General features: G+C 33.1%; 54 protein-coding genes (2 of these 54 running past the window's edge). 26 read left to right on the top strand and 28 right to left on the bottom strand.

The genetic code is table 11. The features are described 5' to 3' along the window. From Q0783_RS14165 to Q0783_RS14200, 8 genes are all read left to right on the top strand, one after another. On the top strand, positions 1–1,226 hold the 3' portion of the coding sequence (locus Q0783_RS14165) for a DNA topoisomerase IV subunit B (RefSeq protein WP_298896180.1). 634 nt of this gene lie to the left of the window's left edge; the window shows 1,226 of its 1,860 coding nt (coding positions 635–1,860); the start codon falls outside the window, past its left edge; it ends in the stop codon at positions 1,224–1,226. Position 1,227: 1 nt separating this feature from the next. Continuing rightward, the gene (locus Q0783_RS14170) at positions 1,228–2,463 is read left to right on the top strand and encodes an aspartyl protease family protein (protein WP_298896181.1); all 1,236 of its coding nucleotides are present in this window, start codon (positions 1,228–1,230) and stop codon (positions 2,461–2,463) included. 4 nt (positions 2,464–2,467) lie between these two features. Beyond that, entirely contained in the window at positions 2,468–2,950 is a 483-nt protein-coding gene (locus Q0783_RS14175) for a hypothetical protein (RefSeq protein ID WP_298896183.1), read from the top strand. After that, a complete protein-coding gene (locus Q0783_RS14180; RefSeq protein ID WP_298896186.1) occupies positions 2,950–5,598 on the top strand; it encodes a DNA gyrase/topoisomerase IV subunit A in 2,649 nt (882 codons plus the stop codon). The genes Q0783_RS14175 and Q0783_RS14180 overlap by 1 nt, the downstream gene beginning before the upstream one ends. A 161-nt stretch (positions 5,599–5,759) precedes the next feature. After that, positions 5,760–6,197: a thioredoxin family protein gene (locus Q0783_RS14185; protein ID WP_298896188.1), complete on the top strand. Its 438-nt coding sequence runs from the start codon at positions 5,760–5,762 to the stop codon at positions 6,195–6,197. A gap of 19 nt (positions 6,198–6,216) precedes the next feature. Beyond that, positions 6,217–7,188 carry an FAD:protein FMN transferase gene (locus tag Q0783_RS14190; protein ID WP_298896499.1) on the top strand — a complete coding sequence of 324 codons (972 nt, stop codon included), beginning with the start codon at positions 6,217–6,219 and terminating at the stop codon, positions 7,186–7,188. Then, entirely contained in the window at positions 7,181–7,393 is a 213-nt protein-coding gene (locus Q0783_RS14195; protein ID WP_298896190.1) for a DUF4266 domain-containing protein, read from the top strand. Before Q0783_RS14190 ends, Q0783_RS14195 begins: the two co-directional genes overlap by 8 nt. A gap of 51 nt (positions 7,394–7,444) precedes the next feature. Next, the gene (locus Q0783_RS14200; RefSeq protein WP_298896501.1) at positions 7,445–8,731 is read left to right on the top strand and encodes a DUF3570 domain-containing protein; all 1,287 of its coding nucleotides are present in this window, start codon (positions 7,445–7,447) and stop codon (positions 8,729–8,731) included. On the opposite strand, the gene Q0783_RS14205 is transcribed toward Q0783_RS14200, so the two are convergent. From Q0783_RS14205 to Q0783_RS14215, 3 genes are all read right to left on the bottom strand, one after another. Then, positions 8,728–9,537 (bottom strand): TerC family protein, encoded by an 810-nt coding sequence (locus tag Q0783_RS14205; protein ID WP_298896192.1) that lies wholly within the window; start codon positions 9,535–9,537, stop codon positions 8,728–8,730. The two genes, Q0783_RS14200 and Q0783_RS14205, sit on opposite strands and share 4 nt — an antisense overlap. Position 9,538: 1 nt before the next feature. Further along, positions 9,539–9,925 carry a hypothetical protein gene (locus Q0783_RS14210; protein ID WP_298896194.1) on the bottom strand — a complete coding sequence of 129 codons (387 nt, stop codon included), beginning with the start codon at positions 9,923–9,925 and terminating at the stop codon, positions 9,539–9,541. 88 nt (positions 9,926–10,013) lie between these two features. Next, entirely contained in the window at positions 10,014–10,391 is a 378-nt protein-coding gene (locus Q0783_RS14215) for a helix-turn-helix transcriptional regulator (RefSeq protein ID WP_298896197.1), read from the bottom strand. A 305-nt stretch (positions 10,392–10,696) separates the two neighbouring features. Between Q0783_RS14215 and Q0783_RS14220 the strand changes: the two genes are divergently transcribed. From Q0783_RS14220 to Q0783_RS14230, 3 genes are all read left to right on the top strand, one after another. After that, a complete protein-coding gene (locus Q0783_RS14220) occupies positions 10,697–11,827 on the top strand; it encodes a M14 family zinc carboxypeptidase (RefSeq protein WP_298896199.1) in 1,131 nt (376 codons plus the stop codon). Positions 11,828–11,902: 75 nt separating this feature from the next. Next, positions 11,903–12,382, top strand: a complete 480-nt coding sequence (locus Q0783_RS14225) for a winged helix-turn-helix transcriptional regulator (protein ID WP_204345223.1) — start codon at positions 11,903–11,905, stop codon at positions 12,380–12,382. 85 nt (positions 12,383–12,467) lie between these two features. Further along, a complete protein-coding gene (locus Q0783_RS14230; protein WP_298896201.1) occupies positions 12,468–12,983 on the top strand; it encodes a DinB family protein in 516 nt (171 codons plus the stop codon). A gap of 53 nt (positions 12,984–13,036) precedes the next feature. Here the strand turns inward: Q0783_RS14230 and Q0783_RS14235 are convergent, their stop codons facing one another. Continuing rightward, positions 13,037–13,519, bottom strand: coding sequence for a hypothetical protein (locus Q0783_RS14235; protein WP_298896203.1), 483 nt, complete (start codon positions 13,517–13,519; stop codon positions 13,037–13,039). Between the two features lie 151 nt (positions 13,520–13,670). On the opposite strand from Q0783_RS14235, the gene Q0783_RS14240 reads away from it, so the two are divergent. Next, entirely contained in the window at positions 13,671–16,592 is a 2,922-nt protein-coding gene (locus tag Q0783_RS14240; protein ID WP_298896205.1) for an FAD-binding and (Fe-S)-binding domain-containing protein, read from the top strand. A gap of 5 nt (positions 16,593–16,597) precedes the next feature. Here the strand turns inward: Q0783_RS14240 and Q0783_RS14245 are convergent, their stop codons facing one another. Next, positions 16,598–17,446: a UDP-2,3-diacylglucosamine diphosphatase gene (locus tag Q0783_RS14245; RefSeq protein WP_298896207.1), complete on the bottom strand. Its 849-nt coding sequence runs from the start codon at positions 17,444–17,446 to the stop codon at positions 16,598–16,600. 188 nt (positions 17,447–17,634) lie between these two features. On the opposite strand from Q0783_RS14245, the gene aroC reads away from it, so the two are divergent. From aroC to Q0783_RS14280, 7 genes are all read left to right on the top strand, one after another. Next, positions 17,635–18,696 (top strand): chorismate synthase, encoded by a 1,062-nt coding sequence (gene aroC / locus Q0783_RS14250; RefSeq protein ID WP_298896209.1) that lies wholly within the window; start codon positions 17,635–17,637, stop codon positions 18,694–18,696. A 44-nt stretch (positions 18,697–18,740) separates the two neighbouring features. Next, positions 18,741–20,063, top strand: a complete 1,323-nt coding sequence (locus Q0783_RS14255; RefSeq protein ID WP_298896211.1) for a dicarboxylate/amino acid:cation symporter — start codon at positions 18,741–18,743, stop codon at positions 20,061–20,063. A 58-nt stretch (positions 20,064–20,121) separates the two neighbouring features. Further along, complete coding sequence (gene gshB / locus Q0783_RS14260) at positions 20,122–21,159, top strand: glutathione synthase (protein WP_298896213.1); 1,038 nt, start codon at positions 20,122–20,124, stop codon at positions 21,157–21,159. Continuing rightward, positions 21,152–21,979 (top strand): sulfurtransferase, encoded by an 828-nt coding sequence (locus Q0783_RS14265; RefSeq protein WP_298896214.1) that lies wholly within the window; start codon positions 21,152–21,154, stop codon positions 21,977–21,979. Before gshB ends, Q0783_RS14265 begins: the two co-directional genes overlap by 8 nt. 150 nt (positions 21,980–22,129) lie before the next feature. After that, positions 22,130–22,459, top strand: a complete 330-nt coding sequence (locus tag Q0783_RS14270) for a hypothetical protein (RefSeq protein WP_298757564.1) — start codon at positions 22,130–22,132, stop codon at positions 22,457–22,459. 5 nt (positions 22,460–22,464) lie between these two features. Continuing rightward, positions 22,465–23,292, top strand: a complete 828-nt coding sequence (locus Q0783_RS14275) for an N-formylglutamate amidohydrolase (protein ID WP_298896216.1) — start codon at positions 22,465–22,467, stop codon at positions 23,290–23,292. Between the two features lie 2 nt (positions 23,293–23,294). After that, positions 23,295–24,455 (top strand): flavohemoglobin expression-modulating QEGLA motif protein, encoded by a 1,161-nt coding sequence (locus tag Q0783_RS14280; protein WP_298896218.1) that lies wholly within the window; start codon positions 23,295–23,297, stop codon positions 24,453–24,455. Positions 24,456–24,603: 148 nt separating this feature from the next. Here Q0783_RS14280 and Q0783_RS14285 read toward each other — a convergent pair whose 3' ends face one another. The 4 genes from Q0783_RS14285 to Q0783_RS14300 form a co-directional block, all read right to left on the bottom strand. Continuing rightward, the gene (locus tag Q0783_RS14285; protein WP_298896220.1) at positions 24,604–26,520 is read right to left on the bottom strand and encodes a mucoidy inhibitor MuiA family protein; all 1,917 of its coding nucleotides are present in this window, start codon (positions 26,518–26,520) and stop codon (positions 24,604–24,606) included. Between the two features lie 368 nt (positions 26,521–26,888). Next, positions 26,889–27,308, bottom strand: a complete 420-nt coding sequence (locus Q0783_RS14290) for a DCC1-like thiol-disulfide oxidoreductase family protein (protein WP_298896222.1) — start codon at positions 27,306–27,308, stop codon at positions 26,889–26,891. Positions 27,309–27,440: 132 nt separating this feature from the next. After that, a complete protein-coding gene (locus Q0783_RS14295; protein ID WP_298896224.1) occupies positions 27,441–29,606 on the bottom strand; it encodes a DNA mismatch repair protein MutS in 2,166 nt (721 codons plus the stop codon). Positions 29,607–29,686: 80 nt separating this feature from the next. Further along, positions 29,687–30,565 carry a cupin-like domain-containing protein gene (locus Q0783_RS14300; RefSeq protein ID WP_298896226.1) on the bottom strand — a complete coding sequence of 293 codons (879 nt, stop codon included), beginning with the start codon at positions 30,563–30,565 and terminating at the stop codon, positions 29,687–29,689. A 135-nt stretch (positions 30,566–30,700) separates the two neighbouring features. Between Q0783_RS14300 and ung the strand changes: the two genes are divergently transcribed. Further along, a complete protein-coding gene (ung, locus tag Q0783_RS14305) occupies positions 30,701–31,366 on the top strand; it encodes a uracil-DNA glycosylase (protein ID WP_298896228.1) in 666 nt (221 codons plus the stop codon). Positions 31,367–31,734: 368 nt separating this feature from the next. Here the strand turns inward: ung and Q0783_RS14310 are convergent, their stop codons facing one another. Genes Q0783_RS14310 through Q0783_RS14330 form a run of 5 tightly spaced genes read right to left on the bottom strand, consistent with a single transcriptional unit; the run spans position 31,735 to position 35,723 of the window. Then, on the bottom strand, positions 31,735–32,592 hold the full coding sequence (locus tag Q0783_RS14310) for a substrate-binding domain-containing protein (RefSeq protein ID WP_298757585.1): 858 nt from the start codon (positions 32,590–32,592) through the stop codon (positions 31,735–31,737). A gap of 19 nt (positions 32,593–32,611) precedes the next feature. Then, complete coding sequence (locus Q0783_RS14315; protein WP_298896230.1) at positions 32,612–33,487, bottom strand: nucleoside phosphorylase; 876 nt, start codon at positions 33,485–33,487, stop codon at positions 32,612–32,614. Then, positions 33,477–34,424: a DUF1835 domain-containing protein gene (locus Q0783_RS14320; protein ID WP_298896232.1), complete on the bottom strand. Its 948-nt coding sequence runs from the start codon at positions 34,422–34,424 to the stop codon at positions 33,477–33,479. Before Q0783_RS14320 ends, Q0783_RS14315 begins: the two co-directional genes overlap by 11 nt. Then, the gene (locus Q0783_RS14325; protein ID WP_298757593.1) at positions 34,425–34,757 is read right to left on the bottom strand and encodes a translation initiation factor; all 333 of its coding nucleotides are present in this window, start codon (positions 34,755–34,757) and stop codon (positions 34,425–34,427) included. It abuts the gene before it with no gap. 18 nt (positions 34,758–34,775) lie between these two features. Then, on the bottom strand, positions 34,776–35,723 hold the full coding sequence (locus Q0783_RS14330; protein WP_298896234.1) for a 2-oxoglutarate and iron-dependent oxygenase domain-containing protein: 948 nt from the start codon (positions 35,721–35,723) through the stop codon (positions 34,776–34,778). 153 nt (positions 35,724–35,876) lie between these two features. On the opposite strand from Q0783_RS14330, the gene Q0783_RS14335 reads away from it, so the two are divergent. Together Q0783_RS14335 and Q0783_RS14340 are read left to right on the top strand one after the other, a co-directional pair. Next, positions 35,877–37,877, top strand: a complete 2,001-nt coding sequence (locus tag Q0783_RS14335) for a dehydrogenase E1 component subunit alpha/beta (protein WP_298896236.1) — start codon at positions 35,877–35,879, stop codon at positions 37,875–37,877. Positions 37,878–37,886: 9 nt separating this feature from the next. Beyond that, entirely contained in the window at positions 37,887–38,198 is a 312-nt protein-coding gene (locus Q0783_RS14340; protein ID WP_298896238.1) for a hypothetical protein, read from the top strand. A gap of 16 nt (positions 38,199–38,214) precedes the next feature. On the opposite strand, the gene Q0783_RS14345 is transcribed toward Q0783_RS14340, so the two are convergent. Continuing rightward, positions 38,215–39,522 carry a dipeptidase gene (locus tag Q0783_RS14345; protein WP_298896240.1) on the bottom strand — a complete coding sequence of 436 codons (1,308 nt, stop codon included), beginning with the start codon at positions 39,520–39,522 and terminating at the stop codon, positions 38,215–38,217. 52 nt (positions 39,523–39,574) lie between these two features. Here Q0783_RS14345 and Q0783_RS14350 point away from each other — a divergent pair, with 52 nt between their 5' ends. After that, entirely contained in the window at positions 39,575–40,003 is a 429-nt protein-coding gene (locus tag Q0783_RS14350; protein ID WP_298896242.1) for a hypothetical protein, read from the top strand. Here the strand turns inward: Q0783_RS14350 and Q0783_RS14355 are convergent. After that, positions 40,000–40,569, bottom strand: coding sequence for a biopolymer transporter ExbD (locus tag Q0783_RS14355; RefSeq protein WP_298896245.1), 570 nt, complete (start codon positions 40,567–40,569; stop codon positions 40,000–40,002). The genes Q0783_RS14350 and Q0783_RS14355 overlap by 4 nt on opposite strands. Positions 40,570–41,270: 701 nt before the next feature. On the opposite strand from Q0783_RS14355, the gene Q0783_RS14360 reads away from it, so the two are divergent. After that, a complete protein-coding gene (locus tag Q0783_RS14360; protein ID WP_298896247.1) occupies positions 41,271–42,782 on the top strand; it encodes a DEAD/DEAH box helicase family protein in 1,512 nt (503 codons plus the stop codon). Between the two features lie 85 nt (positions 42,783–42,867). Next, positions 42,868–43,590 (top strand): hypothetical protein, encoded by a 723-nt coding sequence (locus Q0783_RS14365; protein ID WP_298896249.1) that lies wholly within the window; start codon positions 42,868–42,870, stop codon positions 43,588–43,590. Here the strand turns inward: Q0783_RS14365 and Q0783_RS14370 are convergent, their stop codons facing one another. From Q0783_RS14370 to Q0783_RS14385, 4 genes are read right to left on the bottom strand one after another with little or no spacing between them, the layout of a single operon-like run. Then, positions 43,591–44,994: a TolC family protein gene (locus Q0783_RS14370; protein WP_298896251.1), complete on the bottom strand. Its 1,404-nt coding sequence runs from the start codon at positions 44,992–44,994 to the stop codon at positions 43,591–43,593. It lies immediately after the preceding gene. A gap of 8 nt (positions 44,995–45,002) precedes the next feature. Next, positions 45,003–46,358, bottom strand: coding sequence for an HlyD family efflux transporter periplasmic adaptor subunit (locus Q0783_RS14375; protein ID WP_298896253.1), 1,356 nt, complete (start codon positions 46,356–46,358; stop codon positions 45,003–45,005). Positions 46,359–46,370: 12 nt separating this feature from the next. Continuing rightward, positions 46,371–48,029 (bottom strand): ATP-binding cassette domain-containing protein, encoded by a 1,659-nt coding sequence (locus Q0783_RS14380; RefSeq protein WP_298896256.1) that lies wholly within the window; start codon positions 48,027–48,029, stop codon positions 46,371–46,373. Next, complete coding sequence (locus tag Q0783_RS14385) at positions 48,026–48,706, bottom strand: TetR/AcrR family transcriptional regulator (RefSeq protein ID WP_298896258.1); 681 nt, start codon at positions 48,704–48,706, stop codon at positions 48,026–48,028. Before Q0783_RS14385 ends, Q0783_RS14380 begins: the two co-directional genes overlap by 4 nt. A 165-nt stretch (positions 48,707–48,871) precedes the next feature. On the opposite strand from Q0783_RS14385, the gene Q0783_RS14390 reads away from it, so the two are divergent. Then, a complete protein-coding gene (locus Q0783_RS14390) occupies positions 48,872–49,330 on the top strand; it encodes a cold-shock protein (protein WP_298896260.1) in 459 nt (152 codons plus the stop codon). Between the two features lie 55 nt (positions 49,331–49,385). Here the strand turns inward: Q0783_RS14390 and Q0783_RS14395 are convergent, their stop codons facing one another. The 8 genes from Q0783_RS14395 to aroB all read right to left on the bottom strand — a co-directional run. Further along, the gene (locus Q0783_RS14395; protein ID WP_298896262.1) at positions 49,386–49,958 is read right to left on the bottom strand and encodes a pseudouridine synthase; all 573 of its coding nucleotides are present in this window, start codon (positions 49,956–49,958) and stop codon (positions 49,386–49,388) included. 1 nt (position 49,959) lies between these two features. After that, complete coding sequence (locus Q0783_RS14400; protein ID WP_298896263.1) at positions 49,960–52,275, bottom strand: type IA DNA topoisomerase; 2,316 nt, start codon at positions 52,273–52,275, stop codon at positions 49,960–49,962. A gap of 330 nt (positions 52,276–52,605) precedes the next feature. Continuing rightward, entirely contained in the window at positions 52,606–53,538 is a 933-nt protein-coding gene (locus Q0783_RS14405) for a hypothetical protein (RefSeq protein WP_298896265.1), read from the bottom strand. Beyond that, positions 53,535–54,554, bottom strand: a complete 1,020-nt coding sequence (locus Q0783_RS14410) for a TlpA disulfide reductase family protein (protein WP_298896267.1) — start codon at positions 54,552–54,554, stop codon at positions 53,535–53,537. Before Q0783_RS14410 ends, Q0783_RS14405 begins: the two co-directional genes overlap by 4 nt. A gap of 108 nt (positions 54,555–54,662) precedes the next feature. Further along, positions 54,663–55,550 carry an MBL fold metallo-hydrolase gene (locus Q0783_RS14415; protein WP_298896269.1) on the bottom strand — a complete coding sequence of 296 codons (888 nt, stop codon included), beginning with the start codon at positions 55,548–55,550 and terminating at the stop codon, positions 54,663–54,665. Then, complete coding sequence (locus Q0783_RS14420) at positions 55,547–56,155, bottom strand: GNAT family protein (RefSeq protein WP_298896271.1); 609 nt, start codon at positions 56,153–56,155, stop codon at positions 55,547–55,549. The genes Q0783_RS14415 and Q0783_RS14420 overlap by 4 nt, the downstream gene beginning before the upstream one ends. A gap of 93 nt (positions 56,156–56,248) precedes the next feature. Then, positions 56,249–56,941, bottom strand: a complete 693-nt coding sequence (locus tag Q0783_RS14425) for a DUF6624 domain-containing protein (RefSeq protein WP_298896273.1) — start codon at positions 56,939–56,941, stop codon at positions 56,249–56,251. Between the two features lie 155 nt (positions 56,942–57,096). After that, a protein-coding gene (gene aroB / locus Q0783_RS14430; RefSeq protein ID WP_298896275.1) for a 3-dehydroquinate synthase crosses the window boundary here: on the bottom strand, positions 57,097–57,671 show its 3' portion. The gene runs 502 nt beyond the window's last position; only the last 575 of its 1,077 coding nucleotides appear in the window; the start codon falls outside the window, past its right edge — the gene reads right to left on this strand; the stop codon is at positions 57,097–57,099.

Genomic DNA, 57,671 nt, shown 5'->3' on the forward strand with positions numbered 1-57,671 from the left:
TTAAAGATCTCTTATCTGAAAACATAAATGAAACAGATCGCCTCTATGATATTATCCATTTAAAAGGAAATGATATTGAAGTGGCACTAACACATAGTAAAACACAATACAGCGAAGAATATCACAGTTTTGTAAATGGACAAAACACAACACAAGGAGGAACGCATTTAGCAGCGTTTAGAGAAGCTCTAGTGAAAACCTTGCGTGAGTTCTACGGAAAGAACTATGAAGCGTCAGATATTAGAAAATCTGTAGCTTCAGCGATCTCAATCAAAGTCATGGAGCCTGTTTTTGAAAGTCAGACAAAAACAAAATTAGGTTCTACAGATATGGGAGGAGACTTGCCAACGGTAAGAACATATATTAACGATTTTATGAAGCGTTATCTGGATAACTACTTGCATAAAAATCCAGATACTGCAGAGAAAATTCAACGTAAGATCTTACAAGCTGAGCGCGAACGTAAGGAGCTTTCAGGAATTAGAAAGCTAGCAAAAGATAGAGCAAAGAAGGCAAGTTTGCACAATAAAAAATTGCGGGATTGTCGTGTGCATTTTGGAGATACCAAAAATGAACGTAATCTAGAGACTACATTATTTATTACAGAGGGAGATTCTGCATCTGGTAGTATCACAAAATCAAGAGATGTCAATACCCAAGCCGTTTTCAGTTTAAAAGGAAAACCTCTTAATTGTTATGGTTTGAGTAAAAAAATTGTCTATGAAAATGAAGAGTTTAATTTATTGCAAGCTGCTTTAAATATTGAAGAATCACTAGAAGATTTGCGTTATAATTATATCGTAATTGCTACCGATGCTGATGTCGACGGTATGCATATTAGATTATTGTTAATTACATTTTTCTTACAGTTTTTTCCAGAAGTCATTAAGGAAGGACATCTGTATATATTACAAACACCTTTATTTAGAGTCCGAAATAAAAAAGAAACCATCTATTGCTACTCAGATGAGGAACGTCGCAATGCCATTGAGAAGTTGAAACCAAAACCAGAAATTACCCGATTTAAAGGTCTTGGTGAGATTTCTCCAGATGAATTTGTGCATTTCATTGGTGATGATATTCGTTTAGATCCAGTAATGCTAGATAAAGACATGTCGATTGAGGAATTGTTATCTTTCTACATGGGAAAAAATACGCCATCTCGTCAAGAGTTTATTATAAATAATTTGAAAGTTGAATTAGATTTGGTTGAAGACGAAAAGTAGAATGAAGTGTATTAATCAAATCGTATTTAAGCTAATTATCCTTGCTTTTACTTTAAGTGCTTGCGCTCAAAGTAGTAGCCTTAGGCAAGGAAAAGTTAATGCTAAGAATTATTATGAAGAAATTCCATTTGAGTTCGAGAAAAACAAAATCATTGTCCCAGTAGAAATAGAAGGAAAGGTGTATAGGTTTTTGTTGGATACAGGAGCTCCTAATATTATATCTTCTGAAGTTTTACAAGCTGTAAAGCCTAAAGTAGTAACAACGATTCCCACGACTGATGCTAACAGAAAACGTCAACAATTAGATGTAGTGTCGCTAAAAAGTTTAAAGCTTGGTAGTATTGAGTTTGAAAATGCAACAGCATTAGTATATGACCTCAATGGAAGTGATATTTTTAAATGTTTTGGTGTTGACGGGTTTATTGGTAGCAACTTACTCAAACAGTCTATTATTCAATTTGATGCTTCGAATAAAGTTTTAATACTAACAGATAAACCAAAAAAACTAGGCTTAAATAAGAAAGAATCTAGCAAAATTAAATTGGTTGGTAATCAAAGCAGCCCCTATGTTTGGATTGAACTTTACGGAAAAGAAAAAGGCAGAGAACTCGTTTTAATTGACACAGGTATGGGAGATCTATATGATCTGTCTCGAGAAAATTATGATATTTTTAAATCCAAAGCTATCTTTAATGCTATTGGTCAAAGTGATGGAGCATCATCTGTAAGTTTATTTGGTGAAGTACCTGTGAATAATCAGTTAAGAGTACATTTGCCGAAATTGGTTATCAATGATTTTGAAATTGAAAATTGTATCACTCATACCACCAAAGACAATAATTCTAAAATAGGCGCTGAATTATTAAATTATGGCGTAATGACAATCGATTATAGAAATAAACGATTTTACTTCAAACCAAAAACAGAAACATTAGATGTGAGTAAGCCAATGTCTGGTTATACTTCGACATTTAAAAATAATACTATTGTTGTTGGCTATGTTTGGGATAAAGCGTTACAGAAAAAACTTAATTATGGTGACCAAATCCTAGCCGTAAATGGAGAAGAAATCACAGAAAGTAAAATTTGTGACTATATTACTAAAGCTTCAAATACAGAAGAATTAAAACAATTAACTTTAAAAATAAAAAATAAAGAGGGAGAACTTTTAGATGTAGATATTACAAAAAAAGACCTCTCTACTATTTTAAGTGATTTTAATATTAAATTAAATTAGTACAATGCGTACCAATAATTCAAAAGTAAAGAACACAATCATATCAGTATACTTTGTATTGATACTTCTTGCTGTGCTTTTTGCGACTGTCTTTAGGGCGTTTAGTGATGTCACTGATAATCCAGCGTTTACTTTTTTAATTATTGTTTTTGGGTTTGTGATGCTTTTAGTTTTAGTGCATTACATTTCAAAATATTTTGAGTATGATAGTGATGGTATTAAAGTCGTGGCAATTAATCGAGGGTTGTTACTTTCAGAAAAATACAATTACAGAGAGCATAGATTAGAATTTGAAAAAGAACGATTATATGCTTTTAAGTTTAGAAACTACATCGTTTATAAAACACTTACGTTTTGTCTTAAAGATAGTCGCGGTAGAAAAACCAAGCAGTCCTTCAATGTGACTCTGGTTTCTCGAAAAAAGCGACGCTATATAAGGCAGTCTTTAAGTAAAATTATTAAAATGAATAAAAACAAGAAAGATTAATGAGCGAAGATAATACTGATATGATTGATAATCAAGATGAACCACAAGAAAGCATTACCAGAGTTACTGGTATGTATAAAGATTGGTTTTTAGATTATGCATCTTATGTAATCCTCGAAAGAGCAGTTCCTGCAATTGAAGACGGTTTCAAGCCTGTGCAACGTCGTATTATGCATTCTATGAAAGATTTAGATGACGGTCGATATAATAAGGTTGCAAATATAGTTGGTCACACCATGCAGTACCATCCTCATGGAGACGCTAGTATAGCTGATGCCATGGTTCAGATTGGTCAAAAAGACCTTCTTATCGACACGCAAGGAAACTGGGGAAACATACTTACAGGTGATAGCGCTGCTGCTTCTCGTTACATAGAAGCACGCATTTCTAAGTTTGGATTGGACGTGGTTTATAATCCAAAAATCACACAATGGCAAGCGAGTTATGATGGTCGTCGTAAAGAGCCAATCAATCTTCCAGTGATGTTTCCTTTACTTCTAGCTCAAGGAGGAGAAGGTATTGCTGTAGGATTGTCAACCAAAATATTGCCTCATAATTTTATCGAACTTATAGAGGCTTCTATTAAGCACCTTAAAGGGAAACGTTTCACTATTGTTCCAGATTTTCCAACAGCAGGTATTGCTGATGTATCTAATTATAATGACGGACTTCGAGGAGGAAAGGTTCGTGTACGTGCTAAGATCTCTCAATTAGACAAAAATACTTTGGTTATTACCGAAATTCCTTTTGGAACAAACACATCATCTTTAATTGATTCTATTCTAAAAGCAAATGACAAAGGAAAGATCAAGATTAAAAAAATCGAAGATAATACTGCAGCAGATGTAGAGATTTTGGTGCATTTACCTAGTGGCATTTCACCAGATAAAACTATAGATGCGCTTTATGCATTTACGAATTGTGAAACTTCAATTTCGCCTCTAGGTTGTGTGATTGAAGATAATAAACCGTTGTTTATTGGTGTTTCTGAAATGTTGAGACGTTCAACAGATAATACAGTTCAACTTCTGAAAAGTGAATTGGAAATCAAACTTGGTGAGTTTGAAGAGCAATGGCATTTTGCATCTTTAGAGCGTATTTTTATTGAAAATAGAATCTATCGTGATATTGAAGAAGAAGAAACTTGGGAAGGTGTGATTCAGGCTATCGATAAAGGATTGAAGCCTCATGTAAAGCATCTTAAACGTAAAATCACAGTCGAAGACATTACACGTCTAACTGAGATTAGAATTAAGCGTATTTCAAAATTTGATATTGACAAGGCGCAACAAAAAATTGATGCGCTAGAAGATCAAATTGCTGAGGTTAAACATCATTTGGCTAACCTTATCGATTATGCTATTTCCTATTTTCAACGTTTAAAAAAGGATTATGGCGACGGTCGTGAGCGTAAAACAGAAATTAGAACATTTGAAGATGTAGATGCAACTAAAGTTGTAATTAGAAATACAAAACTATATGTCAATAGAGCTGAAGGCTTCATAGGAACATCGCTTAGAAGGGATGAGTATGTTTGCGACTGTAGTGATATTGATGACATCATCGTATTTACACAAGAGGGTAAAATGATGGTGACTAAGGTAGGTAGTAAAACTTTTGTTGGGAAAGATATTATCCATGTTGCTGTCTTTAAAAAGAAAGATAAACGTACTATCTATAATTTGATTTATCGTGATGGGAGTAAAGGGCCAACTTACGTGAAGCGTTTTGCGGTGACTTCTATGACAAGAGATAAAGAATATGACCTCACTAACGGATCAAAAAGTTCTAAGCTATGGTACTTTTCTGCAAACCCAAATGGAGAAGCAGAGGTTATTACAGTACACTTGCGCCAAGTAGGAAGTATTAAAAAACTTAAATGGGACTTAGATTTCGCTGATGTACTAATTAAAGGTAGAGCTTCAAAAGGTAATCTAGTGACGAAGTATTCGGTTAAGAAAATAGAACTCAAAGAAAAGGGAGTTTCTACATTGAAACCACGTAAAATATGGTTTGATGATACAGTACAACGACTTAATGTTGATGAGCGTGGAGAATTAATAGGTGAATTTAGAGGGGAAGATCGATTGCTTATAATTACACAATCTGGTGTTGTGAAAACGATTTTACCAGAGTTAAGTACGCATTTTGATGATGATATGATTGTATTGGAAAAATGGATTCCGAAGAAACCTGTTTCTGTCGTATACTACAATGGTGAAAAGGAAATGTATTATGTTAAACGTTTTCTTATAGAGAATGAAGGTAAAGAAGAATCTTTTATTTCAGATCATCCAGACTCTCAATTAGAAATCGTTTCTACAGATTGGAAGCCAATGGCCGAAATAGAATTTAAAAAAGAGCGTGGAAAAGACAGAAAAGATAGCGAAGAGATTAATCTTGAAGAATTTATAGCAATCAAAGGAATTAATGCTTTGGGTAATCAATTGACAAAAGAGAAAATTAACCAGGTCAATCTATTGGAACCATTACCATATGAGGCGCCTGAGGAGATTCCAGCAGTAGAAATTGAAGTGATTGATGAAACAGTAGAGCCTTCTGATTCGAAACCTGTTTCTGATGAAAAACCTGAAGATAATCCTAAAAAGGATTCTCAAGACGATGAAGGACAGATTACTTTGTTTTAATTGATATTTATCATTTCATGGGATTTTAGTGTTTCAGTAATTTGATTTTTTAGTAAGGGTTGAGGTAGTCGAAAGTGTAGTTTTAACATTTTTTAACTGACCGATTGTATGTATTTGATTTTTTTGTCGTTTTAACAACAACCTATTAACTATTAATCTTTATGAAGCATAAAATCATAGTTGCTTTGTGTATACTTTTTTCAGTATCCGCATTTTCTCAAGAATGGATTACCGATTTTAATACGGCTAAATCTTCGGCTCAAAAAGACAGCAAAAAAATAGTACTGGTTTTTCAAGGATCAGATTGGTGCGCACCTTGTATTAAATTAGATAAGGAAATATGGCATACAGATGAATTTAAAACATATGCCAAAGATCATTTTATAATGCTTAAAGCTGATTTTCCAAAACGAAAGAAAAATGCATTACCTCAATCTCAGCAAGAGCACAATAATAAATTAGCTGAAACTTATAATAAAAATGGATACTTTCCTTTTGTTGTTGTTTTAGATGCTAAAGGGAATAAGTTAGGAGCTATTGGTTATAAAAAAGTATCACCTTCCGATTACATAAAAATCTTAGAGTCTTTTAAATTATAATACTTTGAAAAAGACCTCAATACTAATTTTTTTACTTCTCGCACAGTTTTGTGTTCAAGGACAGATTACACACAAGCGAACTTTAAAGCTTATGGGTAGTCGATTTGATATTACAGTAGTGGCAAAAGACACTATTCAGGCTAACCAACATATTGACTTAGCAGTCTCGGAAATAACTAGAATTGAAAAATTGATTTCTTCGTGGGATGTAAAATCTCAAACTTCCGAAATTAATAGAAATGCTGGTTTTAAACCAGTAGTAGTAGATAAAGAGTTGTTTGATTTAATTCAACGCTCATTATCTATCTCTAAATTAACAGATGGCGCCTTTGATATTTCCTATGCTTCAATGGATAAAATTTGGAAGTTTGATGGAAGTATGAAGCAAATGCCTTCAAAAACAGATATAAAAGCATCAGTTGAAAAAGTTGGGTACGAAAATGTAGTGTTGAATTCTAATAATTCTTCAGTTTTTTTAAAAGAAAAGGGAATGAAGATTGGCTTTGGAGCCATAGGGAAAGGTTATGCAGCCGATAAAGCCAAATCTCTTTTGAAATCCAAAGGAGTAACCTCAGGAATTATAAATGCTTCGGGAGATATGAATACTTGGGGTAAACAGGTAAGTGGTGACGAATGGAACGTGGCAATCACTAACCCATTGGACAAAGCCAAAGCTTATGCACTGTTACCTATATCTAATGGAGCAGTAGTGACTTCGGGTAATTACGAGAAACATGTCACGTTTAACAATAAGCGTTATTCTCATATTATAGATCCTAGAACAGGTTATCCATCATCGGGAATTATAAGTGTTACTGTATTTGCTCCAAAAGCCGAGTTAGCCGATGCGTTAGCAACTTCGGTATTTGTTATGGGAATAGATGTAGGCCTAAATAGGATAAATCAATTACAAAATATAGAGTGCATTATCATTGATGATAATGGCAATCTCTTTACATCAAATAATATAAAAATCAAATCAGATGATTAAAAAAGCATTATTACTTATCATGTCGATATCATTTTTAACGTCTTGTGTGGCTGTAAAAGAATATGAAAAAGTAAACCTTAATGACCCTGATATGGTTTTAGCCGACAGGAAATCAGATAGAAATATATTAACAGCTCATTCTTATAGAGAAGCAGCATCTGGTGCTAATGGAGGTAAAACCGGAGGCGGCTGTGGTTGCAACTAAATAATTTAATAAAACAGAAATTTGAAAAAAGGAAGTTTGATTGTTCTTGCCATATGTTCATTTCAATTTGTATTTGGGCAATCTCAAGATTCTACGCAAGTTTATAAAAAGAGAGTTTTGGAGACTACTGAAGTTGATTTTCTGTCGAGTTATTATACTCAAGATGGAGATAATGCTGCTGTAAGTGGTGGAATTGGAACAGAAGAACTTACAGATGTTACAGCAACATTTATAGTGTCTATTCCATTAAATGACGATGATATATTAACAATAGATGCAGGTGTTTCTGCTTATACGTCGGCATCTTCAAGTAATGTTGGTCCTTTTGATGGAGATGGTCCTGCTGATGCATTTGTAGCTAGCTCTGGAGCTTCTAAGGGAGATGTTTGGACTAATATAACAGGGTCTTATAGCCATAGCTCTGATGATAGAAACGACATATGGTCTGCTAAGCTTTCTATATCTACAGAATATGATTATTTCTCAATTGGAGTTGGAGGGAGTTATACAAAACTGTTTAATGAAAAAAATACTGAAATTAGTATTAATGGAAATGTTTATATAGATACTTGGAATGCTCTTTACCCAACAGAGTTAAGACCGTTTCAAGAAGGCGGAGAGGGTTTAAATAGTAGTTTATTTAACCAAAACACAATTACAGGAAACCCTAATTATAACCCGAATTTTACAATTTTTGACAATGAAGGACGTAACTCTTATGCCTTAGGTTTTGGATTTTCCCAAATACTATCCAAAAACCTTCAAGGGTCAATTGCTCTTGATCTAGTTATGCAAGATGGATTACTGTCTACACCTTTTCAGAGGGTATATTTTAGTGATATAGAAGATTCGTTTATTGATAATTTTCATCTCGCAGATGATATAGAACGCCTACCAGATTCTAGATTTAAAATCGCGTTGGGAGGACGATTAAATTATTATATAGATGAAGCATTTGTGTTAAGGATGTTTTATCGCTATTACACAGATGATTGGGGAATAAAATCTCATACTGCTAGTGTTGAAATTCCTATAAAAGTAAGTGATAAGTTCACGCTGTATCCATCATATCGCTTCTATAATCAAACTGCAGCAGATTATTTCAATGTTTATGAAGGGCATGTATCTACAGATGAGTTTTATACATCAGATTATGATTTGTCTAAGTATAATGCAAATCAATTTAGTTTTGGAGCTTCGTATACGGATATATTTACAAAATTCCATATATGGAAACTCGGATTAAAGAGTATCGATTTGAAATACACCTATTATGATAGAAATAATAGCTTAAATTCAAGTATTATAACTACAGGGTTCAAGTTTGTTATAGACTAGTTCGCTTTCGTTTTCTTCTTTTGTGCTTTTTTATTGAGTCTGTAATTCAAGAACTCAACAAATAAAGAGAAAGCGATAGCAAAATAGAGATAGCCTTTAGGTATTGCGCCAACCTTATTTCCAAAGAATTCGGTATTCGATAAGTGAGCAGCCTCGGTAATTAGCATAAAACCTATTAATATTAAAAAGGCCAATCCTAACATTTGGATACTCGGATTCGTGTCTATAAAGCGACGAATAGGGTTAGCGAAAGCAATCATAATTACAATAGAGATCATTACAGCGATAATCATTAGCACTAAGGTGTAATTTTGATTTGGATGTAACCCATTGGTCATTCCTACTGCTGTAAGAATAGAATCTATGGAAAAAATAAAATCAATAATGAGTATTTGTACCAATGCGTTAGATAAAGATTTAATTTTCTTTCCTTTTACCTGGTCTTCATCATGCTCTGGATCTGTTACTTTTTCTCTAATCTCAGAAGTGCTTTTATAAATCAAAAACAAGCCACCAATAAACAAAATTAGTGCTTGCCAACTAATATGTAGCTGAAGCCAGTTGTTTTCAATAGTATAAAAAGGTTTAGATAAACCAACAAGAAAAGAGACAAAAAACAGAAGAATAACACGTTGCACTAAGGCTAGGATTAACCCTATATTCGTGGCTTTGCTTCTCTGATTCTCTGGAAGCTTATTAGCTGCAATAGAAATAAATACAATATTATCTATTCCTAAAATTATCTCTAAAAATGTCAAAGTTAACAATGCTATTATAGCATCACCAGTTAATAAAAATTCTAACATGTTATTTTATCTTTTTTGCAATGCCTTTTTCTACACGTTGCTTTTTAAAATCCTCTTTTACAGCTAATTTATATTCAAAAGTATAGGAATCTTCAGTTGTACTCAATATTTTAAAATGAATGGCTTTCTGCTCTTCCTTATTTTTTGGGTGTAACTCTTTCTGAATAAATTCACAATCGTTAATCCATCGTATGGATGCAGAATCAATTTTATTGTCAAAATAGTCGATGTTATAATCTTTAGTCCTAACAAATGTGCCAGTCTTTTCAACACCATCAATTGTGTAAGTGAATTCAAAGGTTCCAGTTTTGAAGTCGGTACAATTGCGCTCTGCTTCATAGCAGTTTAGAAAAAATAATGGCAGAAGAAGTAGTAACCTGTGTCGCATAATTTGAGTTTTGTACAAAATTACAAAATGGAACATGATTTATAAGAGATATTAGAATAATCAGGTATTAAAAAAATAGTTAGCAGATTTAAGACTGCTCAAAATTCTTAAATGTACCATCCTTGTAAAATATAACTATACGTTCTATTGATTTATCATCGGATTTAGAAATTTGAGGAATTTCTGGTATTGGATTTTTTTCAACTTCGGAAATTGGGAGAGTAGGTATTTTGCTTTTTTTAGATGGGAAATTTCCTTTGCCATTCATTAGCCAATATAATTCCACTTCAGGAAAGGAGGAGAGTACCTTTAAAACAAAATCTAAACTCGGTTTATTTCGACCAGATAATATATGAGAAATACTAGAGCGTTGGACGCCTATTTTTTCTGCAAAAGAAGATGCCGATTCTCCGTAAAAATCGATGACTTTTTGAAGTCGTTTTGTGAATTCTTCGTTGTTGATCATTGTAAACCTTGAAGTTTAATTATGTAACGTTACAAATGTAAATAAAATTGTAAACTCTAAAGACAAAGAACTAATAATAATATACTATATATAAAACTAAAACTTTATTTAAATTTATTTAATAGCCTGAATATTAAATAGTTAATATTGATAAATATTCTTTATTGCATTTTCTTCAATTAACATTTAGACATAAGAGGCAAATTGTATACAAATATCAACAAATGAAATTGTAATTGGAGATTTTACATGTTTACAATTGTAAATTAACAAATGTTTACCTTTGTGATTGGTAATTTGTAAATATGCAGCTAGAAACTCTCAGAACATTATTCAAAACACACAAAGAAAGGTTGCTTTTTGGACGCTACATTCATCATGATTTTATAGTGCCTTTACTTAAGAAATTTGATAGAAATTTTAGCATTGATTTGGTTGGAACTTCTGTAAATTCACTACCTATCTATACAATTACTTTGGGTCACGGACACAAAAAGGTTTTAATGTGGTCTCAAATGCATGGTAACGAAAGCACAACAACTAAGGCGATTTTTGATATGCTCAATGCTTTTGCTCAGAATAATTTTGATTTGGATTTAATTTTGGAGCAATGTACTATTAAAATAATTCCAATTTTAAATCCTGATGGTGCTTTTGCTTACACGAGACATAATGCAAATGATATAGATTTAAATCGTGATGCTCAAGACTTATCTCAGCCTGAAAGTAGAGTATTGCGTTCTGTTTTTGAAAAATTTAAACCTCATTTTTGCTATAATTTGCATGGGCAGCGAACAATCTTTAGTGCTGGACACGCTAATAAATCGGCAACAGTATCCTTTCTAGCTCCTGCGCAAGATGCTGAGCGCACAGTTACGTCATCCAGAATGGTAGCTATGGAGATTATTACTGTAATGAATAAGAATCTTCAATTGCAGATTAAAGATCAGGTTGGTATATATGATGATGGATTTAATATTAACTGTGTTGGCGATACATTTCAAGCTAAAGGCGTGCCTACGATTTTATTTGAAGCTGGTCATTTTGCAAATGACTATATGAGAGAGCAAACTAGAGAGTTTATATTTCAATCGTTACTTGTGTCTCTGTCTTATATTGCTAGTAATGTTGTAGATGGACATAAATATGTAGCCTATGTAGATATTCCAAAAAATGAAAAATTGTTCTATGATATTATTATTAGAAATGCTAACGGATTGGATATAGCTGTTCAATTTCATGAAAGGCTAGTAGGTGGTGAGGTGAAATTTATTCCTAAAATTGAAAAAATCTCAGATTTAAGTGATTTTAATGCACATAAAGAGCTCAATGCTAATGGATATCAAGTATTCGGAGAGAATAATACTACAATTTCCGAAGGCAACGAAAACGATTTCGTAGTCATAAATAATGAAAAATTCTTATTAAAACCGTAAAAAAGTCCATTTTCAATGCAGTATCTTTAAGGAAATTGCATTATTTTTGTATAATATTTATAAAAAAGTAAGAAAATGGCGAAATTTAAATTAGATGAAATTGATCATCAAATTTTAGATATGTTAATCGATAATACGAGAATTCCTTTTACTGACATTGCTAAAAAATTAGTGATCTCGGCAGGAACTGTGCATGTAAGAGTTAAAAAAATGGAAGAAGCTGGTATTATCAGAGGTTCGTCTTTGACTCTAGATTATCAAAAGCTTGGGTATTCATTCATAGCTTATGTTGGTGTGTTTTTAAATAATACATCTCAAACGAAATTTGTTTTAGAGCGTATTGCTCAGATACCTTATGTAACTGTAGCACATATTACTACAGGTAAGTTCAATATTTTCTGTAAGGTGAGGGCAAAGAATACGTCTCATGCAAAAGATATTATCTTTATGCTAGACGATATTGAAGGGATTTATAGAACAGAAACTATGATTTCTCTAGAAGAAAGTATTAACGACAAGAAACGTTTAATGCATACTATTTTTAATGAACTATAACTATTTTAACATTTATAAAATTAGCCCTTTGTCATGTATTTGATGAAGGGTTTTTTGTTGCATTTAAATTCTAAACACTATAATTATGACTAAAGACGACTTATTAAAAAGTGAATATAATCCTTATTATCAAACCTATATAGAAAAGGCAGGTTCATCTCATTTAAATGAAGGTTTAAAAGATAATGGTAATGCTACAATTGCTTTTTTAGAGTCTATTCCAGAGGATAAACTGGAATATAGATATGCTGAAGGGAAATGGACTGTAAAAGAGATTATACAGCATTTAATTGATACAGAACGTGTGTTTACTTATAGAGCGCTTGGTATTGCTAGAGGCGATAAAACTTTATTTCCTGGTTTTGATCAAGATGAGTATGCAGCCAGTTGTAACGCAAACAACCGCTCGATATATAGTTTAATGAATGAGTACAAAGCTGTTCGATTAGCTACGATTAATTTATTTGATGGTTTTACTGATGAGATGCTTACTAAAATTGGTACAGCGAGCAATAGTAATTTGTCTCCACGAGCAGTGGCATTTATTGTTACTGGACATGAAAATCATCATTGTGATGTCATTAAAGAGCGGTATTTATAAAAAACTAAAGCCACTTCTATTGAAGTGGCTTTAAGTATAATTTTGGATTCATTTTAGAATCTATATCTAATTCCAAATGCAATATCAAAATCTAAATCATCTCTAAAGTCACCAAAACCAAGTTCTGGTCTTGCATCTAGAGATAGCTGCAAAGGGATGTCAAAATTGTACTCAATACCAACATCTCCAGCTATAAATATAAATGTTTCGCTGTCGTCAAAACCATTAGGAACATTGTCGAAACTGTATGATCCAACGCCACCACCAGCGCCTGCATACCAGTTAAAAGCGCCATCAATATTCCAAACCCATTGATAAAGTCCAGCAAGCTTAAAGCCATCATAATTATTCCCGCTTCTTAAACCGAGATCTAATTCTAAACGATTGTTATCTCCAAGGGCTCTTTGGTATGAAATTTCAGCGCCAAAACCATCACTGTCTCCTAAACGAAGACCAATAGCGTTATCTGCAATGTCTTGTGCATTTACGGTTGTAAAGCCAATTAAAGCTAATGTTACTAAAAATAATTTTTTCATAAAATTTAAGTTTTTGTTGTTATTAATTAATTACGAATGAAAGTCAAATAAAGACGTTTGCTTTCTTTTTCGGATTAACTTTACAAAAATAACGCCAAAAAACAGGTTTTATTAAATTTCTTTTTAGTTTTATAAACATAGTTATTCATATATGATAATCAATTCACAGCTACAAGTATTGTCTTCTCAATTAGATGGTGAGTTGCATTTTGATGACTTGGCAAAAACACTTTATGCGACTGATGCTTCGGTATATAGAATGATGCCGTTAGCTGTTGCACTCCCTAAGACTAAAGCAGATATAAAATGCCTCATTGATTTTGCTAGAGTGCATAATACATCGCTTATTCCAAGAACAGCAGGTACGTCACTTGCTGGTCAATGTGTAGGGAACGGTATTGTAGTTGATGTCTCCAAGTATTTTAATAAAATAGTCGATATCAACGAAAAAAAACGTACTGTTACGGTGCAACCTGGAGTTGTAAGAGATGAGTTAAATAACTATTTAAAGCCTTTTGGTTTATTTTTTGGACCTAATACGTCTACCTCTAATCGGTGTATGATTGGAGGCATGGTTGGCAATAATTCATCTGGGACAACCTCTATTAAATATGGAGTAACTAGAGATAAGGTATTGGCGCTTGATGTGATTTTAAGTGATGGGAGTGAAGCGGTGTTTTCGAGTGTGTCAATGGAAAGTTTTCAAGAGAAAATGAGGTCAAGTACATTGGAAGGGCTGATTTATAAAACAATATATTCTGAATTAAAAGAAGAGCACATTCAAAAACAAATAAAAGACAATTTTCCTAAACCTCAAATACATCGTAGAAATACTGGTTATGCTATAGATGAGTTGTTGAAAAATGAAATATTTGATACGTCTCCTGATGCTTTTAATATGTGTGCTTTATTGTCGGGAAGTGAAGGAACTTTAGCATTTACTACACAAATCACATTGCAATTGGACGAGCTTCCTCCTTCAAAAAATATAATGATTGCTGCACATTTCGAATCTATAGAAAGTTGTTTAGATGCAGTTTCATTGGTCATGAATCATGATTTATACGCTTGTGAAATGCTGGATAAAACTATTTTGGATCTTACAAAGTATAATACAAAACAACAAGCTAATCGTCAGTTTTTGGAAGGAGATCCAGAAGCTATATTGATGTGCGAATTGAGGTCTGATAATGATGAGAAGTTGAAAAGGTTGTCTCAATCGCTAATTGTTGATCTGCAGGACTCTAATTTATCTTACGCTAATGTGTTGCTTGAAAAAACCATGATTGATAAGGCTAACGATTTACGAAAAGCGGGATTAGGTTTATTGGGAAATATAGTAGGTGATGAGAAGACAGCTGCTTGTATTGAAGATACAGCAGTGGCATTAGAAGATTTATCCAGTTATATCAAGGCGTTTTCTGAATTAATGAAAAAGTATGATCAAAAACCAGTCTATTACGCACATGCAGGAGCGGGAGAACTGCATTTAAGACCAATACTCAATTTAAAGAAAAAAGCAGATGTTGTGCTGTTTAGAGAGATAACTACAGATGTTGCTTATTTGGTAAAACGTTATAATGGTTCTATGAGTGGGGAACACGGAGACGGCATTGTACGAGCCGAGTTTATTCCAATGATGATTGGCGAGTCTAATTATGAGATTTTAAAACGTATCAAGTCTATATTTGATCCTGAAAATATCTTTAATCCAGGAAAGATTATTGATGCATTTCCAATGGATAAGTCACTACGTTATGAACCTGGTCGTCAAGAACCAGAAATTGAAACGGTTTTAGATTTTTCGAAGTCTTTAGGGATATTGCGAGAAGCAGAGAAGTGTAATGGGTCTGGAGATTGCAGAAAACTGCCTGAGTTTGGTGGAACGATGTGCCCGAGTTATCGTGCTACAAGAAATGAAAAAGATACAACTAGAGCAAGAGCTAATACTTTGCGCGAGTTTTTAACACACTCAGAAAAAGCTAATAAGTTTGATCATGATGAGTTAAAAACAGTTTTTGATTTGTGTTTGAGTTGTAAGGCTTGTGTTAGTGAATGTCCAAGTAGTGTTGATGTCGCTAGTTTGAAAACTGAGTTTCAATATCAATATCAAAAAGCTAATGGTGTAAGTTGGCGTACAAAACTGTTTGCATATAACAATCGTTTAAACAAATTTGGAAGTCATTTTCCAAGGGTTACGAATTTTATATTTTCGAATGTATTGACGTCTTCTATTCTGAAAAAAATCTTCGGAATTTCAAATAAAAGAACCTTGCCAATATTATCAAGTAAAAATTTATATAAAGCACTTCAAAACTCTAAAAATGAATTAAATAATGATAATTACATAAAAACTATTTATTTGTTTAATGACGAATTCACAAACTACTTAGATACCTCTATTGGGATTGATGCAATCACCTTGTTAAAAGGTCTTAATTACGAAGTGAAAATCATTGAACATCATGAATCTGGTCGAGCTTTTTTATCAAAAGGATTATTAGATCAGGCTAAAAATTTTGCTAACAAAAATGTGTCTTTATTTAAAGAGCTAATTTCAGAAGACACACCACTTGTTGGGATAGAACCTTCAGCTATTCTTACGTTTAAAGATGAATATTTAAGATTAGCCGATGATAAAGAGTCCGCCGAACACCTCGCAAAGCACACGTTTTTGATAGAAGAGTTCATTCAAAAAGAAATAGAGTTTGGTAATATCAGCTCAGATCAGTTTACATTAGAGCATGAGACTATAAAATTTCATGGACATTGTCACCAGAAAGCCTTGGCAAATCAAATGTCTAGTTTCACGATTTTGAACTTACCTAAAAACTATCAAGTCGATATAATTCCAAGTGGTTGCTGTGGTATGGCTGGAAGTTTTGGTTATGAAAAAGAACATTATGAGATAAGTATGGAGATAGGTGAGCAGACGTTGTTTCCTGCGGTTAGGAAAACTAATAATGAGATTCTTATCTCAGCAAATGGAACAAGCTGTAGACATCAAATTAAAGACGGAACAGGACGTGAGGCTTTACACCCTATTACTATTTTGAAGCAGGCACTGATTTAATTAGGCTACTTTTTTTTCTTCTTTTTTTGTTCAACAACAGTAATGGCAGCAATTAGATCCTTTATCTCCATGTCTTTGATATCTTCGTCTGCATAAAAAGCTCTGAGTTTATCATTATTGTAGTTATAGATTTTCCAACGCTTAAATTGATATTCTAAAGCGGTTAAGTTTTCTACCCAATCTCCAGAGTTTAAATAAGTGGTTTTGCCATATTTATTGGAAGTAACTTGCATTTTTGGCTGATGAATATGACCGCAAATAACATAATCATAGTCATTTTCAATGGCTAAATCTGAAGCTACTTTTTCAAAGTCACTAATATATTTGAGAGCACTTTTAACACTGTTTTTTATTTTTTTTGAAAGTGAATATTTCTCTCTCCCCATTTTTTCTAAACACCAATTTGTAAAGCGGTTAAGTAAAATCAACATATCATAACCGTAACCACCAAGCTTGGCTAACCATTTAGCATTTTGAATAGACATATCGAAGACATCACCATGAAAAAACCATGCTTTTTTTCCGTCAAGATTTAAAACAGCCTTATCAACTATAGAGATATTGCCTATAGTCATGTCACTAAACTTTCTTAGCATTTCATCATGATTTCCTGTGATATAAATGATTTCAGTACCATCAGCAGCCATGTCCATTAATTTTTTAATAACTCTAAGATGTGACTTTGGGAAATATCGTTTTTTAAATTGCCAAATATCTATGATATCACCGTTTAAAATGAGCGTTTTGGGAGTAATACTATTGAGATAAGTCAGTAGTTGCTTGGCATGGCAACCATAGGTGCCTAGGTGCACATCAGAAATGACGGCAATCTCTATTTTGCGTTTTGTTTTCAATGGCTACTATCAAATTATAATGCAAAGGAATTAATTCAAATTTACTTGAGATAATTTCTGTAATTAACAAACAATCAGCAAATTGTTAAGCAATTGTTATGTGTTTTTTCTATGGAAATTATGGGCTTTATGAAATTCTGTTTTTGTTTCTCTATTTTTAGAATTACATTAGCGTAAAATCTAAGTCTATGGCAGGAAATTCCTTTGGAAAAATTTTTAAATTATCCACGTTTGGTGAATCTCATGGTATTGCTATTGGAGGTGTAATTGATGGATGTCCTGCAGGATTAAAATTAGACTTAGATGCGATTCAAGCAGAAATGGATCGCCGTAAGCCTGGTCAATCTGATATCGTGACACAGCGCAAAGAGCCTGATAGCGTTGAGTTTTTATCTGGAATTTTTGAAGGACAAACCACAGGAACTCCAATTGGGTTTATCATCAGAAACACAAATCAAAAATCTAAAGACTATTCGCATATCAAGGATGTTTATCGACCAAGTCATGCCGATTATACATATGAAAAAAAATACGGTGTACGTGATTATAGAGGAGGTGGACGTAGTTCGGCACGAGAAACTGCATGTCGCGTTGTTGCTGGAGCAATTGCAAAGCAACTACTAAGTACAATTAAGATTAACGCTTACACATCTTCGGTTGGTGATTTGTTTTTAGAAAAGCCGTATCAAGATTTAGATTTTTCTAAAATTGAAAGCAATAGCGTACGTTGCCCAGATGAGACTACTGCTGAACAGATGATTTCTAAAATAAAGGCCATTAGAAAAGAAGGTGATACTATTGGAGGTACAGTGACTTGTGTGCTTCAAAATGTACCTATTGGTTTAGGTGAACCTGTTTTTGATAAATTACATGCCGATTTAGGTAAAGCTATGCTCTCTATTAACGCAGTTAAAGGTTTTGAATATGGCAGTGGCTTTTGTGGTGCTAAAATGAAAGGAAGTGAGCATAATGATCTATTCAATGAAGACGGAACGACAACAACCAATTTGTCTGGTGGTATTCAAGGTGGAATTAGCAATGGTATGGATATTTACTTTAGAGTAGCCTTTAAACCAGTAGCTACTATTATTCAAAAACAAGAAGCCTTAAATAGTTCTGGAGATTTAGTAGAAATGCAGGGTAAAGGTAGACATGATCCTTGTGTCGTTCCTAGAGCTATTCCAATAGTAGAAGCTATGGCTGCACTAGTCTTGGCCGATTTTTATTTACTGAATAAACTGTATAATTAAACAAAATAACTACTTTTTCCTTTGGAAAAAGCTAAACACTACATATGAAAAAACTAGCATTACACTGGAAAATAATAATAGGAATGGTTTTAGGGATCATCTTTGGTTTTATTATGAATTCTGTAGGAGGAAAAGATTTTGTAACCGATTGGATTTCTCCATTTGGAACCATATTTATTAACCTGTTGAAGCTAATTGCAATTCCGTTAATATTAGCCTCGTTAATAAAAGGAATTTCTGATCTTAAAGATATTTCCAAAATTAAGTCGATGGGGTTACGTACAATAATCATTTACATAGGCACAACACTAGTTGCCATAATCATTGGATTATCTATTGTAAATACCGTACAGCCAGGCACAGGAATGTCTGAAGAGACTATTGCCAAGATTAAAATGAAATACGAAAATGATGCTGGTGTTATTGATAAATTAGAAAAGGCCTCAGCGACTAAAGATGCAGGGCCATTACAGGCTTTAGTTGATATTTTTCCAAGCAATATTTTTACATCATTTGCTGAAGCTAAAATGCTTCAGGTGATTTTCTTTGCCTTATTTGTTGGTATTTGCTTATTGTTGATTCCAGAAGAGAAAGCAAAGCCTTTAGTCAAGTTTTTTGATTCGCTCAATGAGGTCGTCATGAAAATGGTAGACCTTATCATGTTATTTGCGCCTTATGCCGTTTTTGCTTTAATGGCTAATGTGATTATTGCTTTTGACGACACTGAAATTCTCTTAAAACTACTTAATTATGCGTTATGTGTTGTTGCTGGGTTAGCCATAATGATTGGGTTCTATTTGATCTTAATAAAGGTATATACTAAGAAATCCCCTTTATGGTTTTTAAATAAAATTTCTCCAGCTCAGCTTTTAGCATTTTCAACTAGTAGTAGCGCAGCAACGCTTCCGGTAACTATGGAACGTGTTGAAGAACATATTGGTGTTGATAAGGAAGTATCTGGGTTTGTATTACCTGTTGGAGCTACTGTGAATATGGATGGTACCAGTTTGTATCAAGGTATTGCTGCTGTTTTTATTATGCAAGTCATTTGGCCTGAGGGTCTAACTTTTACCAATCAGTTAGTCATTATAGCCACTGCATTGTTAGCATCTATTGGTAGTGCAGCTGTACCTAGTGCAGGAATGGTAATGTTAGTGATTGTATTAGAATCTATTGGATTTCCAGCAGAATTATTGCCAATCGGATTGGCACTTATTTTTGCAGTTGATAGACCATTGGATATGTGTAGAACAGTTGTAAATGTTACTGGTGATGCAACAGTTTCTATGATGGTTGCTAAATCATTAGACAAGTTGCACGACCCACAACCTAAAGAATGGGATGATCATTATGAAGCTGTGAAATAGTTTTATGAATAGATTATTCTTTTTAAATTTATAAAATAACCAACCAAAATAATTGACTATGAATATTTGTTTTATCATGTATCCTTGGGAACAAATAGATCCTGAAAATGATACAAGTTTAGCCTTAATAAAAGAATGTGCAAAAAGAGGACATGGTGTTGCGATGTGCACACCTGCTAATTTAACCATTAGAGATAGTGTAACTAATGCATTTTGTACGGTTATTAATCGTATGGAAAAAGTGCCATCAACATTAAAAGCTTTTTATAATAAAGCAACCTTAAGAGAAGAAATGTTACCGCTTGCTGGTTTTGATGCTATTTTCTTTAGAGCTAATCCGCCATTGGATCCCATAATGCTTAACTTTTTAGATTCAGTTAAGGACGATGTGTTTATAGTGAATTCATTGCAAGGTATGCGTGAGGCAAATAACAAATTGTATACTGCTGCTTTTGGTGATGCTCATAGTAATATCATTCCGAATACCCATGTATCAAAAAATAAAAACTATCTCATACAACAAATTAGAGAGTCTAAAGCTGATAAAATGATTTTAAAGCCTTTAAATGGCTTTGGAGGCTCTGGTGTGATACTTATTGAAAAATCGGCAATGAGTAATATTAATTCGTTATTAGACTTTTATATCACGAGTGGCGATGGCACATCAAACTATGTGATTCTTCAAGATTATATTGAAGGCGCCGATCAAGGCGATGTTAGAATTTTGTTGCTTAATGGAGAACCAGTTGGAGCTATGAAACGTGTTCCTGGTACTGATGATCATCGTTCTAATGTGTCTGCAGGTGGTTCGGTTCAAAAGCATACACTAACCAAAGCTGAAAAAGCATTATGTAAGCAAATAGGTCCAAAATTGGTTAAAGACGGTTTATATTTTGTTGGAATTGATGTTATAGGTGGAAAACTTGTAGAGGTAAATGTAATGTCTCCAGGCGGAATTACATATATCAACAAAGTCTATAAGAATAAGGTTAAAGTTGAAGAACGTGTTATTGATTTTCTTGAAAGTAAAGTAGTTGATCAATTACAAGCATTTGACAGACGTACACGTTTAAGAAAAACTGTTGAAGATGCCTAATGCCAGTCGATTAGTTTCGACTATTGTAAGTTGTGAATGGTTGTTTCAAAATCAACATATTGAGGAACTTGTTATTCTAGATGCTCGAGTTTTAAAAGCTGATGATTTTACCTCGCAAACTTATATTCCAAACTCTAGATATTTTGATATTAAAGGAAAATTCAGTGATACAGATGATGAGTTTCCTAATGCATTTCCATCGCAAGAACAGTTTGAACGAGAGGCCAGAAACCTAGGTATAAATAACAATTCCTTGATTATTGTTTATGATGATGATAAAGGTATATATTGGAGTCCGAGAGTATGGTGGCTATTCAGGTCATTTGGATTCAATAACATTGCAGTATTGGATGGAGGGCTTCCAGAATGGAAACGTCATAACTATAACACAATAACTTCATTAGCTATATCGCATTGGGAAGAAGGAGATTTTAAAGCTAATTTTCAGCAAGATAAAATGCGTTTTTTTCATCACATACTTGATATTGCTAGAGATGAAAACTGTGGTATCCTAGATGCGCGTTCAGAAGACCGCTTTAAAGGAATTGCTCCTGAGCCTAGAATTGGCTTGCGAAGTGGAACTATTCCTAATTCGGCCAATCTCCCGTATGCCAAATTATTGAATGGTAATTGCTTAAAACCTGAAGCAGAATTAAAAGCTATATTTAAATCTTTTGATATTGCGAATAGACCCTTAACCTTTTCTTGTGGTTCTGGGATCACGGCTTGTATTTTGGCTTTGGCTGCAGAAATTTCTGGATATCAAAACATATCGGTGTATGATGGCTCGTGGACAGAATTTGGAACATTAACTAAATAATTTTGCATGCAAAATATAATGCTATATATGTGTTTTTTGTGATATTATTATTAGCTTTATTTTGTATAAGCTTTAAGAAGAACTTTGACTATTCTCATTTTAACTTTGAAAACGTTTTATATGAGCTCAATTTAAATAACAGATAAGACGATGGCACACACTAATTGGACAAAGCAAGAGTTAGTAGCCTATATTTTATTATATGTGGCACATTCTGATTTAAAAGAAACACAACAAGAACATGAGTATATCTTATCTCGAGTAGATAAAGAGACGTATAAGCACATCAAAACCGAATTTGAAAGTGATAACGATTATCAGAGTATTACTAAAATTGTGGATGCTGTAAATACAGAATCTACTTATAGTGATCATCCTGATGCCCTTTTTGCCGACATCAAATTAATGGCTTTTGCGGACGGTCGAATGGATCAAATGGAACATGCTATATACAATAGCTTAAAAAGAATATTAAGTTAGATTTTATGGAGCGCTTACCAATTCAAACCATCATTGAGAATATCAATACTGAAAAATGCTTTCACGCTGTGGCAGAGGATTATTCATTCACGATCAAAATAGATGAATATGTTCATTATGCTTGTGGAGCAGTGCACGACGGACATCAATTTAGAAAAGAGCTTTGGGAGAATTGTATTCATACAGGCTATGAACGCTGGTATGAGGAAGATCCTGAAACAAAAAATATGGTAAAATCTCATCCTATTGTTATTGCAGGTTGTGATTCGCGTTTTGAATACGATCTAAACAGAGCACCCGAAGATGCTGTTTTTGATACAGCTTGGGGAAAACAGTTATGGCATGAACCACTTTCCGAAGAAAAAAAACAAAAGAGCTTGCAAAAGCATGAGAATTTCTATAAGGTTGTTCACGCTTTAATCACGAAGCTCGAAGCAAAATTTGGTGTGGCTATAGTTTATGATATGCATAGTTACAATTGGAAACGTTGGGATCGAGAAGTGCCAACATGGAATTTAGGAACTTCTAATGTGGATAATGATAGATTTGGAGACGATATCGAACAATGGAGGCAGCGATTATCAGAGATGATTTTACCTCATGAAATAAAATCCACTTCAAAAATCAATGATACCTTTCAAGGAAATGGATATTTCTTGAAATTTATAACGAAAAACTTTCAAAATACCTTAGTTTTGGCAACTGAGATTGCAAAGGTCTACTGTGATGAATACAATTATGTTATTTACCCAGAAGTTGTTGCAAGTGTTGAAGAACAGTTGAGAACAAGATTACCAGAGCATGCCGCAAATTTTTACAAAAAGCACGCTTAACAATGCCACAAATTACAAGTACAGACGAATACCAAGATTTATTTGATATTGATGCTAATTTAAATCGATTAGTTAAAAAGATAGAGGTACTTAATTATATTAATCCGTTGAATATCCAACGCGAGAAAAAACAATTCTTTTCTTCAAAGTTTACCTACGACCCCGTATTTAAATACCCGAAAATGAGGTTTAACGGTTATAAATTGCATCGTCTATTCTTTTCTCAAAGACTGGAACGCATAACCGATGATGATATTAGACAGTTGTATGAAGATGTAATCTATGAATACTCTGGGTTGATAGAATGTATTGAAACCATTAACCAAGGGCGTAAATTCTACTTTAATAGCCTCAAGAGTTTTGGTACACCAACAGAGAAAGATATTGATAATGCTAAATTTATCTTGCGCTTTGATGATAGTGATTTTGATGAGGAGATGTTACCTATGTATTCAGCGAACGATGCCGTAGATTATTTTAAGGAGTATTCTAAGCGTTATGATTTTGATTACAATATCAAGTTGTCTACCAATCTTTCAGCTGCAGCTATGGTATTAAACCATTCACAAACTTTAGTATTACATAAAAATCATAAATTCAGTAAAAATCAATTAAAGGTTTTAACCAACCATGAAGTTGGTGTGCACATGGTTACGACGTTTAACGGATTGGCGCAACCATTAAAAGTATTCTCAAATGGGTTTCCAAATAACGTAGAAACTCAAGAAGGCTTAGCAGTGTATTCAGAATACATGTCTGGATGTTTAACTATGAAGCGTCTTAAAGAACTGGCATATCGTGTCATAGCTGTAGATACACTTAATAAAGGTTATAGCTTTGCTGATACGTTTGATTTACTTTACAGTCAATACAAACTCAATAGAGATAAGGCATTTTCAATAACACTTAGAGTGCATAGAGGAGGAGGCTTTACCAAAGATCATCAATATCTAACAGGTATCAATCGTGTTTATAATTATGCGAAGCAAGGTGGTGATCTTGATATTCTTCTCACTGGAAAAGTGACCTTAGATTATATAGATACCATCAAGAAACTTCAAGATCTTGGGTTAGCTATACCTTCAAAGTATTATACAGATTCTTACATCAACAACGATAACTCTAATAAGAACTTGGACTTTATTTTAAAGAGCTTAAAGTAAAAAGCCTTAAAGTCAACATTTCTAATCTGAGGTTTTAATTCTGAAACTTCTTTATTGTTAGACCTTCACACTAAAGAAGAACTTGATCTGTTCCTAACTAACCGAAGTAAGGCTCAAGTTGATGATGTCGCTTTAAGGCTTTATTGATCTATAAATTTACCCGCTTATACTTTGGGTATTTTACGATATATGAAAAGCTAAATGTCTCCTTATTATTGGCTGGCATGTTGATAGTCCATTTTAAGATGCCTTTTTTATCATCATATTCAGAATTACCTGTTTCTATATCATCAATCTTAATCTCTTTATTTTGACTAATTGGAATTCTATCATATAGTATCAAATCTATCGCTGAAGACTTATTATTTTTTAATTCAATGTCATAATGCTTAGAAATGATTTTGTTGCTACCAATAAAGGCATTCTTTTTAAAATCTGTTGGTTGCGTGCGTTTAACAACCACATTTGGATCAACACCCAAAGAGATAGTAAGTTTTTCAGTTGTGCTTTGTGGATTGATATTTGTTTTTCCAGAGTAGCTCCCTTCAAAGTATACGTTGGCCTCGGCTGGCAATAAATTGTATTGTTCCCAATCATCAATTTTAGCAGTTAAAAACACATTTTCATTTAAGACAGGAGCAGCAAAGTAGGCGTAAGATGCTGGTACTTCATAATCTTCAATTTCAATTACAGTCACATCACCATCACTTGGTATGGTGTATGATTTATTGATTTCAAAACGCGTATTGGTAATTCCCTCTTCTATGATATCTCCATTAGAGGTGTAGTTTACAGGTTCTATATATGGTTCCTCATCAAAATCTTGATCCATCATTTGTTGAACACGATTAACATAACCGACAGATGCTGTTTTAGATTTTGATCCATAGGCAACTACAACAACTTCATCCAATACACTGGCATCAGTATCCATTGCAATATTCATAATGCTAGAATGAATAGGTAGATTTTCAGTTTTCATGCCAACATAGGTATATGTCAATTCTTTTCCACCTTTTGTATTAATTGAATACTTGCCATCAAAATCGGTCTGCGTACCATTAGTTGTTCCTTTTTCTATAATAGTTGCTCCAGGTAATGGTAGTCCGTCTATACTAGAAGTCACAACACCAGATACAGTTTTTACCAATGGATTGTATTTGTAATTGTAATTTTTTGTCGCTCTATTGCTGCGATAGTTACTATTGGCACTAATGAAGTTTAAGTATTTCGGATTTACATCGGGCTTCACGTTATTGGTATTTGGATCACTAGTGGATAGTGTTAGTTTTATATTATCCCAACTATTTCCTGTATTTTGATACACATGTGCTTTATAGATTAATTGGATAGGCTCATTTATTTTTTCAGCTTTAATATCATAAATAGGAAACCAACCAGCATTACTCACATTATAGGTGATCTGAAGTTTTAATTCAGTTTTGACATCAGAATTGAGTTTGATTTTTATTTCGCCAGTTTGAACCTTATCATCCACGTTAAGCTCATTGAGTTGTTTTTTTAAATCTGAAATTTGAGCATTCAGTTCTCTTTTTAATTTTTGGGAAGCATAAATTTTAGCTTTAATTTCGGTAGTTCGAGTTCTGTAATACGTCGCAAAGGTTTTAAGTTTTTCTAGACTAACAGCTTCATTAGTATTTCCTAAAACTCTGTTTTGTGTAATGAGATATATTTCTTCACTGTAGCCAGCAATGAGATGGTCTTGCGCCTGAACATCGTCATAGATCACTTTAATTTGCTTTTGAATATTTTCAACGTCTTCAGTTCTGTCTTGCTTTGACAAATAATTGATACCGTAATTGATTGATAGGATTGTAGCATTGTCCAGTCCAGATATCTGGATGCTGCTTTCTTCAATATTTGGTGATAATCTATCAAATATAAATTCGGTTGTACCGATTGGAAGCGAAATATTTGCTACTCTTTCAATTTGTGCTCCGCTAAGATATACGGTCACTTTTTCGAGCTTTGACGGTGTTCCTTTTTTAGTGTTAGCAAAACTAATAGCCGTTATTAAAAATAGGAGTAATGTAAATTGTTTCATGATGTGAAGGTTTTATTTGAGTTAAAACTATAACACCCCTTTTAATCATAAAACAGCAGTTGAGTGAAGATATAAGTTGAATGAGTAAAACTATATGTTGGCTGAGTTTGAAAAGGTTTATATCTAATAGTGCAACTCATAGATGTTTTTTGCACGTCTCGTTTTTTGAACAAATATTTTTGGGTTTATACCGATGTTTTTGCTCAAAATTTGAGTTATGGAGTAGATTTATACTATAAATAATGTGCTATTAATCAAATTCATCTAATACTAGATAATCCCTCTTTGATTAAGAAATTATTTAAGAGTTAAATTAAGTTTTAATTAGTTGTTAATTATTAAAGTCCTTTTTCCCGAAAGGGCTTTTTTTATGTCAGGAACTTTGCTTTTAGTTCTGGCGTAGGAATCATACATTCGTCCTTTTTGCCATACCACTTGTATCGATTTTTTGCAATATAGTCATAGACCCAATTACGTATAAAGGCTGGGACGATGAAGAAAATCACTAAGAGATGTCTTGGAAACCCTAAATGCTTTGCAATTTTTAAAGCTGCTGTAGATCTACTTGAAAGCCCATTTTCATTAGAATACAATAATATAGAATCTGTTTTTGTTGTATCAATTCTAAATTCATTAATAATTTGTTTTCCAATAGAACTCTGTAGAGGAGCAAACATAAAAAGGTCCTTTTTATCATGTTTGATGATATATTGAATAGATGAGTTGCACAAGTTGCATACACCATCAAAGAGAATTAATTGTTTATGTTTAGGCAGGCTTTCTATCACATTACAAAGATACGATAACCAATTCTAAGGTATTTAAAAATTGAGTTAAATCGCAAGTGTCTAGCTAAGGCAGACTTCTTTTCAAAAAACCGTTTAGGTTTAAGACATCACAATAGAATAGATAATGACGAATTACTTCTTGGCTTCAACTAACTCTAACAAATCTGTATTAACATTAGTCGTGAAAATACCATAGTTTACTATCGCTTTTCCTTTTTCGATAGAGTCAATAGATCCTACGGCTCTTCCGTCATGCATTCGTACACGATCACCGACTTTTAAAATAGGTTTCGGTTTTTCAACCTTGATTTCTTTTTTCTTTGCCGATTTTTTCTTTTGACGAATCACAGCAACTTTCTTTTCAGCCTCTTTTTTGATTTGAGCTTCTTTTGCTTTTTCGGTACGTTTTTGTTTAGCAGAAACTTTCTTTCGCTTGGAGTTTTCTATCTGAACCAGCTTAAATAGTTCTGCCATAAGCTCACGCTTCTTTTTGTTATCGAAGTATTTTTCTGAAATATCATTAAATTTTTGTCCGAGATAAATCAAACGCTGATTCGTATCATAGAGTTCTTGAAAGCTTTCTAGCTTTTTTTGAACCTTAGCATTTACTTCTTCTAGTTTATCGGCTTCTGATTGCTTTTTCTTCTCATTTTCTTTAAGGGAGCGCTCAGTCTTTTCAAGTTTACTACGCTCTTTTTGAAGTTTCGCTATCGTTGCATCAAAACGAACTTTACCACGCTCTATCTTCTTTTTTGCACGATTGATAAGGCTGTACGGAATACCGTTTTTTTGAGCGACTTCAAATGTGAATGAACTACCAGCCTGACCTAAAACCAGTTTAAACATAGGTTCTAAGCTTTTTTCATCAAACATCATATTGGCATTTTGCATATATGGCAGTTCGTTTGCTAATACTTTTAGATTGGAGTAGTGGGTCGTTATAATGCCGTAAGCTTCACGATGATAAAACTCTTCTAAGAATGTTTCGGCTAAAGCGCCTCCAAGTTCTGGGTCACTACCAGTACCAAACTCATCAATTAAGAATAGGGTGTTCTTGTTACATTTCCGCAGGAAAAAATTCATCTGCTTTAATCTGTAGCTATATGTACTAAGATGGTTTTCAATTGATTGATTGTCACCTATGTCACTAATGATTCTATCAAATAAGCAAATGTTACTTTTTTCATGAACCGGAATTAATAAGCCACTTTGTAACATGACTTGTAATAAACCAATGGTTTTTAGCGTGATACTTTTTCCTCCAGCATTTGGTCCAGAAATAACGATGATCCTATTTTCTGGATTTAAAATGATAGACTGCGGAAACGTTTTTTTGCCTTCGGTTTTGTTAGATAAATAGAGTAGTGGATGATAAGCGTTTTTTGCTATGTAGACTTTCTCATTGTTAATTTCAGGTCGTATAGCATTTATTGATTGCGCATATTTTGCTTTGGCGTAAACGACATCTATGCTAACTAAAAAGCTCTGATAGAGTTGTAATAAAGCCGCGTAAGGTCTTATGTATTCTGTGAGGTTTCTAAGTATTTTGTCAACTTCCTCACTTTCGTCAAATTCTAAATTATTGAGTTCTCTGGCGTACTGAAAAGTTTGTTCAGGTTGTATGTAAACAATACTTCCTGTTTTGCTGCTGCCCATAATACTGCCTTTCACTTTACGTCTGTACATAGCTTTCACAGCAAGTACACGCTTATTTTCTACTACAGACTCTCTAATATCATCTAGGTAATCGAGATTGTGATAGGTGTTTAGCGCAGATGAAAAGCTTTGATTGATTTTTCCCCTTACTAAATTTATGGCTTTTCGTAATTGATGTAGTGTTTCTGATGCATTATCCTTTACATCTCCAAAGCGATCAATAATCGCATCTATTTCTGTAACCACATGTTTAATTACCTCAAGATTAGAAGACAATTGATACAAAGAAGGATAGTACTCTTGAAACTTTTTTAGAAATACTAAGATATCATTTACACAAAGAGTAATAGAGGCAATTTTCTTAAAGCTTTTAGTTTCTAAATAAGAATTTTCAATGTTTAAAAGCTTGATTTCCTTTGTGATAGGCTCGAAACCATGATTTGGGATTCTATTATCATTATAAAATGAAGAGACATACTCATTAGTGTATTCAAGAGATTGCATAGCAAGTTCTTGCGAAGAAAATGGCTTTATTTTTAAAGCTTCAAGTCTTCCCAAATCGGTTATACAAAGCTCTGCAACTTGCTGCAAAACTGAGTAAAACTCAATATCTTGTAATGTTTTTTCGTGAATATTAATCATTAATGTTTACCTCTAAATACTAAAAGACGCAAAGGTAATTATTAATGAGATACTAATAAAATGTTTAAATCTAATAGTCATTAACGTCTTATGCGCTTTCCATTATCATCAATAAAATGGCATACACAATCTTCGGTTCCGTACAACCCTAAGTTGTGCAGACTTACCTTAGCAAAACTCTTTAATTTTCCTTCGATGTAATCATAGTTTGTATAAGACATACAGTTGACACTTAGTGACGTGTCGGTTGAGTACACACAATGCCAGAAGTTTTTCGGATTAAAAACCATTTCACCAGCGTTGATCTCTACGTAATAGATATCTGCTTCTTGTAGTAAAGGGTATTTATCGCGATCAAAATTTTCTAAATCAATTTCGCTTAAAATTGATCCGGGTTCGAATTTTTTACTGCGATACATATATTTAGATTGCTTGTCGTCGACAATTAACCAAACTTTAGATCCTTTAACTTGAGCAAGAATATTGTCTGCTCTATCTTGGTGAAAGCCAGTGATTGTTCCTTTTGGACCAATCCAGATGGACATAGAGTCTTTTACTTTATGATCAGAAAGTATAGAGAAATCAACATCATCTTTTAGTTCTGGAAACATTCTAATAATAGAAAGGTTTGCTAGATACGTAACATCTTTATGATCTTTAGCATTTCTAATTTGTTTTACGTAGTCTATAAAATTTCCATATTCCCATTTAGTTTCTTGCTGTCTAATATTTCCTTTAGAAATATACGCTTGTTTGTTTTTTCCAATTTCTTCAAAATAATCTAAGGACCATTTCTTAGTCGCTCCCCAGTCTCCCATCATATTAGTAATCTTAACCGGTTTTCTTTTTTTTATGTAATTATTTAAAAAATCCTTGTGGCTAATTTTATCGATCGTTTCCAGGTCAAGCAGAGGTTTATCTAATAAACTCTGTATTCTATTTCTTAATTCTTGTGACATGGTGTTAAGGTTAAGATTTGTTATCTATTTGTTTTTAAGCTAATTAATGTTTGTAATAGCGAATATACTATAAATGATACTACAAATTTATGACATATTTCATATTTTAGATAATAAGATTCTTTTTTAGATAAAATGAAAGTAAATATACACCATAGCTGGAAAGATAGACTAGTTAACGAATTTGAAAAGCCGTACTTTATAGACTTAGTAGATTTTGTTAAGCATGAGTATGCAAAAACAAAATGTTTTCCACCTGGATCACAAATATTCTCTGCGTTTGATCTATGTCCTTTAGACGCTGTTAAAGTTGTTATTATAGGTCAAGACCCTTATCATGGAGATGGTCAAGCTAACGGATTGTGTTTCTCAGTTGCAGATGGTATTTCACATCCGCCATCGCTTATTAATATTTTTAAAGAAATCGAAAACGATTTAGATATTCCTTATCCTGAGTCTGGTAACTTAGAGCGATGGGCAAAACAAGGCATACTATTGCTCAATGCAACATTGAGTGTTAGAGCGCATCAAGCTGGTAGTCATCAAAATAAGGGTTGGGAGCAATTTACAGATCAAGTAATCAAGCTAGTGAGTGATGAAAAAGAAAACGTAGTGTTCTTACTTTGGGGCGGATTTGCTAAAAAGAAAGCTAAACTTATTGATTCTACTAAACATATAGTATTAGCGTCTGGACACCCTTCACCATTAAGTGCTAATAGAGGATATTGGTTTGGCAATAAACATTTTAGTAAAGCCAATACAGAATTGAAATCTAGAAATATAAAAGAAATACGTTGGTAAACAGCTTAGCTTCCTGTAGGAGCTAATTGAGAAGATGTAAGTTGTTTAGTTGGTTTTTGTAGTTTAGTAGGCTTAAAAATCACTTTATTTTCTGTAGTAACTTTCTTAGTTGTTTTGTTACAGCTAAATATCAATAACAAAAAATTTAATGCAACTAAAGATGAAAGTATTAGAGTAATTGTTATTATCATATTGTATAGTTTTTGTCAAGTAGCACATAAATTTGGTTGGGGTAAATGTAATTAAAATTTTGATAAATAGAAAGTTAACGAAATAAAAAGCTAAAATTTTGTTAATTTTTAGACGTTATAAATAGCCAAATCTATCAATTATATAACAACTGAGTTTTAGTTTTTCCTAGCTAAAAATTAATTAATTTGTCTTACAAGTTGATCGTAATCAACTTTTTTTGGAATAATATCCAAATTCAATAATTTATCTTGAATGGTATTGATTGAAGTTTCATCAATAAGGCTTTGAGACCATTCTGTAAGTGATAACCACTCTTGTACATCTTCTAACTTTTGGTCATACCTATTTGCAATAGTTTTATCAATACTAGGGATTTGCTTAAACTCTTGAGTGGTATTATTTATGATGTTAAGTATTGTTTTAACGTCCTCTAGGTTGGTGTCTAAAAAGGCTTCTCTTACAGCAATTACAAAGCAAGGCCATGGTGTAGGACAGTTTCCGATACGTCTAAACACACCATCGTCAACGATAGGTTTTGTAGTAAACTTTTCCCACATAAAATAATCTGCATCACCATTAGTCAGCCCTTCTACAGCGCCATCAAGGTTTTTAATCACCTGAAAATTCATGTCTTCATCAAGATTCCATTCATTGTTTTCGGCATTTATATATGCCATAAGATGAGAACCTGAACCATAGCGACTAATGGCTGCTTTAGTCCCTCTCAACTGGTCTATTGTGTTGTATTTTGAATCATTTGCAACGTGAATTCCCCAAATTAAGGGCGATTGCACAAATGTTTGTACAATTTTAGATGGGTTACCATCAATAATGTCCTTTATGATACCTTCAGTTAAAATGACAGCAATATCGATTTCTTCCTCACGAAGTGCTTTATTCATGGCTCCTGTGCCACCAAAATAATCTTTCCAACGTAAATTAATACCTTCTTCTTTGTACTCACCATTTTTTAATGTTAAATACCAAGCGAGATTAAAGTGCTCTGGTACTCCTCCAATTTTTATAGTTTTCAATATGTTGACTTTGTCGTTGTTAATCTAAATCTAAAATTTTATCTAAAGTGTAAACTATTAAGTCGTTTACAACCTTTTTTGGGTCAGCACTAAATTCACCAGTAGCTCTATTAGCAATAATGGCATTCATAGATAAGGCATGATGACCAAGTAAATTTGCTATACCATAAATACCTGCAGTTTCCATTTCTAGGTTAGTAATTGTCCTACCGTTATGATTGAAATTTGCAAGCTTGTCGTTTAAGCTATTATCTTGAATAGGTAATCTCAATATTCTTCCTTGAGGTCCATAAAAACCTACATTTGTTGCTGTAAAACCTGTGAAAGTCTTGTCGCTAAACAATTGTTTATACAAGCGCTCGCTAGATTTTACAACATAAGGGTCAGATTTTTTTTCAAACCAATTAGTTTGTCGTTTTAATGCTTCTGAAATTTCAAAATATTGAACATGAGCGCTGTCATAAAAATGTAACAAACTATCAAATCCAACTGCATATTCACTTGCGACAAATGAATCTATTGGAATATTTGCCTGAATAGATCCTGAAGTACCAATTCTAATAATATCTAATGAGGTTAGCTCAGATTTCATCTCTCTTTTTTTAAGATCAATATTTACTAGCGCGTCTAATTCATTAAATACGATATCAATATTATCGGTACCAATGCCAGTAGAAATAACGGTTATTGGTTTTCCTTTATAAACACCAGTTTGAGTATGAAATTCTCGTTTATGAGTCGAGAAATTCACTTCGTCAAAATATTTGGTAACACTACTAACTCGATCTGGATCACCTACGGTTATTATAGTATTTGCGATATGTTCTGGCAGAAGATTTAAATGATAGACACTGCCGTTTGGATTTAATATTAATTCTGATGCTTTAATTGGCATGAACAACTGTTTTTATAAGTTTGTTTTGTTTTTTATCGAAGGTGTAATCTAAACTACTAACACCACCAAAATAAATAGTGTTATTCATTTCTTTTTGATAGTTGTGCTGATGACTTAATGCTAAATGACCTTCACGATTGAGTTTTAAGCTACCTTTTTCTTCAATAAAAAAAATAGATAGCACATCGATAACACGTTCTAATTGTAAATCACCATAACCATAGTAACCTTGATAATGTAGGGTGTAACCTACCAAGTGATGTCTTGAAGTAATCGTATTCTCCTTAACAAGTTTTAATATATTGTATTCTAGAGTACTAATACCACTTCTAGTATCTGGAAAACGTTTAATATGGGCTTTCAAACAAATACTCATATATTCAAATGAAGACCGTCTTAATATAAGTGGTAATAATAAGTTGTGATCTTTTCCGCAGTAAATTCGCCAGATGTTTTTTGCCAGAGCAATATCATCAACAGTTAATTTAACTTTATTATGATAGTGGGTCTCTAATTGTTTTGGTTTGAGTTCACTAAGTCCTTTCAGTCCTTTTTCGCCTTCAACACGACCACTACATACAAGATATATTGGTAAATAGATACCTTTTTGTTCGAGTAAACTAATAACAGCTACCATATTAATATGACAGAATAAATCATATTCGAACCACAATACAATTTCAGTAAAATCAGAAATTTTATCAAGCTTTTTGAGCTCACTATTCATTTCTTTTCGACTCAAGCTAATATTATAAAAGGACTTGAAAAATGCTTTTCTTTTTTTGAAAAACTCTCTTGATGAAACGTCTTCAACAGTAGGACCTACACAAAGCGTCTCTTGCCAAGTAATTGTATTTTCTGTTGTTGAAATGCCTAATTGGAACAAATAATTGGTCAAACTTGTACCATTAGTAATATGTAATGTACTTGAACTCATTTAACCACCTACACGCTTCACATTAAACCCTTTATCTTTTAAAATCTGCATGATTTTATCTCTATAGTCACCTTGAATAATGATTTTATCATCTTTAAAGCTACCTCCAACACTTAATTTTTGCTTAAGCTCTTTGGCCAATTTTTTAAAATCTTCATCAGCGCCAGTGTAACCTTCAAGAATTGTAATAGGTTTACCTTTTCTTTTTTCGTATTTACAAAGTATAGGGTCTTCTTGTAACCAAATGCCTTGATCTTTTGTGTATTTTTCTTCGGAAATATCCTCAGACACATGATCTGGAAAGAGGTTCTTTAATTGATCTTTTAAATCCATTTGTTATAATAAATAGATTTATTTCTTTAATCCAAGTTCAACCAAACGTTCATTTAAGAACTCTCCAGCTGTAATATCAGTAAACTGTTTCGGATGATCTTCATCAATACAGCTATCCAAAACATCTAATTTCATTTCACTTATTGGATGCATAAAAAATGGGATAGAATAACGCGAAGTACCCCAAAGTTCGCGAGGTGGATTAACAACACGATGTATAGTAGATTTTAATTTGTTGTTTGTGTGACGTGATAACATATCACCAACATTTATCATTAATTCATCTGGTTCTGCTATGGCATCTATCCATTCACCTTCATGGTTTTGAACTTGCAGGCCTCGTCCTTGAGCACCCATTAATAGTGTAATTAAATTAATATCACCATGAGCAGCAGCACGAACTGCATTTTCTGGTTCTTCAAGAATAGGAGGATAGTGAATAGGTCTTAAGATAGAATTACCATTATGAATGTAATTATCAAAATAAGTTTCTTCCAAATCTAAAAACAGGGCTAATGCACGTAATACGTATTTAGCAGTTTTTTCAAGCATTTGGTAAGTTTCTTTACCAATTTTGTTGAATTCAGGAACTTCTTTAACTTCAACATTATTAGGGTATTCTTTGGCACGCTCTGGGTCATCTTCGACATACTGACCAAAATGCCAGAATTCTTTTAAGTCGCCTTCTTTTTTTCCTTTAGCACTTTCTTTTCCAAAGGATACGTATCCACGTTGTCCGCCAATACCTTCAATTTCATAACTTCTTTTAGTCTCCACAGGTAGACTAAAAAAATTCTTTACTTCTTTATATAAATTATCTACGAGCTGATCGTCTAAAAAATGACCTTTAAGAGCTACGAATCCAATTTCTTGGTATGCTTTTCCTATTTCATTTATAAACTTCTGCTTTCTGCTTTCGTCTCCAGAAAGAAAATCCTGAAGATTCACACTTGGTATTCTATTCATTTTAAAATGGATTTTATTGTAGTTCGATTAACAAAAATAGCGAAAATACTGCTAAAATCACACATTTCAATTTCGCTTAAAAATAAACGGTCTTAACCTTTAAAAACGTCAATTTTTATTTACATTTGATTTACTAACGCAATTTTAAACATAATGTTGACCTCAACCAAGAGATTAATAACCTACGATAGAAAAAATTTAGACGACAAGACCCTATTAAGTCTTTATAAGAATATGCTTAAACCTCGCATGATAGAAGAGAAGATGCTCATTCTATTGCGTCAAGGTAAAATTTCAAAATGGTTTTCCGGAATAGGCCAAGAAGCTATTTCAGTTGGTGTGACCATGGCAATGAACAAAGAAGAGTATATACTGCCTATGCATCGTAATTTAGGTGTGTTCACGACTCGAGAGATTCCTTTATATCGTTTGTTCAGTCAGTGGCAAGGTAAAGCAAATGGCTTTACTAAGGGTCGTGATCGATCATTTCATTTTGGAACCCAAGAGTTTAATATTGTTGGAATGATCTCACATTTGGGACCGCAATTAGGTGTCGCTGATGGTATTGCATTAGCGAGTCTATTAAAAAACAAAAAACAAGTCACTGCTGTATTTACAGGTGAGGGTGGAACTAGTGAAGGAGATTTTCATGAAGCTTTAAATGTCGCTTCTGTTTGGCAATTACCAGTATTATTTTGTGTAGAGAATAATGGATATGGTTTGTCTACACCTACTAATGAACAATACAGATGTAAAGATATTGCTGATAGAGGTAAAGGTTATGGTATGGAATCTTTTATTCTTGATGGTAATAATATTATTGAAGTCTATACAAAAATGCAAAAGCTTGCTGCAAGTATTCGTAAGCGTCCAAGACCAATTTTGGTCGAATTCAAAACATTTAGAATGCGAGGTCATGAAGAGGCTAGTGGAACAAAATACGTACCTAAAACGTTGATGCAAGAATGGGCTAAGAAAGATCCTTTAGAAAATTTTCAAGCCTATTTAAAAGATGAGAAAATATTAACTGAAAAGCAGGAAGTTGCGATCAAGGAAGGGATAATGCATGAAATTCATGAGCATTTACAAATGGCATTTGATGAAGCTCCTATTGTACCAAATATAGAGACAGAACTTAAAGATGTTTATAAAGCTTTTGATTTTAAAGCGGTTGAGCCTAAATCAAAAACAGAAGAACTTAGACTTATTGATGCTATTTCTAAAGGCTTAAAACAGTCGATGGAAAAGTATGATGATTTAGTCATTATGGGACAAGATATTGCAGAATATGGTGGTGTGTTTAAAATTACTGAAGGTTTTGTCAAACAGTTTGGAAAGCAGCGCGTTAGAAATACACCAATTTGTGAGTCTGCTATTGTCGAAGCTGCTATGGGATTATCTATTGCGGGAATGAAGGCTGTCATGGAAATGCAATTTGCAGATTTTGTGACTTCTGGTTTTAATCCTGTAGTGAACTATTTAGCAAAATCACATTATCGTTGGAACCAACAGGCTGATGTTGTAGTAAGAATGCCTTGTGGCGGAGGTGTTGCCGCTGGACCATTTCATTCGCAAACTAATGAAGCATGGTTTACTAAGACACCAGGTTTAAAAGTGGTTTATCCAGCATTCCCTTATGATGCAAAAGGATTGTTAGCAACAGCCATTGAAGATCCAAACCCAGTATTGTTCTTTGAGCACAAAGCATTGTACAGAAGTATTCGTCAGCAGGTGCCTACAGATTATTACACACTACCTTTAGGAAAGGCTTCCATGCTCAGAGAAGGTAATGATGTAACAATTATTAGCTATGGTGCTGGTGTACATTGGGCTTTAGAGACACTAGATAATAATACTGATATTAGTGCTGATATGATTGACTTGAGAAGCCTTCAGCCATTAGATCTAGATGCTATTTTACACTCTGTCAAGAAAACAGGGAAGGCTATTATTTTACAAGAAGATTCATTGTTTGGAGGTATTGCTAGTGATATTTCATCGTTAATTATGGAACATTCTTTTGAACACTTGGATGCACCAGTAAGACGCGTTGCTAGTATGGAAACGCCAATTCCGTTTATTAATCAATTGGAAGAACAGTATATGGCTAAAGGACGTTTTGAAACCGCACTAAAAGAACTTTTAGCTTATTAAATTACAGTCATGACATCATCACACTCAAAGAAAGGCTTTCAATTCGCAATTATTACAATTGTAACATTTCTACTATTTTTGTTGTTACAATTATTAGCTGCTAATGAAAAGATCTCACTAGATTTTTATAGATATGTTAGTGGTTTCCTAATGATTTTAGTGTTTGTGTCTTCAATTATTGGTTTTGTATTTAGTATGAAAGGACTTAAAGACCCTAACTCTGTTAAAAAGATATTTGGGATCATTGCGAATTCTATACTCTTCTTATTGTTTGTAGTGACCGTTATTATGAGATATATCGATTTTAAAAGCGCTATATAACTTTTTTATTTGATCACTAACTTTTTTTGGCAATTGCTTCAACTTCATCCAAAACTCTAAGCAAATTACCACTCCATAGCATTTCAATTTCGTCTTCGGTGTAACCACGTTTTACTAATTCTAAAGTAACATTAAAGGTTTCTGAAGCATCGCTCCAGCCTTCAACACCACCACCGCCATCAAAATCACTGCTGATACCAACATGTTTGAGTCCGATTTTCTCAACCATGTAGTCAATATGATCTACAAAGTCTGCGACATTAACTTTAGGAGGGAAGTAACTCATTTGACTCGCTTTTTCATCTGCTAACGTTACAATTTTTGACCTTACCTCGTAAAAGGCTTCTTTTTCGTCGTCAGTTAATGTTTTCATTTCACTCCATTCATACCATTTAGTTCCTAAGGATGTAGCAATCTCTTTTCTAATATCTTTAATGGCTTTGTTTCTAGCATCGTTCTTTTCGGTATTAGTATAAGCTTGAAACGCAACTGTTTGAATCACGCCACCATTTTCTTTCATCCATTCTAACTGCTCATCATCAAGATTTCTACTATGATCACATAATGCTCTTGCCGACGAATGGGACGCTATTATTGGAGCCTTACTAAGTTCGATCATTTGGCGCATAGACTCTTTTGAAGGATGAGATACATCAATCATGATGCCTAAACGATTCATTTCTTTAATCACTTCCTTGCCTAAATCACTCAAACCATTATGCAACCATATGTCATCTTCTTCACCTGTATTACTATCACATAATTGACTGTGTCCGTTGTGGGATAAAGACATGTATCGTGCTCCAAGATTGTAGAATTTCTCTACGTTAGAAATATCAGTTCCCACTGGATATCCATTTTCAATACCAATCATCGCTACTTTTTTTCCAGTTTTTGAAATACGACGCACATCATCAGAGTTCAAAGCAAGTTCGATTTGGTTTGGCGCTATATCTTCAACTAATTTATGAATAGCATTAAATTTTGACATGGCATTGTCATATGCTTTTTTGTAGCCTTCATCTGTAAGTGTATCTTGACCAGTATATACAATAAACCAAGCTACATCTAAACCTCCGGCTTTCATTTTTGGTAAATTAACCTGAGATTCTAGATTTTGTGTGTAATTGATAGAATCTGTAAAATTCTTTACATTAATGTCACAATGTGTATCTAAGGTAATCACGCGATCATGAATGGCTTTAGCACGTTCAATAAGTGCTATAGAATCATTTTTACTAGTTGTTTTACTATCAGTTTTAGAATCAGTTTTACAAGAAGACGTCATAATTAAAATACAAAGGGAGAGATATAATGATTTCATAAAAGTTGGATTTCGTTTCGATTGTGAAGTTACAAAATCTTATATTTAAAATATGAATTCCTCTACGTCTTATACTGTTTATATTTTAATATTAATCTGTGTATTATTGATTAACTGTAAAAGTGAACCACCCAGTCCTTACGAATGGAAAACCATTGAAGTCACAGCAACAGCCTACAATTCTTTGGCATATCAAACTAGTTCAAATCCACATATTACGGCTTTTGGTGATAGCTTAAAACCGGGTCTGCGTTATATCGCTGTTTCAAGAGATTTGCTTAAAAATGGTTTGGTACATAATACACCTGTGAAGATTGAAGGAGTTGAAGGGACGTATTTAGTCAAGGATAAGATGAATAGGCGTTGGAGGAAACGAATAGATATCTATATGGGAACTGATGTCAAAGCTGCTAAAGAATGGGGCAGACGCAAAGTTAACATCAGTTATAGAATTGAAATTGAGTTAGACTCTTTAAATTAATTCTTGATTTCTGCTTCAGACAGTATAAACGGATAGGCATTCTTAACCTGTTTTAATTCTTCTTTTGTGAGTTTATTAGATGGTTTTTTTATAACGGTTTCAGAATAATTGTTTCGCAATTCATAATAGGCTTTAGTTAATTCGTCTTGAACTTGAATGTAAAATTTGTAGGATGTGAGCTTGTCATTATTTAAGGATATTACTGCTTTATTTGGGTTGTCAGATGAATTATTATCTTTTAAACCATTACAATAATTACATGTATTATCACCATTGTTATCAAGAAAAGCGATTGCAATGTCTTTGAGTTCTTCAATATTAACAATCTCATTTTCTACCCACAACTCATTTTTAGAGTTAATTTTAACTTCTAAAATGTTACGCTGTTTGATGATGTCTTCATCACAAATTGTATTAGGCGGACAAGGAGGTGGAAGTTTTCGGGTGATGCCTTCGTCCTTTTCTGGTATAGCAGCAGTAACTAAGAAAAAGATAAGAAGTAAAAAAGCAATGTCAGCCATTGAGCCTGCATTAACTTGAGGGCATAGTCGTCTTGATGTTCTCATAATAATAGTTTTTAAGATTATTGTTATGTGTCACAAGCCTCAAAAACGATACCATTTTCTTAAAACCAAAAAAACCAGAATACTTAAAGTATGCTGGTTTTTCCGGATATTATACTGAGAATAAACTCAATATGCGTTTTGATTGATGAATAATGTTGTTATCACTATTAACGTAACGTCTCTAGATCGTCATTTGTTGTATGTGATGTGTTGATAATTTTTGTTAAAGCTTTCATGGTAGATTGATGTTTTGATTGATGAATTTTAATTTCTATAGTTATCTATAGCGTCTTTTTTGGTTCCAACTGTACATTCTTGTTTCAGTTGAAGTACTTGATAATTGATTGTTGTTTAAAGTTCTCATGATAATTGATTTTTTTTTGATTGATGATTTTGAAATAGATATAATTATCTATATCGTCTTTTTTGATTCCAAGTATAAATTTTAGTTTCTGTTGATGTACTTGATAATTGATTGTTGTTTAAAGTTCTCATAATAATTGATTTTAATGATTGATGTTATACTAGAAAGACGACAGAATTATAAAAATGTTACAGTACTTTGCATTACATAGTAGTAATTTAACATTTTTTAACAGGATAGGGTAGGAATTACTTTTCAATTGTTTTTAACAATATGCTTAAATAACTCTTATAAAAGCTTAATTTTGCAAGAATTGATTTTCTGAAGCTATTAATTTATGTCCGAAACCCTTCAAATAACAAAAAAGGAAACAAAAAAGCGTCTTTATGATTACCAAATTGCTGATCTAAATCGCATATTTGATGTCTTTGAGGCTGCACCTGATAATTACAATCTCTTGTATCAGTTACCAACAGGAGGAGGTAAAACAGTTATTTTTTCTGAAATAGTTAGACAGTATATAAAGAAGCACCAAAAAAAGGTGGTCATTCTTACACACCGAATTGAACTATGTAAGCAAACGTCTAAAGTTTTGCATGGTTTTGGTGTCAATAATAAAATAATCAACAGTAAGGTTAAAGAATTACCAGATCAAGACCAGTACCAGTGTTTTGTGGCTATGGTTGAGACGTTGAACAACCGATTAAATGATGGTAAACTTAACCTAGAAGATATTGGTCTTGTCATTATTGACGAAGCACATTACAATTCGTTTAGAAAGTTATTTAAATTTTTTGATAATTGTTTCATTCTTGGAGTTACTGCGACACCTTTAAGTAGTAACATTAAATTGCCAATGAAAGACAACTATAAAGAGTTGATTGTTGGAGATAATATTTCGACTTTAATTAAAAATGGATTTTTAGCTTCAGCCGAAATTTATAATTATGATGTGTCGCTAAATACTCTTAAAATAGGTATCAATGGAGACTATACTGTAAAATCTTCAGAAGCATTATATACTAATGCAGCGATGCAAGGTAAGCTACTGTTTGCCTATGAAGAATTATCTAAAGGCAAGAAAACCTTAATTTTTAATAACGGGATCAATACCTCAAAGGAGGTATACTATACGTTTAAAAGAGCTGGTTACGATGTTCGCCATTTGGATAACACATCAAGTAAACAGGAGCGTAAAGAGATTTTAAAATGGTTTAAAAATACACCTAATGGTATATTGACTTCTGTTAGTATCTTAACCACAGGTTTTGATGAGCCATCTGTAGAGTCCATTATCTTAAATAGAGCGACACGTTCTTTAACCTTATATTTTCAGATGATTGGTAGAGGGTCGAGAATTCATGGTGATAAAAGTAAGTTTACGGTTATTGACTTAGGAAATAATGCAGTGCGATTTGGACCATGGAGTCAACCAGTAGATTGGCAGCATATCTTTAAAAATCCAGATTTCTATTTAGAGAATCTTCGTAATGATGAAGACATAGAACGAGAATTTGTATATAAAATGCCAGAGTCGTTAAGAAAGCGTTTTACCAAAAATCCTAATGACGATTTTGATATAAAAGAAGAATACAAAAAGGTGATTAGAGAAGGTAAGAAGTCTATGCAAGCTATTGAAAATAGTATTGCACAACATTCAGCTTTGGTTATCGCTAATAGTGAAGATGTTTTTGAAGCGAGGGAGTTAGCAAAATTATTACACGATGATATTTGTTATCGCATTAAACAGTATTGTTATTGTATTATGAATAGTACAAAAAACTATAAAGACTGGTTATTAGAAGAATATACTCGTAAATTGCGTTTAAGTTTCAACGGAAAGTTTTAACGTAAAATTAAAATGTTTACGCTATAAAGTCGTTACTTTTATTGTTAGGTATGGTTTTTGAAACGACTATACTAAAAGAAATGTGATGAAAAGACAGCTATTTTTTTTCTTATTTACTATATGTACTTGTTCTCTGTTTGCCCAACAACCAGATAAGAACGAGAAGAAAACTATTAGAATACCTGCTGTTGAAACCAAAAAGAAGGACACTACACCTAAACTTATTATAAAGCCCGAGTCTAAAATTGGAATAACTAAGCCTAAAAAGAATGTTGCTGGTATTCCAACTGAAAGTAAAGCAGCTATTAATAAATCTAAAAAGGAATTCTCAATGATTCATGATAATGGCTTGAGAAATCCAGGAGAAATTTTTGAAAAACGTTTTAAGAAAGTAGCTGTAGAGCAAGGTCTAGCTATTGAAACCATGGCCGATGTGTTCTTAGGTGATATCAAAAGCAATGGTGCCTTTGTTAAAATTGTTTGTCGTGATCACGAATATCCGGATGGTGATTTGGTTCGTGTATTTGTTAATGACGAAATTATAGTTCCTTCATTATTACTTACTGCTGGTTATAAAGGTTTTGACGTAGCTTTAACTCCAGGTGTTAATAAAATTGTGTTCTTGGCTTTAAATCAAGGTGATTCTGGTCCTAATACGGCTGAGTTTATCGTATATGACGATAATGGAAACTTAGTCTCTTCAAAAAAATGGAATCTTCTAACAGGTGTTAGAGCCACAGTTAATGTGATTAAGCAAAAACCTTTAAACGAAAAAGAGCCTAAAACTGAAAAGGCTAATAACAATTAATTAAAGATTTTGAATATCTCTTGATAGACTGTTAAAGAGCTTTGCTTTTGTTTTCAAATATTTATTTTGCAGTGAAATGGCTTTTAATTGTGAATCAATTAAACTTTTTTCTCGAGAATTAATTAGAAATAAAGAACTTTCTCCAAAACTAAACTTTCGTTCTTCGGCATTGAGCATAGTCGTATAATCTAAAACGATGTCATCTATGAGCAAGTTTTGTGTTTGAAATGATTCTAACTCTCTATATAAAGCCAAAACTTTGTTTTGAATCGTAATTTTCGCATTATCAATTTCAAATTGTAAATCTTGAAGCTTAGCTTTAGCCAATCTTAAGTCACCTCGTTCTTTTCTTAAAAAGAGAGGGAAGGCTATGCTAAATCCGCCTTTATATTGGTTCGTATTAAATGATCTTGCAATATCTGGAGTTTCAGTTAAAAAGTTGTATTGTACATCAATTTTTGGCAAAAGCTTATTTGCTTTAAGTCGCTTATCAACTTCTAATCCTTCATATTTAAATGCTAATGACCGCAATTTTGGATGATTTTCTAATACGAAATCTGTTAGCGGCAGACCAGAAATTTCTAGAACATCATCAACGGTATTTTCAACAGTTGTATCTGGAATAACACTAGGTTGTATTTCTATGGGAATATCATTATTTAGCCATAGAAATGTCGATAGTTCTAGCGAGGCCTTCATAAATTTCACTTTGGCCTGTTCTAGACCTAAAGCTCTATTCTTTACTGTTATACCAGCTTCAACAGAATCTATAGCCGCTTTATCTCCATTTTCAACTCTGCGTTTAACACCTTGAAATCGAATTCTAGCATTTTCTAAAAATTGCTCATAGAGTTTGGTCTCACTGTACATTTGCAACCATTTGAAATAAGCCAATGAGGCATCAAACAAAATTTGGTTAACTAATATCTCTCGATCGGCCTTTGTTTGCTCTCTAAATAATTTAGCCTTCTTTAAGTCGGCCATTCGTTTGTTAATAAACAGACCTTGCCCTAATGAGGCTGATATGCCAGCGCTGTACAAACCATCATCTGGCAAAGAGTTTTGTAGGTTTAAAAATGAACCATCTGTTTGCTCAAAATTTCCTTTAAGTTCTATGCCATACCATGTTGGGATCTTAAATGTTGCATTTAACAAATCATAGTATTCTATATTTTTAAATTTCTTACGCTCATTATCAACTTCGACTTTTGGGTCAAAACTACCTCGTGCTTTCATTAAGTTGGCTTGCCCAAATTGTAAAGTAAGTTCGGCTTGTTTTGCTATGGGATGATATTTTTTCACATAGCCTAAATATTCACTAAAACTGAGTATTGTTGGCTCATCATTTTGTGAGAAGCAAAGCGATACCATAAAAAGACATAGTACACTAAAATGTTTCGTCATAATGGTCATTATTTTTTAGCTGTTTTCGGTTTCGAATCAGTTTCAGGTTGATAATAGTTAGGAGGGAAACCATTCAGTTTTCGCCATAATTCGAACCAGATAGGCACATCTTCTAATAATGCAATTGTTTTTGCGCCAGAACCAACGCGTATGGCATCTGGCCAAGGATGGTCATCTTCATCTGGAGCGAGTAAGACTCTAAATTTGCCATTGCTACTTATAAATCGTTCTATAGCTACTACTTTTGCACCATAAGTACCATAGGATATATTTGGCCAACCACTAAATACAATAGCAGGCCAGCCATCAAACTGTACACGAACTTTTTCGCCTTTGTGAACCAAAGGTAAGTCTATTGGGTCAACAAACATTTCTACAGCGATGTCATAATTAGAAGGCATAATACCTACTAACTCTTCTCCTTCTTTAAATGTTTCTCCAATTCCGCCTTTAATGGCTTTGTTTATAAAACCGTCTTGAGGAGCTCGAATATAATAGAGGTCATTCCTAATTTCATAATTCGTAAAATCACTTTCTAATTTTGTGACTTGAGCTTCAGCATCAAATTGATTAGACTCTGCTGTGAATTTATCACTCTGCGCTTTAGAGATCTTATCTGCATATTCGGCCTGTACACGATTAATTTCGACTTTGGAATTAATCACTTCATTTTTGGCCGCAAGTAATTTGTTTTTCTGAGAGATTAACTTCGCCTGCGATTCTTGAAATTTTGAACGCTTTTCTTCGAGCTCTGTCAAGGATTTTAGACCTTCATCATATAGTTTTTGTATGGCTCCAATTTGACGCTCAGCTATTCCTAAATTAATTTTTACTGCTTCTAAATCAATACTATCATTCTGTACTTTTAGTTTTGCTTGCAATAATTTATTTTGAGCTTGCTCTAATTTTAATTTACGCTCTCTACTTAAAGCACTAATTTGGTTGTTAAGCGCATTTACTTTTGAACCATATGACACAACAGAAGCTTCTTTAGCTTTAATTTGTTGCCCTGTACGATTGACTAGGTTAGGATCAAAATACTCATTTTTTATTTCTGAAATAAATAAAATTGTATCCCCTTTTTTTACTTCATCACCTTCTCTTACATACCATTTTTCTATACGTCCTGGAATTGGAGATTGAATAGTTTGTGGTCGCTGATCTGGCGTTAAAGTAGTTATCTTTCCACGACTATTTATGTTTTGCGTCCATGGTAAAAACATGACAACAATAACGGTAATCGCAAAAGCAATTAAAAAGCGGTTGAAATGTTTATAATGCCTTTTGTGAAATACTTTTTGTACCGATTTATATGGTGATAAATCAACTTTTTTATTGAGTTTATTATGAGAAATATTTAGCATTGTCTTTCAGGTTTAAACAATTTTACCATTTTCTAAATTGATAATTCTTGTGCATTTAGTTTTCCAATCCATGTTATAGCTCACTACTACTAATGCCCACGGATTTTGCTTATCTGTTAAGAAATCTATGATTTTTAAGGCTTCAGGCTGATCAAATTGCTCTAAAGGATCTTTAAGTAATAAGAGTTTTGGTTTTTTAAGTATGCTTCGCGCTAACACAATTTTCTTTGAAACTGTTGACGACAAACGCTTTCCTTCTGGATACAAGATGGTTCTTAAACCATTTGGCTGTGATTTGACAAATTCTACCAAGTTTGTTTGTTCTAAAACAGTATTGATTTCCTCTTGGGAGATGGTGTCATCTCCAAAAGTTAAATTATCCCTTATAGAGCCTTCAAATGGAGATTCCTCTGCTAGAGATTGGCCTACTAAACTTCTATAATCATTAAGTTTTATACCACTTAAAGCAATATCATTGACATAAATACCTCCTTTAGAAGGCTTATTAATTCCAGCTATAAGTTTCAATAATGTAGACTTTCCAGAACCATGTGAGCCATGTATTAAAATTCGATCTTTTGGATCGATCTGTAATGAAATGTCTTCAATAATTGGGTTTGGTTTTTCAGGGACAGTATAACTCACACGATCCAATTCGACTTTAAGTATTGAATTTTCAGAACTAACAAGGTCTCCGTCTTGTGATTCTAGTTCTTTGTCAACTACTTGTCCGAGTTTTTCAATTGAAGTAAGTACATCATAAAAAGACTCTAATCCTAAAATTAGTTTTTCAACAGAATTAATGACTAATAGAATGATGATTTCTGCCGCAACAAACTGTCCGATATTCATTTCTTGACTTAATACTAGAAAACCTCCAATAACTAATAATCCAGCAGTAACAAGGACTTTAAAGCCTATAAGCTTTATGAATTGTTGCACAAGAACTTTGAAATGACCTTCTCTGGCGTCTAAATAATCAGAAACTAATTGGTCGTTTTTGTTAAGGGCTAGATTCGTTTTTCCTGATAATTTGAAACTTAATATAGAGCGTGCTACCTCTTGTATCCAATGTGCTACTTTATACTTTTGTTTAGACTCATCCAAACTTGTGTCTAGGCCGCGTTGTGCCGAAAACTTAAATACGACGTAGATTAAAAGAATGAGTAAAATCCCATAGATAATGAAAAATGGGTGATAGAACGACAGTAGCATTAATCCAAAAATGATTTGAAGCAATGCGGCAGGGAAGTCTATCAATATTTTAGACAAACCTTTTTGTACAGTTAGTGTGTCAAAAAACCTATTCGCCAATTCTGGAGGATAGTAATTACGCAATTCACTCATTTTTATCTTCGGAAATCGATAAGAGAATTCAAATGAAGATCTGGTAAATATTTTTTGCTGAACGTTTTCTATGATACGCATTTGCATGAGTTGTAAAATTCCTGCAAATGCCACACCTAGCGTAACTAAAATAACTAGTACAATCCATGAGCTACTTATTTGAGCTCCTTGTATAAGATTGATGATTGCTTGAATCCCTAATGGTAGTGAAAGGTTCACTAGTCCTGCAAAAATGGCATAATAAAACACCTGCTTAATATCTTTACGGTCTAGTTTTAAAAGACCTATTAAGCGTTGCCAAGACGTCAATATTGTTTTTGTCATTTGTTAGTTGTTAAGGCATTAAAAACTAAATGTGTAAAATAATCTGAAGGTTGTATTTTATGATCACAATCTGTGAGCGACTTGAAATGATCTTTTAAAAAGTGCTGATGTAAAGCGCCTTCTAAAACAGTACTAGCAAGACTATGAGGGAATTTATAATCTTTATTAACTCCAATCATCATATCACGTAATCGTATGACAAGTCGTTTATAGATAGAGAAATAACCATCTTTATTTTCTTCGTCAACCTCTTTGGTTAAATATGATTTTGAATATTCATTAATGACTACACGACTTAGAACAACTTCATCTATATGTTCAAATGTCGAATCTGCTTCTATTGTGCGTGTTAATATATTAATTGCCTTTTCTAATTTTTCATTTGGATTAGACATATTGGCTGTCGAGAACACCAGCTGATATTCTAACCATGCCCAATACCAAGATGTTAGGTAGAGTAGCAGTTTATGCTTGCTGTCAAAGTAACGATAGATTGAACTTTCGTTAGAACCAATAGCATGTCCTAGCTTTTTGAAGGTGAAACTTTCAAAACCAACATCATCAATTAATTTGATGCTATTTGCTATGATACGCTTACCGAGATCTGATGATTGCGGATCCTTTAAATAGATCTTATCATTGATGTCAATTTTTAAATTTGATAGTAAACTTTTCATTTATTTATAAATTACGTGCAAATATAATAGCATTACTATTAATTTTGCAAGTTTTAACTTTAAGTTAACTTATTTCATATTTACTTTAGATATTCAATTATTACTGCTATCTTTACGTAAAGAGGTGTATTGTGCACCTTATAATACTAGATTTCAAAATAAAGAATGGCAAAGTCGCAACAGACATTTAACAAAAGTGAAAAAGAAAAAAAACGTTTAAAAAAACGCGAAGAAAAGCGCAAAAAAATGGAAGCGCGTAAGCTAGAAAAGGAAGAAAAAGGAGGAGAGAGTATTCCGTTTGCTTACGTAGATCAGTTTGGTAATTTAACAGATACACCTCCTGATCCAGCAGATAAAATTAAAGTGAAGGCAAAGAACATTGTGCTTGGCGTGCCCAAAAAAGAAGACGTTGAGGAAGAAGAGTACGATCCAATTAGAAAGGGAAAAGTGTCTTACTTTGATAACTCTAAAGGTTTTGGTTTTATTATCGATACAGAAGATCAGGAAAAATATTTCTGCCACGTGAGTGGATTAATTGATGAGATTCAAGAAAATGATAAAGTACAGTTTGAATTAGAAAAAGGGAATCGTGGTATGAATGCGGTTCGTGTGAAGTTAATCTAATTTGACAGATGTATTATAAAATATTAAAAAGCTAATGATTCTTCATTGGCTTTTTTTATGGAATAGACATTAGTTTATTAACTTCTCCCATCTCTAGGTTATTTAAAGTGATACCTCCAATCCTTACTCTTACCAATCGCAATGTAGGAAAGCCTACTTGTGCAGTCATTTTACGTACTTGCCTAAACTTTCCTTCATTAATAGTAATTGAAATCCATGAGGTTTTGCCATGGCGTTCATCACGAATCTTTTTAACACGTTGAGGAAGATTTGGAGTAGCTTCTAATTTAAAAGCTTTGCAATGTTTCGTTATATATGATTCATTTTTATGGGTAATGGTTACACCTTGCTGCAATTCAATTATGGCTTGATTTGTAATGTCTCCATCTACTTGTACGTAATATTCTTTATCGGTTTTTGAGCTGGTAATCTCGTAGCTTACTTTTCCATCTGTGGTGAGTAGAAGTAAACCTTCAGAGTCTTTATCTAGTCGTCCAATAGCCATAGTGCCTTCTGGGAAATCGTATAATTCTCCTAAGAATTTTTTATTGCGTTCATGCCTAGCATTTGTTTTAAACTGGCTCAAATACCCATAAGGCTTAAAGAGTTTAAAATGGTAATGCTCCATATTAAATATCTCCTTTTAAAATTGAATACACCAAATCCTTAGTCAGCTGTTTGTCTTTCGCTTTGGAGCGGATAGTATCAAAGGACATTCTAAAATCGCAGCCCGATTTGTAGGCGCTGCAGCCATAGGCAGTTTTTCCTTTGATAATAGTCCCATTTTGACATTTCGGACATTTAACATCGTCTGATTTTTTCTCATCGGAAATTTTTATAACTCCTTTCTTGGCTTCTAAAACTAATTTAAAAGATGCATCAAAACGAAGCAAGCCCTCTGAGGTAGCATTATCAGATTTGAATCCTTTAAGGTTAACAGTGGATCCTTTTTGTAATAAACGGACAAATTGTTTTTCGGAAATCTTTTTTCCATAGATTTTAAAAGGCATTACAAAATCGCAACCCGATTTAAAATGACTACAACCATAAGCAGATTTGCCTTTGAGGATATGACCCTTTTTGCATTTAGGACATTGCTCTGAAGTAATACCTGCAGATTTGGTTTGTTTTGCTGTTGCTTGTCGTTGTTTAATAACAACGGCTTGAGAGATATTGGCACGAGACGATTCTCTGCGGACTTCATACACGAGCTCATCGACCATTTTTTTCATGTTCTTGATGAACAAACTGGCACTATATTCTCCTTTTTCAATGTCTTTGAGCTGCTTTTCCCAGAGCCCGGTAAGTTCAGCCGATTTCAGTAATTCATTTTGAATCGTATCTATAAGCGCTACTCCTGTTACTGTTGGTAAGATTTGCTTTTTATTGCGTTTGATGTACTGACGTTTAAACAGGGTCTCAATTATATTGGCGCGTGTTGATGGTCTACCAATACCATTTTCTTTCATTAAATCACGAAGCTCATCATCGTCTACTTGTTTTCCAGCTGTTTCCATAGCACGTAGGAGAGAGGCTTCGGTAAACTGATTTGGAGGTTTGGTTTGTTTTTCCAAAAATGAAGGTTGGTGAGGTCCTTTTTCGCCTTTTTCAAATGTTGGGAGTATATCCTTAGGCTGATTGCTAGAGGAAGAAGAGGTTTTTCCGAATTTAAACACGACTTTCCAGCCTTCTTTTAAAATTTCTTTTCCAGTAGTTTTAAAATTGACATCATCTGCTTTTCCAATAACAGTTGTATTAGAAACGTCACAGTCTGGATAGAATACAGCTATGAAACGCTTGACAATAATATCATAGACTTGTTGCTGATTGTATTGCAGGTTGATTTGGATTCCGGTTGGAATGATCGCATGGTGATCGGTTACTTTTTTATCGTTGAATACCTTTGCCGACTTCTTTATTTTTGTACCTAAAAGCGATTGGGTCAATTCAGAATAATTAGTCAGTTTCTGAAGTATACCAGGCACTTTTGGATAAATATCTGTTGGTAAAAACGTTGTATCAACCCTTGGGTAAGTCACTACTTTTTGCTCGTAGAGTTTTTGTACAATCTTTAAAGTTTCATCAGCTGAAAAACCAAATTTAGTATTGCAATACACTTGCAATCCTGTTAAATCAAAAAGCTTTGGTGCGTATTCTTTACCTTTCTTTTTAGTAATGGAAACAATTTCAAAATCATGCTCCTTGACTTTATTGGCTAAAACTTCACCATCGCTCATATTTAGAAAGCGACCTTCCTCATAAGCAAATAAAGTGTCTCGATATAGCGTTTGTAATTCCCAATATGGTTGTGGCTTAAAATTTTCAATTTCTTTAAAGCGATTTACAACCATGGCTAAGGTTGGTGTTTGTACACGACCAACTGAGAGTACTTGCTTATAACCACCATGTTTTACTGTATACAATCGTGTTGCATTCATGCCTAAAAGCCAATCACCAATGGCACGAGAAAATCCTGCATAATAAAGATTGTCATAAGTTTCTGAGTCTTTGAGGCTTTCAAAACCTTCTTTAATAGCTTCTGTTGTTAATGATGAAATCCAAAGGCGCTGCACTTTTCCTTTATAATTGGCTTGGTCTAACACCCAACGTTGAATGAGCTCTCCTTCTTGACCAGCATCACCACAGTTAATGACAACGTCGGCTTTATCAAAAAGAGATTTTACAATATTAAACTGTTTTTCTATCCCTGAATTGCTCACCACTTTAGTTTTGAACTTTTCTGGAAGCATTGGCAAGTTATTCAAATCCCAGCTTTTCCAATAGGGCTTATAGTCGTTGGGTTCCATGAGTGTGCATAGATGCCCAAACGTATAGGTCACTGCATAGCCATTCCCTTCATAATAGCCATCGCGCTTAGTGTTTGCACCAAGAACTTGTGCTATTTCTCGAGCTACACTAGGCTTTTCGGCAATACAGACCTTCATTTGTAATGGCAGTTTTTTTGAATTAAACAGAACTGCAAAATAGGAAATTGTTGTTGTTTTTTGAAAGAGATTTATGCAGAGTTATTAACTATTCTGATTTAAAAATCATGATCGCGAACCTCTGTATTTTCTTTGTACAATCAAACGATGCCAAAACATATTCCATTTATATCTAAGACCTAGTAATTCCCAGTTAATATCAAATTTTTCTGAATCGGTTTTGCGATATGTCGGAATGGTGATATTGCAATGTAGCATTGGCAATTCTCCTTTTACTGTTTTTAGAAAAGAAGCTTCAAGAGAAGATTTTGGGAAGTATTGAATATGTTCTTATTTATTGAAATACTCATAGTCATAGCTTATCGAAAAGCGTTGTTCGTCATTTTCATAAACATCTACTTGACTCAACAAACCATTGTCCATATATATATGTTTATATAGAAAGTGATTATCAAGACTCATGCAAGGGTCGCTAAAATAGGTGTATTTTTCTTTAATGCTTCCATTAGTGTTATAGGACATTCTTGTCGTTATCGCTGTTAGTACTTCTCTATTTCCAAAAGTCATGTTGTTTAATCTTTCGAGATAAGAAGGATTGATTTCTATTTTTTCAATTAGTCTATTGGAATTATCATAGCTATAGGTGATGGTATTATTAACTTGATAATTTGTAAAATGGAGTTCTTTTATTAAGTTTTGATTGCCGTCGTATTCATAAGTTTTAACATATAAATCTTTTAACTTAGGTTCACTAGACTCACTTATGATTTCTATTTTAGTTGTTTTACTTAAAAGCTTATTGAAATCTGACCAAACCTGCAAAATGGTTTTTCTATCGATTGTATTATTTTCATTTTTAGTTTCACTTGTAGTTTGGATTAAATTTCCTCTTTTGTCATAATCATTTTTATAAACGCCATCTTTATCTTTAATTAAATTGTCATACTTGTCATAGGCGTATTTAAATAATTTAACATCTGTGGTATCTGTTTTGTCAATCCACTGCAATGCAATTTTGTTGTTGTTTTTATCATATTTACTCCTATAGAATGTGCCAAGACGCCCCATGTCCCATTCAATGACATTGCCACGTCTATCATATGCTTTAAAAAAGGATGTGCAGCCACCGTTAGAGCCAGTAAAGCAATGTTTTTCAAATGATGATTTTAATTGGTTTTTTGCAATGATTTTTTTGTCATTATCAACTTGCGCAAAAGACCATTGGATCATTAGAACGCATAGAAAGCTTATGATTTTTTTCATTTTAAGTGCTCTTCAATATCTTTATAATCATTAGTGTTTTTAATTATATTTCCTTGATTATCAACAAGCATATAGGTTGGAAATGTGCTTATATACATATGCTTGGTTAGTCTGTCGTCATAATTATCGACGTCTCTAAAGTTTGCCCAATTATAGGAATTACTATCAAGGTAGTTCATCCACTTTGAGTGGTCTCTATCTATAGACACACCAATAAGTTCTATGTTATTCGCTTTTAATTTATCTAGTTGCTTTGATATGTATTTATGGTCTTTTACACAAGGTTTGCAATCTACAAACCAGAAATCTATAAGATAGGTTTTTCCTTCAGAAAATGTAATACCTGAAAGCTCCTTACTGGTATTATAAAATCTATGTTTGGAAATGTCAATGGTGTTTACGGTTAAGAGGTTTTCGATTTTTTTGAAATCATTAAATAAGTGGTTTTTAATGTTTTCGGGTTGGCGATTTAAAATAGTGTAAGCTTTTTTTAATGCTTCTTTGTCCTGCATATTCTTATTCAAAAATTGTGAGGTCACATGAATTGAAAAGGGATTTTCTATATGTGCTTCTAATTCTTGCAACAAAAATTCGTTTTCTGAAGTACTAATTTTTGATGAATTTGATGACATCTTTTTATATCGTTTACTAAAGTCTTTGGCTTTGTAGTAGAGGCTAGATCCTATAACTGTATCTATTTCTGCTTTATTTGTAATGCGACCTTTAATTTGTAACTGTTTTCCATCTAACCACATTTGATTCATTATCAATCCATTTTTTGTATAAAAATTGATATTGTATAAATCGTTGATGCTATCATTTAAATCAATATTCATGGTATTTGAAAATGGTAAAAACTGAAATTCTCTGTCTTGTGTTATATTGGAAATAAATACACTATCAATTTCAATATCAGATTCAAAATAGAGATTTAAATCTGATAATTCCTTTTTGCGTTCAGATTGACAACTAGTTATTATTACTGAGAAGAGGGCAAGTATTAAGAACTTTTTCATAGATAAGTATGCATAGATTTTGATTGATTTTGCTTCTTCCAACAAGATAGCAAAAAGATAAATACATATGTATTAGTTTAACAAAAGCTTAGATACAGATTAGGCTAATTATTTTTCGAAATAATGAACTTCGCCTAACTGCATTAACAATGTAATATTTGAAAACCGTTCACGTAATTCCTTTTGATCACGCTTACTAAAATCTGGTGGAATATGTGTAGCTATGATATGTTTTGGAGCAAGAAGATCGTTCACTTGACTAATATCACTATCGTCTAAGAGTAACCAATAGGGCAGGATTGCTATATCTAGTGTTTTGTTTTTAATATCTAAGGTTTTAACAGGCTCACGAGTTAAACTCCAATCGGTATCACCAACATGCAAAATGTTGTAACCACCTAGGTTAACTAAATATGCAATATTCTCAGTTTTATTGTGTCGTTTAGGATTGGTATGATCACACTGAATTGCTTCAATTTTAATTCCTGTGGCATTAAAAGAATGTGCTTTTTTATTATATGGAACAGGAAAAAATCGACTAGACATGCTGTCTAATTTTGTGTGAAGTGTAACAACATCTTTCATTAACTGAGATGAACCTATAACATAAGCCTCATCACTAGATTCAAGATATTGTTTTGCATATTTTCCACTAAAATGATCACCATGAAGATGCGTAAAGAGACAGAACTCTATTTTGGAAAAATCCTTGAATTCTCCTTTTATTAATTGATTGACCATAGTTTCTGGAGGATAGACATATGGTTTGTCATAATACTCATGTAAACCGTCAATGATAACAGTTTTATCATCATACTCTAAACAAACTCCCATATTTCCAGTATAGACTAATTTAAGTGTGTTTTCAGTATCTGAATCCGGAACTGTTTGATGTTTTAAATAACCAGTAGTACTTGAGTCTTGCTTAGAAGTATTGGTCTGACAAGCAATTAAGCAGATGCTATACATTATTAGAATACATTTATTTAATCTCATGTGATTTGATTTAATCTTTTTTGTAATTGGGATTTAACCGAAGATTCCCAATCTGTTTTTAAAATACTCATCAAAACGGCATCTGTACGACCTATGCCATCTATAGCTGGAAAAATGTTGCGTAAAATACCTTCTTCTTTACAACCTACACTTTTCATGGCTGCAATACTAAGGTCATTTTCAACATAAGCTCCCAGTCCAATTCTTTCAGCACCCATGTTTTCAAATGCAAATTTAAAAAGTAGGTATTTACAGTGTTTATTTAACCCAGTACCTCTAAATTCTTCTCCATACCAAGTATAACCTAGTCTGATAGCTTTTAATATTGGAACAATTTCACAGTATCTTGTACTTCCTGCAAATTTATTTTTGATTTTATCAAAAACGATAAAAGGGTAGTCCTTTTCAGCTTTTCGATTGTCTATAGTAGATTGAATATATGCAGTAAGATTTTCAACGCCATCACCTTTTATAAACGAATATTTCCATATATCACTTTCATTAGCGATATCAATCAAATCATGAACATGTTCAATTTTTAGCGGACTTAGTTTTACAACATCGTCTTCTAAAATATAAGTCTCTTTAAAGTTGAAGTTAAGCATTTAGCCTATTTTATATCATGAAACTAAAGGTAGTAAAAAAGGTGATACTATGTTTTGATACTTGTGTAGTTTAAAATGCTGATTAGATAGATGTCAATTGTTAGTATCTGCATTCTCTTGCTGTTTTCTTACAAATTCTGCTGTTCTTTGTAACTGTTCTTCCAGGTTCCATTCGAAGTCAAAACGGTTTCGTAAAAATTCAGCAATGGGTTCTAGACCAATTTCGGCTCTTCTTTTGTCAATATTTTTGGGATCATAAACAGGCCATACATTGAAGGTTTTGGTTTCACGATAAAATTTCATTTGACCACCGTAAATTTGTAACTCTCCTTTTTCTGTAGCAATTCTATCTGCAGCTCTTACTAAAAAACGAGGTTCTAGTTTTTTGTCTTTTACGGCCTGTGTCATCATGGGAAGGTATTTAATTCTGATCTCATTATCAGAATGTTGAATCACATTGCAGAGTGTTTGATTACCTTGTTCGCCTCCAATCATTTCTCTTGTTGGCCAACCGTACTTGTCTAGAATATCAATTACTTTTTTTTCATTTATAACATGATTCTTCTTATAAATGTCTTGTTGTACTTGAGCTTCTTTTGATTCTACACCATAAATGTCCATTAAGGAGTCTCGCAATCTTATAGGTTCCTGCTCAGTTCTCCATATGGTGTCCAAAACAGCAATTAGATTTACATTTTCATTGTTTAAATCTGTTGATGTTTTAGTTTTTGTTTTATTTGTGCAAGACATAAATAAAAGCACATAGAATGCTAGTAGAAATCGCATTAAAATTGTTTTCATAACGTATATTATTATTGCCATCGTTTTTTGTAAAAGGTATATCCAAGCCATAACAGGCCTAAACTAATACTAATTGCTACACTTTGTATGTTGTATATCTTTATATTCTTCCATATACTAAATATATCAGATTAAAGATTCTATTTTAATGATTTGGCATAGAATTCAAAACCTCTTTCAATCAAATCATTATCTACTAAACAATCAATCTTTGGACGTCCAATTTCAGTTAGTAATACAAAATTGATATTACCATGCTCATTTTTCTTATCATACTTTAATAAATCGATAATTGCATCATAGTCAGACGTTGAGATTTCAACATGCTTGTAGATATTATTAATAGTTGCAGTGATGTATTCTAAATCTTGTTTAGGAAAGCCCAATAATTCCGAAGAAATAAAACATTCTAAAACCATACCAATAGCGATAGCTTCTCCATGGAGTAATTCTTCTTTTTCAGGATGACTTAAAAAATAGGATTCTATGGCATGGCCAAGCGTATGACCAAAATTAAGATGTTTACGTTCGCCTTGTTCTAGAGGGTCACTCGTCACTATATCTTTTTTAATGACTACAGATTCATGAATTAAAACGTCTAAATCCTCCAACGTGAGCTGAGATAAATCGGTAAGCTTATCAAAGTAATTTTTGTCTTTTATAAGTCCGTGCTTTAGCATTTCAGCTAAACCAGATTTCATTTGATTTTGTGGTA

The sequence above is a fragment of the uncultured Psychroserpens sp. genome, assembly GCF_947500255.1.
Taxonomy (GTDB): domain Bacteria; phylum Bacteroidota; class Bacteroidia; order Flavobacteriales; family Flavobacteriaceae; genus Psychroserpens.

Excerpts from the sequence above, each read along its gene's own strand:
- Q0783_RS14170 (WP_298896181.1), top strand. The coding sequence starts at position 1,228 with ATGAAGTGTATTAATCAAATCGTATTTAAGCTAATTATCCTTGCTTTT.
- Q0783_RS14175 (WP_298896183.1), top strand. The coding sequence starts at position 2,468 with ATGCGTACCAATAATTCAAAAGTAAAGAACACAATCATATCAGTATAC.
- Q0783_RS14180 (WP_298896186.1), top strand. The coding sequence starts at position 2,950 with ATGAGCGAAGATAATACTGATATGATTGATAATCAAGATGAACCACAA.
- Q0783_RS14185 (WP_298896188.1), top strand. The coding sequence starts at position 5,760 with ATGAAGCATAAAATCATAGTTGCTTTGTGTATACTTTTTTCAGTATCC.
- Q0783_RS14195 (WP_298896190.1), top strand. The coding sequence starts at position 7,181 with ATGATTAAAAAAGCATTATTACTTATCATGTCGATATCATTTTTAACG.
- Q0783_RS14205 (WP_298896192.1), bottom strand. The coding sequence starts at position 9,537 with ATGTTAGAATTTTTATTAACTGGTGATGCTATAATAGCATTGTTAACT.
- Q0783_RS14210 (WP_298896194.1), bottom strand. The coding sequence starts at position 9,925 with ATGCGACACAGGTTACTACTTCTTCTGCCATTATTTTTTCTAAACTGC.
- Q0783_RS14215 (WP_298896197.1), bottom strand. The coding sequence starts at position 10,391 with ATGATCAACAACGAAGAATTCACAAAACGACTTCAAAAAGTCATCGAT.
- Q0783_RS14220 (WP_298896199.1), top strand. The coding sequence starts at position 10,697 with ATGCAGCTAGAAACTCTCAGAACATTATTCAAAACACACAAAGAAAGG.
- Q0783_RS14225 (WP_204345223.1), top strand. The coding sequence starts at position 11,903 with ATGGCGAAATTTAAATTAGATGAAATTGATCATCAAATTTTAGATATG.
- Q0783_RS14230 (WP_298896201.1), top strand. The coding sequence starts at position 12,468 with ATGACTAAAGACGACTTATTAAAAAGTGAATATAATCCTTATTATCAA.
- Q0783_RS14235 (WP_298896203.1), bottom strand. The coding sequence starts at position 13,519 with ATGAAAAAATTATTTTTAGTAACATTAGCTTTAATTGGCTTTACAACC.
- Q0783_RS14240 (WP_298896205.1), top strand. The coding sequence starts at position 13,671 with ATGATAATCAATTCACAGCTACAAGTATTGTCTTCTCAATTAGATGGT.
- aroC (WP_298896209.1), top strand. The coding sequence starts at position 17,635 with ATGGCAGGAAATTCCTTTGGAAAAATTTTTAAATTATCCACGTTTGGT.
- Q0783_RS14255 (WP_298896211.1), top strand. The coding sequence starts at position 18,741 with ATGAAAAAACTAGCATTACACTGGAAAATAATAATAGGAATGGTTTTA.
- gshB (WP_298896213.1), top strand. The coding sequence starts at position 20,122 with ATGAATATTTGTTTTATCATGTATCCTTGGGAACAAATAGATCCTGAA.
- Q0783_RS14265 (WP_298896214.1), top strand. The coding sequence starts at position 21,152 with ATGCCTAATGCCAGTCGATTAGTTTCGACTATTGTAAGTTGTGAATGG.
- Q0783_RS14270 (WP_298757564.1), top strand. The coding sequence starts at position 22,130 with ATGGCACACACTAATTGGACAAAGCAAGAGTTAGTAGCCTATATTTTA.
- Q0783_RS14275 (WP_298896216.1), top strand. The coding sequence starts at position 22,465 with ATGGAGCGCTTACCAATTCAAACCATCATTGAGAATATCAATACTGAA.
- Q0783_RS14280 (WP_298896218.1), top strand. The coding sequence starts at position 23,295 with ATGCCACAAATTACAAGTACAGACGAATACCAAGATTTATTTGATATT.
- Q0783_RS14285 (WP_298896220.1), bottom strand. The coding sequence starts at position 26,520 with ATGAAACAATTTACATTACTCCTATTTTTAATAACGGCTATTAGTTTT.
- Q0783_RS14295 (WP_298896224.1), bottom strand. The coding sequence starts at position 29,606 with ATGATTAATATTCACGAAAAAACATTACAAGATATTGAGTTTTACTCA.
- Q0783_RS14300 (WP_298896226.1), bottom strand. The coding sequence starts at position 30,565 with ATGTCACAAGAATTAAGAAATAGAATACAGAGTTTATTAGATAAACCT.
- ung (WP_298896228.1), top strand. The coding sequence starts at position 30,701 with ATGAAAGTAAATATACACCATAGCTGGAAAGATAGACTAGTTAACGAA.
- Q0783_RS14315 (WP_298896230.1), bottom strand. The coding sequence starts at position 33,487 with ATGCCAATTAAAGCATCAGAATTAATATTAAATCCAAACGGCAGTGTC.
- Q0783_RS14320 (WP_298896232.1), bottom strand. The coding sequence starts at position 34,424 with ATGAGTTCAAGTACATTACATATTACTAATGGTACAAGTTTGACCAAT.
- Q0783_RS14325 (WP_298757593.1), bottom strand. The coding sequence starts at position 34,757 with ATGGATTTAAAAGATCAATTAAAGAACCTCTTTCCAGATCATGTGTCT.
- Q0783_RS14330 (WP_298896234.1), bottom strand. The coding sequence starts at position 35,723 with ATGAATAGAATACCAAGTGTGAATCTTCAGGATTTTCTTTCTGGAGAC.
- Q0783_RS14335 (WP_298896236.1), top strand. The coding sequence starts at position 35,877 with ATGTTGACCTCAACCAAGAGATTAATAACCTACGATAGAAAAAATTTA.
- Q0783_RS14340 (WP_298896238.1), top strand. The coding sequence starts at position 37,887 with ATGACATCATCACACTCAAAGAAAGGCTTTCAATTCGCAATTATTACA.
- Q0783_RS14345 (WP_298896240.1), bottom strand. The coding sequence starts at position 39,522 with ATGAAATCATTATATCTCTCCCTTTGTATTTTAATTATGACGTCTTCT.
- Q0783_RS14350 (WP_298896242.1), top strand. The coding sequence starts at position 39,575 with ATGAATTCCTCTACGTCTTATACTGTTTATATTTTAATATTAATCTGT.
- Q0783_RS14355 (WP_298896245.1), bottom strand. The coding sequence starts at position 40,569 with ATGAGAACATCAAGACGACTATGCCCTCAAGTTAATGCAGGCTCAATG.
- Q0783_RS14360 (WP_298896247.1), top strand. The coding sequence starts at position 41,271 with ATGTCCGAAACCCTTCAAATAACAAAAAAGGAAACAAAAAAGCGTCTT.
- Q0783_RS14365 (WP_298896249.1), top strand. The coding sequence starts at position 42,868 with ATGAAAAGACAGCTATTTTTTTTCTTATTTACTATATGTACTTGTTCT.
- Q0783_RS14370 (WP_298896251.1), bottom strand. The coding sequence starts at position 44,994 with ATGACGAAACATTTTAGTGTACTATGTCTTTTTATGGTATCGCTTTGC.
- Q0783_RS14375 (WP_298896253.1), bottom strand. The coding sequence starts at position 46,358 with ATGCTAAATATTTCTCATAATAAACTCAATAAAAAAGTTGATTTATCA.
- Q0783_RS14380 (WP_298896256.1), bottom strand. The coding sequence starts at position 48,029 with ATGACAAAAACAATATTGACGTCTTGGCAACGCTTAATAGGTCTTTTA.
- Q0783_RS14385 (WP_298896258.1), bottom strand. The coding sequence starts at position 48,706 with ATGAAAAGTTTACTATCAAATTTAAAAATTGACATCAATGATAAGATC.
- Q0783_RS14390 (WP_298896260.1), top strand. The coding sequence starts at position 48,872 with ATGGCAAAGTCGCAACAGACATTTAACAAAAGTGAAAAAGAAAAAAAA.
- Q0783_RS14395 (WP_298896262.1), bottom strand. The coding sequence starts at position 49,958 with ATGGAGCATTACCATTTTAAACTCTTTAAGCCTTATGGGTATTTGAGC.
- Q0783_RS14400 (WP_298896263.1), bottom strand. The coding sequence starts at position 52,275 with ATGAAGGTCTGTATTGCCGAAAAGCCTAGTGTAGCTCGAGAAATAGCA.
- Q0783_RS14405 (WP_298896265.1), bottom strand. The coding sequence starts at position 53,538 with ATGAAAAAAATCATAAGCTTTCTATGCGTTCTAATGATCCAATGGTCT.
- Q0783_RS14410 (WP_298896267.1), bottom strand. The coding sequence starts at position 54,554 with ATGAAAAAGTTCTTAATACTTGCCCTCTTCTCAGTAATAATAACTAGT.
- Q0783_RS14415 (WP_298896269.1), bottom strand. The coding sequence starts at position 55,550 with ATGAGATTAAATAAATGTATTCTAATAATGTATAGCATCTGCTTAATT.
- Q0783_RS14420 (WP_298896271.1), bottom strand. The coding sequence starts at position 56,155 with ATGCTTAACTTCAACTTTAAAGAGACTTATATTTTAGAAGACGATGTT.
- Q0783_RS14425 (WP_298896273.1), bottom strand. The coding sequence starts at position 56,941 with ATGCGATTTCTACTAGCATTCTATGTGCTTTTATTTATGTCTTGCACA.